This window comes from Streptomyces xanthochromogenes (assembly GCF_014650455.1).
In the GTDB taxonomy this organism is placed as follows: Bacteria; Actinomycetota; Actinomycetes; order Streptomycetales; family Streptomycetaceae; genus Streptomyces; species Streptomyces xanthochromogenes.
The window spans coordinates 510326-567996 of the sequence record NZ_BMUZ01000003.1 but is presented as its reverse complement, the minus strand read 5'-3'; the positions used below and the strand labels follow the sequence as shown (position 1 = coordinate 567996).

The 57671-nt window shown below is 70.9% G+C and carries 48 protein-coding genes and 1 riboswitch (1 of these 49 cut by a window edge); of the genes, 25 read left to right on the top strand and 23 right to left on the bottom strand.

Features of this window, described 5'->3' with window-relative positions; genetic code table 11:
- Positions 1–24: 24 nt before the first annotated feature.
- From IE267_RS09910 to IE267_RS09895, 4 genes are all read right to left on the bottom strand, one after another.
- Positions 25–636, bottom strand: coding sequence for an anaerobic ribonucleoside-triphosphate reductase activating protein (locus IE267_RS09910; protein WP_189762866.1), 612 nt, complete (start codon positions 634–636; stop codon positions 25–27).
- Complete coding sequence (locus tag IE267_RS09905; RefSeq protein ID WP_229860915.1) at positions 633–2420, bottom strand: ribonucleoside triphosphate reductase; 1788 nt, start codon at positions 2418–2420, stop codon at positions 633–635. Before IE267_RS09905 ends, IE267_RS09910 begins: the two co-directional genes overlap by 4 nt.
- A 44-nt stretch (positions 2421–2464) precedes the next feature.
- Positions 2465–2648: riboswitch (cobalamin riboswitch) on the bottom strand.
- A 202-nt stretch (positions 2649–2850) separates the two neighbouring features.
- Entirely contained in the window at positions 2851–3513 is a 663-nt protein-coding gene (locus IE267_RS09900) for an SDR family oxidoreductase (RefSeq protein WP_189762865.1), read from the bottom strand.
- Between the two features lie 117 nt (positions 3514–3630).
- Entirely contained in the window at positions 3631–4092 is a 462-nt protein-coding gene (locus IE267_RS09895; protein WP_167160713.1) for a hypothetical protein, read from the bottom strand.
- Between the two features lie 535 nt (positions 4093–4627).
- On the opposite strand from IE267_RS09895, the gene IE267_RS09890 reads away from it, so the two are divergent.
- A complete protein-coding gene (locus IE267_RS09890) occupies positions 4628–5458 on the top strand; it encodes a DUF2382 domain-containing protein (RefSeq protein ID WP_167160715.1) in 831 nt (276 codons plus the stop codon).
- Between the two features lie 426 nt (positions 5459–5884).
- On the opposite strand, the gene IE267_RS09885 is transcribed toward IE267_RS09890, so the two are convergent.
- From IE267_RS09885 to IE267_RS09865, 5 genes are all read right to left on the bottom strand, one after another.
- Positions 5885–6631, bottom strand: a complete 747-nt coding sequence (locus tag IE267_RS09885) for a class I SAM-dependent methyltransferase (RefSeq protein ID WP_189762864.1) — start codon at positions 6629–6631, stop codon at positions 5885–5887.
- Between the two features lie 177 nt (positions 6632–6808).
- Entirely contained in the window at positions 6809–7177 is a 369-nt protein-coding gene (locus IE267_RS09880) for a PRC-barrel domain-containing protein (RefSeq protein ID WP_167160719.1), read from the bottom strand.
- 200 nt (positions 7178–7377) lie between these two features.
- A complete protein-coding gene (locus IE267_RS09875; protein WP_167160721.1) occupies positions 7378–7638 on the bottom strand; it encodes a hypothetical protein in 261 nt (86 codons plus the stop codon).
- Positions 7639–7814: 176 nt separating this feature from the next.
- On the bottom strand, positions 7815–10022 hold the full coding sequence (locus IE267_RS09870; RefSeq protein ID WP_189762863.1) for a S1 family peptidase: 2208 nt from the start codon (positions 10020–10022) through the stop codon (positions 7815–7817).
- Positions 10023–10102: 80 nt separating this feature from the next.
- Positions 10103–10648, bottom strand: a complete 546-nt coding sequence (locus IE267_RS09865; protein ID WP_161249571.1) for a hypothetical protein — start codon at positions 10646–10648, stop codon at positions 10103–10105.
- 453 nt (positions 10649–11101) lie between these two features.
- Between IE267_RS09865 and IE267_RS09860 the strand changes: the two genes are divergently transcribed.
- Positions 11102–14464, top strand: coding sequence for an ALF repeat-containing protein (locus IE267_RS09860; protein ID WP_189762862.1), 3363 nt, complete (start codon positions 11102–11104; stop codon positions 14462–14464).
- Positions 14465–14900: 436 nt separating this feature from the next.
- Positions 14901–16124: an ROK family protein gene (locus IE267_RS09855; protein ID WP_205530690.1), complete on the top strand. Its 1224-nt coding sequence runs from the start codon at positions 14901–14903 to the stop codon at positions 16122–16124.
- Positions 16125–16271: 147 nt separating this feature from the next.
- Here the strand turns inward: IE267_RS09855 and IE267_RS09850 are convergent, their stop codons facing one another.
- Entirely contained in the window at positions 16272–17504 is a 1233-nt protein-coding gene (locus tag IE267_RS09850) for a low temperature requirement protein A (RefSeq protein WP_167160730.1), read from the bottom strand.
- A 172-nt stretch (positions 17505–17676) separates the two neighbouring features.
- Here IE267_RS09850 and IE267_RS09845 point away from each other — a divergent pair, with 172 nt between their 5' ends.
- Entirely contained in the window at positions 17677–18810 is a 1134-nt protein-coding gene (locus IE267_RS09845) for an AfsR/SARP family transcriptional regulator (protein WP_189762861.1), read from the top strand.
- 36 nt (positions 18811–18846) lie between these two features.
- On the opposite strand, the gene IE267_RS09840 is transcribed toward IE267_RS09845, so the two are convergent.
- Positions 18847–19515: a cutinase family protein gene (locus IE267_RS09840; RefSeq protein WP_161254173.1), complete on the bottom strand. Its 669-nt coding sequence runs from the start codon at positions 19513–19515 to the stop codon at positions 18847–18849.
- A gap of 249 nt (positions 19516–19764) precedes the next feature.
- Between IE267_RS09840 and IE267_RS09835 the strand changes: the two genes are divergently transcribed.
- Together IE267_RS09835 and IE267_RS09830 are read left to right on the top strand one after the other, a co-directional pair.
- Positions 19765–22194: a penicillin acylase family protein gene (locus IE267_RS09835; RefSeq protein WP_444545457.1), complete on the top strand. Its 2430-nt coding sequence runs from the start codon at positions 19765–19767 to the stop codon at positions 22192–22194.
- A gap of 123 nt (positions 22195–22317) precedes the next feature.
- Positions 22318–23409, top strand: a complete 1092-nt coding sequence (locus IE267_RS09830; RefSeq protein WP_189762860.1) for an alpha/beta hydrolase — start codon at positions 22318–22320, stop codon at positions 23407–23409.
- 54 nt (positions 23410–23463) lie between these two features.
- On the opposite strand, the gene IE267_RS09825 is transcribed toward IE267_RS09830, so the two are convergent.
- The gene (locus tag IE267_RS09825; protein WP_189762859.1) at positions 23464–24114 is read right to left on the bottom strand and encodes a TetR family transcriptional regulator; all 651 of its coding nucleotides are present in this window, start codon (positions 24112–24114) and stop codon (positions 23464–23466) included.
- 70 nt (positions 24115–24184) lie between these two features.
- On the opposite strand from IE267_RS09825, the gene IE267_RS09820 reads away from it, so the two are divergent.
- Positions 24185–25063, top strand: coding sequence for an alpha/beta fold hydrolase (locus tag IE267_RS09820; RefSeq protein ID WP_189762858.1), 879 nt, complete (start codon positions 24185–24187; stop codon positions 25061–25063).
- A 28-nt stretch (positions 25064–25091) separates the two neighbouring features.
- Here IE267_RS09820 and IE267_RS09815 read toward each other — a convergent pair whose 3' ends face one another.
- The gene (locus IE267_RS09815; protein ID WP_189762857.1) at positions 25092–26021 is read right to left on the bottom strand and encodes an endo-beta-N-acetylglucosaminidase H; all 930 of its coding nucleotides are present in this window, start codon (positions 26019–26021) and stop codon (positions 25092–25094) included.
- Positions 26022–26388: 367 nt separating this feature from the next.
- On the opposite strand from IE267_RS09815, the gene IE267_RS09810 reads away from it, so the two are divergent.
- From IE267_RS09810 to IE267_RS09800, 3 genes are all read left to right on the top strand, one after another.
- On the top strand, positions 26389–27855 hold the full coding sequence (locus tag IE267_RS09810) for an AMP-binding protein (RefSeq protein WP_189762856.1): 1467 nt from the start codon (positions 26389–26391) through the stop codon (positions 27853–27855).
- Between the two features lie 35 nt (positions 27856–27890).
- Positions 27891–28061 (top strand): hypothetical protein, encoded by a 171-nt coding sequence (locus IE267_RS09805; protein ID WP_167160746.1) that lies wholly within the window; start codon positions 27891–27893, stop codon positions 28059–28061.
- Positions 28062–28252: 191 nt separating this feature from the next.
- Positions 28253–29875: a phospholipase D-like domain-containing protein gene (locus IE267_RS09800; RefSeq protein WP_229860914.1), complete on the top strand. Its 1623-nt coding sequence runs from the start codon at positions 28253–28255 to the stop codon at positions 29873–29875.
- Positions 29876–30103: 228 nt separating this feature from the next.
- On the opposite strand, the gene IE267_RS09795 is transcribed toward IE267_RS09800, so the two are convergent.
- The 3 genes from IE267_RS09795 to IE267_RS09785 all read right to left on the bottom strand — a co-directional run bounded on the left by IE267_RS09795 (position 30104) and on the right by IE267_RS09785 (position 33434).
- On the bottom strand, positions 30104–30787 hold the full coding sequence (locus IE267_RS09795) for a hypothetical protein (RefSeq protein WP_189762855.1): 684 nt from the start codon (positions 30785–30787) through the stop codon (positions 30104–30106).
- Positions 30788–30922: 135 nt separating this feature from the next.
- Positions 30923–31750 (bottom strand): DUF1206 domain-containing protein, encoded by an 828-nt coding sequence (locus tag IE267_RS09790; protein WP_229860912.1) that lies wholly within the window; start codon positions 31748–31750, stop codon positions 30923–30925.
- A 160-nt stretch (positions 31751–31910) separates the two neighbouring features.
- A complete protein-coding gene (locus IE267_RS09785) occupies positions 31911–33434 on the bottom strand; it encodes a catalase (RefSeq protein ID WP_167160750.1) in 1524 nt (507 codons plus the stop codon).
- A gap of 292 nt (positions 33435–33726) precedes the next feature.
- Here IE267_RS09785 and IE267_RS09780 point away from each other — a divergent pair, with 292 nt between their 5' ends.
- A complete protein-coding gene (locus IE267_RS09780) occupies positions 33727–34161 on the top strand; it encodes a hypothetical protein (protein WP_229860910.1) in 435 nt (144 codons plus the stop codon).
- A gap of 42 nt (positions 34162–34203) precedes the next feature.
- Here the strand turns inward: IE267_RS09780 and gyrB are convergent, their stop codons facing one another.
- Together gyrB and IE267_RS09770 are read right to left on the bottom strand one after the other, a co-directional pair.
- Positions 34204–36264 (bottom strand): DNA topoisomerase (ATP-hydrolyzing) subunit B, encoded by a 2061-nt coding sequence (gyrB, locus tag IE267_RS09775; RefSeq protein ID WP_373304508.1) that lies wholly within the window; start codon positions 36262–36264, stop codon positions 34204–34206.
- 418 nt (positions 36265–36682) lie between these two features.
- On the bottom strand, positions 36683–38200 hold the full coding sequence (locus IE267_RS09770; RefSeq protein ID WP_189762853.1) for a hypothetical protein: 1518 nt from the start codon (positions 38198–38200) through the stop codon (positions 36683–36685).
- Between the two features lie 224 nt (positions 38201–38424).
- Between IE267_RS09770 and IE267_RS09765 the strand changes: the two genes are divergently transcribed.
- The 5 genes from IE267_RS09765 to IE267_RS09745 are packed head-to-tail and all read left to right on the top strand — an operon-like array spanning position 38425 to position 43892.
- Positions 38425–39684 (top strand): NAD(P)/FAD-dependent oxidoreductase, encoded by a 1260-nt coding sequence (locus IE267_RS09765; RefSeq protein WP_189762852.1) that lies wholly within the window; start codon positions 38425–38427, stop codon positions 39682–39684.
- Positions 39681–40469, top strand: coding sequence for a DUF1365 domain-containing protein (locus IE267_RS09760; protein ID WP_373304507.1), 789 nt, complete (start codon positions 39681–39683; stop codon positions 40467–40469). Before IE267_RS09765 ends, IE267_RS09760 begins: the two co-directional genes overlap by 4 nt.
- On the top strand, positions 40466–41743 hold the full coding sequence (locus tag IE267_RS09755; RefSeq protein ID WP_308428747.1) for an SAM-dependent methyltransferase: 1278 nt from the start codon (positions 40466–40468) through the stop codon (positions 41741–41743). Before IE267_RS09760 ends, IE267_RS09755 begins: the two co-directional genes overlap by 4 nt.
- Positions 41740–43068 carry a class I SAM-dependent methyltransferase gene (locus tag IE267_RS09750; RefSeq protein WP_189762851.1) on the top strand — a complete coding sequence of 443 codons (1329 nt, stop codon included), beginning with the start codon at positions 41740–41742 and terminating at the stop codon, positions 43066–43068. The genes IE267_RS09755 and IE267_RS09750 overlap by 4 nt, the downstream gene beginning before the upstream one ends.
- Complete coding sequence (locus IE267_RS09745) at positions 43065–43892, top strand: DUF1295 domain-containing protein (RefSeq protein ID WP_189762850.1); 828 nt, start codon at positions 43065–43067, stop codon at positions 43890–43892. Before IE267_RS09750 ends, IE267_RS09745 begins: the two co-directional genes overlap by 4 nt.
- A gap of 63 nt (positions 43893–43955) precedes the next feature.
- Here the strand turns inward: IE267_RS09745 and IE267_RS09740 are convergent, their stop codons facing one another.
- Positions 43956–44597: a carbonic anhydrase gene (locus IE267_RS09740; RefSeq protein WP_161249670.1), complete on the bottom strand. Its 642-nt coding sequence runs from the start codon at positions 44595–44597 to the stop codon at positions 43956–43958.
- Positions 44598–44758: 161 nt separating this feature from the next.
- Here IE267_RS09740 and IE267_RS09735 point away from each other — a divergent pair, with 161 nt between their 5' ends.
- The 4 genes from IE267_RS09735 (at position 44759) to IE267_RS09720 (ending at position 49369) form a co-directional block, all read left to right on the top strand.
- On the top strand, positions 44759–46390 hold the full coding sequence (locus IE267_RS09735; protein WP_189762849.1) for a molybdopterin-dependent oxidoreductase: 1632 nt from the start codon (positions 44759–44761) through the stop codon (positions 46388–46390).
- A 101-nt stretch (positions 46391–46491) separates the two neighbouring features.
- Positions 46492–47142: a fasciclin domain-containing protein gene (locus tag IE267_RS09730; protein ID WP_167160770.1), complete on the top strand. Its 651-nt coding sequence runs from the start codon at positions 46492–46494 to the stop codon at positions 47140–47142.
- A 148-nt stretch (positions 47143–47290) separates the two neighbouring features.
- On the top strand, positions 47291–48118 hold the full coding sequence (locus IE267_RS09725) for a helix-turn-helix domain-containing protein (RefSeq protein WP_189762848.1): 828 nt from the start codon (positions 47291–47293) through the stop codon (positions 48116–48118).
- A gap of 183 nt (positions 48119–48301) precedes the next feature.
- A complete protein-coding gene (locus IE267_RS09720; RefSeq protein ID WP_229860908.1) occupies positions 48302–49369 on the top strand; it encodes a methyltransferase in 1068 nt (355 codons plus the stop codon).
- A 274-nt stretch (positions 49370–49643) separates the two neighbouring features.
- Here the strand turns inward: IE267_RS09720 and IE267_RS09715 are convergent, their stop codons facing one another.
- Entirely contained in the window at positions 49644–50267 is a 624-nt protein-coding gene (locus IE267_RS09715) for a TetR/AcrR family transcriptional regulator C-terminal domain-containing protein (RefSeq protein ID WP_189762847.1), read from the bottom strand.
- Between the two features lie 76 nt (positions 50268–50343).
- Here IE267_RS09715 and IE267_RS09710 point away from each other — a divergent pair, with 76 nt between their 5' ends.
- The gene (locus tag IE267_RS09710; protein ID WP_189762846.1) at positions 50344–51594 is read left to right on the top strand and encodes an FAD-dependent monooxygenase; all 1251 of its coding nucleotides are present in this window, start codon (positions 50344–50346) and stop codon (positions 51592–51594) included.
- A gap of 22 nt (positions 51595–51616) precedes the next feature.
- On the opposite strand, the gene IE267_RS09705 is transcribed toward IE267_RS09710, so the two are convergent.
- On the bottom strand, positions 51617–52060 hold the full coding sequence (locus tag IE267_RS09705) for a MarR family winged helix-turn-helix transcriptional regulator (protein WP_161249664.1): 444 nt from the start codon (positions 52058–52060) through the stop codon (positions 51617–51619).
- Between the two features lie 239 nt (positions 52061–52299).
- Between IE267_RS09705 and IE267_RS09700 the strand changes: the two genes are divergently transcribed.
- From IE267_RS09700 to IE267_RS09685, 4 genes are all read left to right on the top strand, one after another.
- Entirely contained in the window at positions 52300–53577 is a 1278-nt protein-coding gene (locus IE267_RS09700) for an FUSC family protein (RefSeq protein ID WP_189762845.1), read from the top strand.
- 184 nt (positions 53578–53761) lie between these two features.
- Complete coding sequence (locus IE267_RS09695) at positions 53762–54565, top strand: alpha/beta fold hydrolase (RefSeq protein WP_189762844.1); 804 nt, start codon at positions 53762–53764, stop codon at positions 54563–54565.
- Positions 54565–55863: a PP2C family protein-serine/threonine phosphatase gene (locus IE267_RS09690; protein WP_189763017.1), complete on the top strand. Its 1299-nt coding sequence runs from the start codon at positions 54565–54567 to the stop codon at positions 55861–55863. The genes IE267_RS09695 and IE267_RS09690 overlap by 1 nt, the downstream gene beginning before the upstream one ends.
- Positions 55860–56186 carry an STAS domain-containing protein gene (locus IE267_RS09685; RefSeq protein ID WP_167160782.1) on the top strand — a complete coding sequence of 109 codons (327 nt, stop codon included), beginning with the start codon at positions 55860–55862 and terminating at the stop codon, positions 56184–56186. The genes IE267_RS09690 and IE267_RS09685 overlap by 4 nt, the downstream gene beginning before the upstream one ends.
- Positions 56187–56191: 5 nt before the next feature.
- On the opposite strand, the gene IE267_RS09680 is transcribed toward IE267_RS09685, so the two are convergent.
- Positions 56192–57544 (bottom strand): geranylgeranyl reductase family protein, encoded by a 1353-nt coding sequence (locus IE267_RS09680; RefSeq protein ID WP_167161769.1) that lies wholly within the window; start codon positions 57542–57544, stop codon positions 56192–56194.
- Between the two features lie 86 nt (positions 57545–57630).
- Positions 57631–57671: the final stretch of a DUF6381 family protein gene (locus tag IE267_RS09675; RefSeq protein WP_229860906.1), read on the bottom strand. The gene runs 142 nt beyond the window's last position; the window shows 41 of its 183 coding nt (coding positions 143–183); its start codon lies beyond the right edge, outside the window; the stop codon is at positions 57631–57633.

Below are 57671 nucleotides of genomic sequence, written 5' to 3'. Positions count from 1 at the left end.
CGTCCGAGTGGCGCAGCCGACCGATCAACGTCCCCCTGCCACCGGTGACATGAACCTCGCCGGCGTCGTCACATGGCCTCGCACACCCTGCGCCGCCACCCACCGCTCCAGCTCCGCGACGTCCGCCCGGTCGAGCAGGTCCGGATCGATCGTGGTGCGGATCTGGTGCGGCAGGCCGGCGTCGAGGAGCAGCCGCAGGCTGCGGGTTGCCGGGGCCGCGCTGTTGGGGACGCCCGTCACCTTCTCGTACGCCGCCGGGGCGGCCTTCACGTCGAAGCCGACCCAGTCGAGCAGCCCCGCCGAAAGGAGCTGTGCGAAGCGGCGCGGGTAGGCGCCGCCGGTGTGCAGGCCGGTGGCGAAGCCGAGCGCGCGGGCCTCGCGCAGCGCGTCCGCCAGGCTCGGCTGGAGCAGCGGTTCGCCGCCCGAGAACACGATGCCGTCCAAGAGGCCACGGCGGCGGGCGAGATGGGACGTCACTGTCCGCCAGGACACCACGGGAGCGGAACGGGGCGGGAGCAGTGCGGGGTTGTGGCAGTAGCCGCACCGCCATGGGCACCCCTGGCAGAACACGGTGGTGACCAGGCGGCCCGGCCAGTCGCAGCTGGAGAGCCGCGACCAGCCGCCGATCCGTATCACGCCACCGTCCCCGCGCCTTCGCGGAAGGGGACGCGCTCGGCGTGCTCGCCCTTCTTGCCGATGTTGAAGGAGGTGACCGGCCGGTGATAGCCCATGACGCGCGTCCACACTTCACAACTGACTGCACAATGCGGGCAGTTGAGGTGTTCGCCCGCCAGGTATCCGTGCGTGCCGCAGATCGAGAACGTCGGTGTCACCGTCAGATACGGCAGCGAGAACCGTTCGAGGGAACGGCGTACGAGATTGCGGCACGCCTCCCCGGTGGAGATCCGCTCCGCCATGTAGAGGTGCAGGACCGTGCCGCCCGTGTACTTGCCCTGCAACTCGTCCTGCATCTCCAGCGCCGCGAAGGGGTCGTCGGTCCAACCGACCGGCAACTGCGAGGAGTTGGTGTAGTAGGGATGCTCGTCCGAGCCGGCCTGCAGGATGCCAGGGAAGCGCCTGCGGTCCTCCTTCGCGAACCGGTATGTCGTGCCCTCGGCCGGCGTCGCCTCCAGGTTGTAGAGGTGACCGGTCCGCTCCTGGAACTCGACCATCCTGGCCCGCACGTGGTCGAGCAGCCGCACGGCCAGGCCGTGTCCCTCGGCGGTGGTGATGTCATGGGCGTCGCGAGTGAAGTTGCGGATCATCTCGTTGATCCCGTTCACGCCGATGGTGGAGAAGTGGTTGCGCAACGTTCCGAGGTAGCGCTTGGTGTACGGGTAGAGCCCGCCGTCGATCAGGTCCTGGACGGTGGCCCGTTTGATCTCCAGGCTGGTGCGGGCGAGGTCGAGGAGCCGGTCGAGCGCGGCGAACAGGCCGCTCTCGTCTCCGGCGTGGACGTGGCCGAGCCGGGCGCAGTTGAGGGTGACGACGCCGAGGGAACCAGTTTGTTCCGCGCTGCCGAACAGCCCGTTGCCGCGCTTGAGCAGCTCGGTCAGGTCCAGTTGGAGCCGGCAGCACATGGAACGGATCTGGTTCGGCTGGAGGTCGGAGTTGATGAAGTTCTGGAAGTACGGAAGCCCGTACTTCGCCGTCATCGCGAACAGCCGCTCGGCGTTCTCGCTCTCCCAGGGAAAGTCCCGGGTGATGTTGTAGGTGGGGATGGGAAAGGTGAACACCCGCCCGGTGGCGTCGCCTTCGGCCATCACCTCGATGTACGCGCGGTTGATCAGGTCCATTTCGGCCTGGAGGTCCCCGTAGCGGAAGTCCATCTCCACGCCGCCGATCACGGGCACCTGATCCCGCAGATCGGCCGGGCAGGTCCAGTCGAAGGTGAGGTTGGTGAACGGGGTCTGGGTGCCCCAGCGGGAGGGCACGTTGAGGTTGTGCACCATCTCCTGGACACACTGCCTGACCTCGTCGTACGCCATCGTCCCCGTGCGGACGAACGGCGCCATGTACGTGTCGAAGGAGCTGAAGGCCTGGGCACCGGCCCACTCGTTCTGCAGGGTGCCGAGGAAGTTCACGATCTGGCCCGCGGCGGAGGAGAAGTGCCGCGGCGGCCCCGAGTCGATCTGGCCGGGTACCCCGTTGAACCCCTCGGTGAGCAGGGTGCGCAGCGACCAGCCCGCGCAGTAGCCCGCGAGCATGTCGAGGTCGTGGATGTGGATGTCGCCTTCGCGATGGGCGCGCCCGACGGCCTCCGGATACACCTGATCCAGCCAGTAGTTGGCGATGACCTTCCCCGCGGCGTTGAGGATCAGGCCGCCGAGCGAATAGCCCTGATTGGCATTGGCGTTCACTCGCCAGTCGCTGCGGTCCAGATATTCGGTCACGGAATCGACGGCGTCGACAACAGTCACGTCGGCCCTCCCACGAGGCGTCGGAACGTCCTCCGGGCGTGAGTACGCGCGGAGATGCGCCGGCAGGTATCGGACTCGTGGATTCGTGCGGGGACGGATGCGCAGGCACCCGGCCGTCCTTCCCACTCACCGTTGCGGGGCAGTCCCGGATTCCCACCGGGTTCCCTCTTGCCTCGACGGACGGCAGCAGCCGCAGCCGTCCGTCGAACCGGCAGACAAAACACTACATCTGCGATGTGGTGCGACACGCTGACACAAGATGTTGTGTGACCATGGTCCCGCCTACGGGCCGCATCGACGGGACTTCCGTCCTGTCGGGCAGAGGGGCAGAGGGGCAGAGGCGGGGGTGAGGACGGCGGTGAGTTTGCGGTCGACGGGGCAGGTCGGTCGTCGACGGGGTCGGGTCGGGCGTCGTCGGGCGCCGCCCGGCTCAGGCGGTGAGCGAGGCAACCGCCTTGTCCACCGGGACACTTCCGCCGATCAGCTCCAGCGTGCGCCCAGCCGTTCCGGGCTCACTGAGGAGCGCCGCAAGCACGGAGGCGACGTCGTCGCGGGGGATCGCCCCGCCTCCGGTCGACTCGGCGAGGGTGACCAGGCCCGTGCCCTGCCCGTTGGTGAGCCGGCCCGGGCGCAGGATCGTCCAGTCGAGCCCGGCCCGCGCTTGGACATCCGCGTCTGCCACGGCCTTGGCGTGGAGGTAGGCGGCGAAGACGGAGTCGGAGCCGCGGGGCTCGGGCGCGTTCCGGGCGCCCAGGGCCGACACGACGAGGAAGCGCCGTACCCCGGCGGCCTCGGCGGCGTCCGCGAACAGGGAACAGGCAGCACGGTCCACGGTGTCCTTGCGGGCCACTCCGCTGCCCGGCCCCGCGCCGGCCGCGAACACGGCCGCGTCGGTGGCTTCCATGCGGGACGCGAGTTCGTCGAGGGACACGGACTCCAGGTCGCACACGACGGGCTCGGCGCCCGCCGCCAGCAGATCGCCTGCCTGCTCCGCCCTGCGGATGATCCCCGCGACCTCGTCTCCGCGTGCGTGCAGCAGCCGTTCGAGCCGCAGCGCGATCTGACCATGACCACCAGCGATGACAATGCGCATGTCATCGACCCTATGTGCCGAGTCCGGCCCACGCCGGGAAATCGCCGATCCCGCACTTCCCCGGTCTGCCCCGCCCCGGCCGTGCCGACCCGGGGGCGGGTCGGCTGACGCGCCGGGTCACCCCGTGCCGAGCTGCTGCCGGCAGGCTCGTACAACCGAGGGATCGAAACCGGTGCCCTTGGCCCAGGCGCAGACCTGACCGGGGTCGAAACGGGCCCGGGGTGGCGCGGGACGGTGGTGCGGCGGTGGGGCCGCGGGGGCGCGGTGCCGGGCGGCGGTGCGGCCGTGGGCAGGGGTGCGGTGTGCCGAGTCCCCGGCCTCGGCGGGGCGCGGGCGTTCCGGAACGGTTCCTCCCGGCGGCCGGATGCTGCCCGTGCCATGGGTGGTGGGTGCCGCGTCGCCGATCGGCGCCAGGGCTTCGCGGGCGGGCGGCTGCTCGGGCCGGGGCGTCACGGCAGTGAGACGGCCCCCTTCCGGGTCGAGCCGTCCGCCGGGTGTGCCGGACTTGGCGGCGACCGAGACGCAGCCGGTGGCGAGCAGTCCGGCGCACACGACGAGCAGCAGACGGGGCCGCCCCATCAGGACTTCTCGCCACGGGCCGTCGCCGCTGCCGCGTGCGCCAGGCGCGCTGCGGGGCGCGGCTTTGGCGTCCGCCGGGCGACAGGGAGGGCCGGAGCCGCCGTCATGGTGGTTGTCCTGGCACGCGTGCGCATGAATTACCCCTCTTCGAAGGTCTTCCCGTACTGGCCGTACTGGGTGATCTTCGTAGCGGGGAGTCGAGACGGAAGTCGAGCCGAGCGTGGGCCGGTTCATCCCTGAGCGTGAGAAACGTGATCATCGCACCGGGTGTCCGGCACGGTTGGGCACGGGCCCGGGCTGATCGGCATCCGTGTTGGGGCGCCGCATCCGAGGAGGCGTGTTCACACGGACGGCGTAATTCGTGCGGCGGCCCTCGACGGGCTCGGCCGGGCGCGGCGCCTGGGATGCGCGGTGTTGTGGACGGGGTGGTTGCGGTGGCCGTGGCGGGTGGGGTGTGGCGGGGTGGGAGCGAGGGCCGCGGCTCCGAAGCAGGATGCCGCCCGGCTCGTCCCCCGACAGGTCAGGAGTGATCCGCATGAGTACCGGTGACATGTTCAACCGCCCCGAGGGTCTCAAGGGCTTGGTGGCTTACGACCCGGATGGAGAGAAGATCGGCGGTGTCGAACAGGTCTACCTGGACGACGGCTCGGGCCGCCCGGAGTGGGTCACGGTCAAGACCGGGCTGTTCGGCACCAAGGAGTCGTTCGTGCCGCTGGCCGGCGCCCGCCGTGACGGCGACGCCCTGCACGTCGCGTACGCCAAGAGCGTGGTGAAGGACGCCCCGCGTCTGGACGCCGAGGAGCATCTCGACGCCACGGCGGAGCGTGAGCTGTACAGCCACTACGGCGTTGACGGCGTCGGCAAGAGGACCATGAGGACGCCGGGCCCCGGTGGCGCGGCCGGCAGCGTCGACGTCCCCGGGAACGCGACGGGCACGGACGTCCACGCGCGGTTCGCCGGTGACGAGGACGCCCTGATCCGCTCCGAGGAGCGGCTGCGGGTCGGCACCGAGAACGAAGAGGTGGGCCGGGCGCGGCTGCGCAAGGTCGTCGTCACGGAGGACGTGACCACGACCGTCCCGGTCAGCCATGAGGAGGTTCGCGTGGTGCGCGAGCCGATCCGCGAGGGCGACCGTGTGCGCGCGGACATCGGCGAGGCGGAGACCGAGGTGACCCTCCACGCGGAGCGGCCGGTCGTACGCAAGGAGGCCGTGCCGGTGGAGCGGGTGCGCCTCGAGACGGAGAGGGTCACCGAGCAGAAGGAGGTGTCCGACACCGTCCGCAAGGAAGAGATCCGGTACGACGACGCCACCGGCAAGGACGAGCGCCGACGTGGCGAGGGCGGCCGGGGCGACCGCCGCCGCTGAACCGCATCACCGGCTCCGTTCGTGCGTCTCCCGCCGTCCCGGAACATGGGGCGGCGGGAGAGTGCGTTGCGTCCGCTCGGGGCGCCGATGGCTGCCGCGGCCGGGCATGCGTAGAGGTGGGCAGCGGCGGTGGACAGGGCCGCCCGAGGCTCAGCGGCGATGACGGTTGTGGTGTGGGCTGCGCCAGGTGAGGACGACTGCGAGGGCGACGGGCACGAGGATGAGCGTCGTGAACATCATGAAAGACGCGTGCCCGTGAGTTCGCGCGCTACACGCGCTGTCACCCGTGCGGGACGGTCCGCTGCTGCAACCGCTCCCTTGTTCCACCTGGGTGGATCCCCGTTCCCGGCGCCCTGTCCGGGTGGCACGCGCGCGTTCGGGGGCATCCGCCGGCTGCGCGCGACCCGGCTCCCGACGGGGCGTGTGTCAGGCGCGGCACCGCAGCATTTCGAAGGCCGGGTTGGCGCGGTAGTCCGCCCAGAAGGTGTCCCCGTACGCCTCGATCCCCGCGGGCGACACCGTGGTGGGCACCCAGGTGAGCTCGCTGAACCCCGCCTTGGCCAGAGACGTTTCGAACACCTCGCGGCGTGCGAGGCCCGAAGTGAATGAGATCGGCACGCCCTCCAGGAGAGCGGTGGTCCGCACCCGGGGCCCGGTTTCGTACTCCTCACCCGTCAGCTCGGTGAGGAATCCGTACGGTCGGGGGGAGGGACCGGAGAAGTCGTAGTCCGGCGTCTGGTGGAGCATGAAGAACTCGCCGCCGCTGTTCAGGCTGGCGTGCACCCGGCGGCACAGGAGCTCGAACTCGGCGACCGTTTCGGCGTAGTTGAGCAGCATCACCGCGGTCGCCACGTCGAACGGCTCCCTCGCCGGCGGCAGGTCGGCCACATCGCCGACCTCGTACCGCACCCCCAGAGGGTCCGCCTTCTCGATGCCCAGGGCGGCGGCGATCATCTCGCCGGAGACATCGATGCCGAACACGTCCGCCGCGCCGCGCCTCTTCACCTCACGGCTGTAGAACCCGGTGCCGCAGGCCAGATCGATCACCCTCTTGCCGGTGACGTCTCCGACCAGGCCGAGGAAGCTGGGCGCCTCCACGTACCGGGCCAACGGCAGCGCCTTGAACCCCTCGAACGCCTCGCCGATCCCGTCGTACGTCTCCTGTGTGCTCACCGCACACTCCTCCCGTGATGGTGTCCTGGCTCGAACACCCGGCAGTCTCTCCATACGCGGCAGCGGGCTCGTACTGACAGAAGCTCCAAAGATCCGCCGGGCCGGGGCGGTGGTCGCACGAACGAGGGGCGGCCACCCGGCATGCGGGTGGCCGCCCCTCGCTGTGGTCCGGATCGGTCAGGCGGGCCGGCCGCCGAAGGGCGCGCCGGTGCCGTAATAGGTGCCCAGTTCCGCGTTGTAACCGGAGTTGCCGAGATGCTTGTCCCGGTCGAACTCGGGGGCGTTCTTGATCTGCTCCTTGGTGCGGCCCACGTAGATCTTCTGCTCGTCCGCGTCGATGCGCTCGATCGTGCCGGCGGGCAGGAGGACTTCCTTGCCGAAGATCCACGGGCCGGTGTCGACCACGATGTAGGAGGAATCGATCTCGTCCGAGTGCTTGTCGACCTTGCCGATGGCGCCGTCCGTGGCCTCGACCTTGTAGCCCGTCAGATCGGCACCGGCCAGACGGCCGGACGTCTCGCGGTAACCCCAGATGCTGTCGGACATGAGAACAACCCCTTCATCAATGTGAGCAATTGCTGTATCGGCGGACCCATTTACCCTTTCTCGATCACTGGAGGATCAAAAGGCGGGTACGGATCTCCGCTGAAACTGCAGGTGCCCGCAGATGTCCGTCCCACACGGACCAGCGGCGATTTCCTTTCCGCCCATTCGCGCCCGTGGTGCGCGCGGAAATTGTTTCGCGCTCATCCAGTCGATTCATGGGGCACCGGGTGTTCGGGGCGCTTGCTCCCGGAGTGCGGGGCGCCGCGACGGCCCGTGCCCGCCTCGTCGGTGTCCGGAATTGCGGGATCGGGCCGCTCGTCCCGCGCGCCGGACGCGGGACGGTCCGTCGCTTCCCAGGGGTCGCCGTCGGAACCGGCCTGCTGGTCGGGCAGATCGTGGGGTATCGGCTCGGGCACGGGAGCTCCGGCGTCTCCCGGCCCTTCGGGCCTGCGGTCGCTCATGGTGCGGTACTCGCTTTCGGTCGGCGCTGTGTTCCGCTCCGCGTACCCCGGCGGGCGCGGGTGATTCCGCCCGGAAAACGGCTTCCGGATGCTGTGTCCGGACAACGGGTCGGCCCGGCACCGCGCGTGCGGTGCCGGGCCGACCCGTGGGCGCTCCCCGTTCCCGGGGACGGTGGTCAGCGGACCACGTAGCCGAAGCGGCCGCCGGCGGCCGGGAGGCCTCCCTGGCCGGGCTGGAAGGTGGTGATCGTGGCGTTCGAACCGCCCGCGGTCACGTTGGACAGCGGCAGGGAGTACACCGTGCCGTAGCTGCCCGGGCCGTTCGGCATCCCGACGTACAGGTGGGTGCCGGTGTAGTGGATGCTCTGGCCCAGGCGCTGGTTGGCGCCCGCCGGACCGGGGATGCCGGAGGTGCCGGCCTCGATCCAGCGGTTGTTGGTGCTGGGCGAGCCGAGGAGCGAGAAGGTGGTGATCGCGCCGGCCTTCGCCGTGGTGCCGACCGCCTCGTCGGTGATGCCGACGGCCAGCTTCATGGTCGCGGCGGTGCTCACCGCGCGTGGCGCCGTGTTCACCGCGGCCACCGACTGGCCGAAGCGGTCACCGGCCTCGGACGTGCCGGGCACGGCGTCGGACGCGGTGCCGGAGTAGTAGGTGCTGAGCTGGCTGAACGTGCCGGCCGCGGTGATGCGGAAGGTCTGCACCATGCCGGTGTCGACCTTGCTCACCCCGTCGATGTCCATGTCCTCACCCGGTGAACCGACCGCCAGGATCGACTCGTTGGCGGTGGCCGCGCCCGACGGGCGGTAGCTGACCAGGGCAAGCGACTTGCCGAACTGGTCACCGGGCTCGGCGCCGCCGGAGACGGTGTCCAGGTCCTGGTCGAGGCCGAAGAGCGGGGTGGGACGGCCCTCGGAGTTCAAGGTGTGCGAGAAGACCGCCGCGTTGCCCGCGCCCGCGTCCGTGCCGATGGTCTCGTTGGGAGCGGCGATGACGATGTGCCCGGCGTCGGCCGCGACCGTGCTGCCGAAGCCGTCGTTCGCTTCCACCCCGCCCGGAACCCCGGTGCTGTCCTGGCTGATCGCGATGGCGGTCGTGCCACGGACGTAGAAGGCCATGCCCGCCTTGGCAACCGTGCCGATCGCTTCGCCGGGGGAGCCGATCACGAGGAACGGTTCGCCCGCCGCGGTGGTGCCGGCCGCTATCGACTGGCCGGTACGGTCGCCGGTCTCCGCCGTGGAGGACTTGAACGAGCCGGTGCCCGCGCCCTGTTGGAAGTTGGTGTCCTTGAGCGTGCCGGTCCCGATGCCGCCCGGCGCGCCGTACAGGACGTCGACCATGCCCGCGTCGGTGGCGGTGCCGAGGTCCTCGGACGGGGTGCCGACCACGAGGTCGGTGCAGCCGTCCTCGTTGTAGTCGACGGTGTCCGTCGCCTCGCCGAACCAGTCGCCCGCCTCGGAGCCGCCGTTCACCCAGTCGAGGTCCTGGTTGATCTCGGCGGTGCCCTTGCCGCCGCCGTACACGATGCGGACCACGCCCGCGCCGTCCTTGCCGCCCACGGCGGCCTTCGGGTCGGCGATGGCGGTGTCCTCGACGCCGTCGCAGTTGAAGTCCGTGACGCGCGGGGCGCCCACCTTGGAGTTCACCCACGAACCCAGGTCGTCGACGCGGGCGGCGACCCCGCCGGTGCGCGTCTCGGCCGGGTCGATGGCGAGGCAACCCCCTTGGAAGGACTGGCTGTTGAGGGCGACGAGCAGTGCCGATGCGCCACTGCCCCGGACCACCGGACCGCCGGTGTCACCCATGCAGGCGGCCGTGCCGTCCTTGCCGGTGACCGTGGCCGAGGTGGTCGCCTGGGCGTCCACGGTGTACGTGCCGGTGTGCAGGGCGAGCGGCGCCCATTCGGTCCTGGTGCGGCCGAACCCGGCGAACTTCAGCTCCTCACCGGCGGCGGGGGCGGTGGTGGCCAGGCCGATCGGGGCGACATTGGTGACCGGGCGGTTCAGGCGCGCCAGGACCACGTCGCGGTCGGTGCGCGGAACGAGCTCGACCACCTCGCGGACCGCGCCCGCCGATGAGGACAGGTCACTGCCGCGGCCGACGGTCGCGGTCGTCCTGAGCTTCGGCCGGCCTGCGGGGACGTCGAGCGAGACGGCCGGGTTGTCGGCGAAGCAACTGGCGGCCGTGAGCAGCCACTCGGAGTCGACCAGGACGCCGGAGCACCCGCGGTCGTGGTCGCCGACGACGACCTGTGCGGTGTAGTCGTAGGAGGTGTCTGTGACGGGGGTGCCGATGGCGGCGGACGCGGGCGCGGCGCAGAGCGCGATCGGGCCCACGACGAGTGCCGCGGTGAGCGCGGCGAGGCGAAGGGGTCTGGCGTGTTCCATGACCTTGGTTTCCTTGTGCGAGGTCTGCGCGTCCGGTGGTCACCGGACGCCAGGGCGGCGGACGTTGGCGCCGGCCGGGGCTACTTCGTGGTGTGGATCTCCATGAGCATGAATTCGCGGCCCTGCTCGTCCGCGCTCTCGCCCACTCCGGTCCAGGCGTTCTTGGCGACGTCGAAGGTCTTCTGCTCGCTGCCGGTCGTCATGTCGACCTGGGTCGCGTAGTCGTTGCCCTTCACCCCGTACACCGAGGGGATCTCCAGGCTGAGGTAGCCCGAGTTGCCGGTGACCCGGAAGCAGATCTTGTCCTTGCTGCGGGCCCAGACCTCAAGGAGGCCGGGCTCGGCGGTGCAGTCGGCGAGCACGATGTGGCCGTCGCCGCGCTTGAGGGTGATGTTCTTCTCCGCCAGGATCTTGGCGGCGTCCGGGTAGTTGAAGTCCTCGACCGCGTAGCCGGGAGCCTCACCGGCGACGGGCACCGCCGCGGGGCCCGGGGCGGTCGTCCCGGCGGATGCCCCGCCCGTCAGCGCGAGCCACGCCAGGGCGCCGGCGGCGGCCGCCGCGCCGAGCACGCGAGCCACGGATCGTCTCCGCTGCGGCTTCGCCGTTTGTGCGGTACGTGCCTTCATCACAGTCCTAATTCGTCGGTTCGTGTCTACTGAATGGAAGTTTGTCCGAGACGGGTGCGAGGTCTACCGAAAGGTAATGGGACCTCGCCTCCGGGGCGGCGAGCATAACCATCTGCGGCGCCCTCTCTCCGGTAGGTGGTGGAAAAGAGCGATTCATCGCATGTGCCGGAAGCGGTTTAGATCTGGCAATGGAATCCCCTGCTCCGGGTGCTTGTCCATCCTGTCAACTCAGCCAAAAAGGACGGAACTTGTGGTTCCGTTGTGACGCTCGTCACGTCCGCGAAAGGTTGTACGGATGAGCGTAAAAAATTCCGTACGCGATCTCGGGGTGGGCCTTCTCCGTAAATTCGGATATACCAGGCAGTCATTGTTCCTATGGTTTTCGATAGGCCGTTCCTGTGTGATCCTTCTCCGGCACTTAATGCCCGTCGGCACACCAGAGAAAGGTCCGTTTTGGACACCACCTTTTGGAGCAGGCGGCGTGTTCTCGGCGCCCTTGCCGCCACCACGGTCGTCGCTGCCACGTCGAGCCTCGTGCTCAATCCCATCGCTGCCCGGGCCGACACCCCGCCGCCGGACGGCGACGACGGCGACCCGTTCAACCTGCCCGACACCGACCGGGCGAAGGCCGTCAAGGCGTGGCTGCTCGGCGGCAACGCCACCCGCGCCGCCGCCGAAGCGGCGCTCATCGGGTCCGACGCCGAGGTCACGGCGTTCCTGACCGACGAGCTGCCCAAGGTCACGGCGGAGGACAACCGTGTCGCCGTCCTCACGTCCCTCGCCGGAGGCGGCAAGGGCACAAGACGTGACGCCGGAGCCGCGATCGAGGGCGGCGACACCGCCATCGCCGCCTATCTCGCGGGCGGCTTCGAGCCGGCCATCACCGAGGACCTCCAGGTGGCCACCGCGGCCGTCATCGCCACCGGCGGCAAGGCCGTCGCCCGCGACGGCAACGCTGCCCTGACCGCCGGGACCCAGAAGGCGCTCGCCGACTTCCTGACGCAGGGCCAGTACACCGCCCGCCTGGAGGACATGCGCTTCGAGGTGTCCCAACTCAGCGTCCAGGCAGGCCCCGAGGTGCGGAAGTACGCCTCCCGCGCCCTCGACGGCTCCGCGGACGATGTCGAGTGGTTCCTCGACACCGGACAGCACATCGCGCGCGCCCGCGACCAGGAGTCCTCGACCATCGAGGAACTCGTCGCCGTCGTCGAACGCGAGGGCAAGAAGGCCGACGCCAAGACGAAGGAGGCCGAGGAGGCCTCCGCCCGTGCGGTGGAGGCCGCCGAGAAGGCCAAGGAAGCAGCCGAGAAGGCCGCTGCCGAGGCCGAGGCGGCCAAGGACGACGTCGCCAGGTCCGGAAAGGCCGCCCGCAAGGCGGCGGAGGCCGCGACCGGCGCGGCCGACTCGGCCCGCGTCGCGATCCGTGCCTCCCACGCCGCCGTCCAGGCCTCGCGCCGCGCCGCGTACGCCGCCACCGCCGCGAGCCAGGCCGCCGCCACCGCGGGGTCGGCCGCGGCCAGGGCGTACGGCGCGGCCATCGCCGCCTCCAAGGACGCCTCGAAGGCGTCCGCCGCCAAGGACGCCGCGGTCGCCGCGCGCAACGCCGCCGCGAAGGCCCGCAGTGCGGCCAAGGCCGCCGACGCCGCCGCCACGTCCTCGGCCGCCGCCGCCAACGCCGGTTCGGCCGCGGCCTCGGCGGCCCGTAACGCGGCCGCCGCCGCGAACGCGTCCGCCACGGCCGCCAACGCTGCGGGCAAGGCACAGGCCGAGGCCGCGGAAGCCAAGCGGCAGGCGCAGATCGCGAGCAACAACGCCTCGATCGCCACCAACGCGGCCGGTACCGCACAGGCCCTGGCCAACACGGCGGCGACCGCCGCGAGGACCGCGCGTGACGCCGCGAACAGCGCGGCCGACCACGCGGACAAGGCCGCTGCCGCCGCGGAATGGGCCGTCAAGTACGCGGGCCAGGCCGTCGACTACGCGAAGAAGTCCACCGACTTCGCCAACCAGGCCACCGCGGCCGCGAACACCGCCACGGACGCCGTCGTCAAGGCGGTCGAGGTGGAGAAGAACGCCCGGGCGGCCGAGACCCAGCGCCTCGACGAGGACATGCGGCAGGCGATGGAGGAGACCCGTCTGCTCGCGGAGATCGAGGCCCAGGAGCGGGCCCAGCTCGCCGAGAAGCGCACGCAGGCGCAACAGGCCGAGCAGGCCACGAAGGACCTGGTGTCCCAGGCCGAGGCGGCGCTGAGGTCGGGCGACCTCGCTCTCGCGGCCACCGTCGGGCGCAAGGCCGCCATCGCCCTCATGAACTCGCACGGCACCTGGTCGCGCGAGGCCACCCGGTTCGCGCTGTCCGGGACCGACGCCGACATCCACGCCTGGATCGACACCGACCGACAGCTCACCCAGGCACAGGACGACCGCGAGACCCTGCTCTTCCTCGCCCAGATCTCCTCGCCGGACATCGGCGACGCGGCGACCCGGGCGCTGGAGAGCGACGAGCCGGACGCCGCCACGAAGTTCCTGGCCGCCGGTGTCGTGGAGACCGCCGCGACCGACAACCGGGTCGCCGTCTCGCGGATCCTGGCGAGCAGTCCCGGACCCGCGGTGACGAAGGCGGCGAACGACGCGATCAACGCCGGGACCGCCGACGCCCTGTACGCGTTCCTGAGCACCACCTACGAGGCAGCCCAGCGCGACGACGACGCGGTGGCCACCGCCGCCCTCCTCAACACCGCGGGCCCGTACACCAAGGCCCACGCGCAGGCGGCGATGGAGGGCCCGGCGTGGATGCGCCGCAACTTCCTCGCGTCGATCCAGTACAAGACGGCACAGCTGGACTACGACTCGGCCAGCCACACCGCGGCGATGCAGGGGGCGATCGCCGCCGCCGCGAAGATCGCCCACACGGCACAGGAGACCGCCAACAAGGCGCAGCAGGCGGCCGCGACGGCCCGCAACGCGGCGTCGGAGGCGCTGCAGTGGGCCGACAAGGCGAAGAAGTCGGCCGACACGGCCAACACCTACGCCCAGCAGGCCGACGCGAACGCGGACGCCGCGGAGAAGTCCGCCCAGGACGCGCAGGCCTCGGCCAACAGGGCGAGCCAGGCGGCGAGCGTCGCCCGCACCGCCGCGCGTTCGGCGAACTACTCCGCCAACCGCGCGGTGGACGCCGCCCGCAACGCGGTGGCCTCCGCCAACTCGGCCCAGGCGTCGGCCGCTTCGGCCCGTGCCTCCGCCGTCCAGGCGGGCCAGGACGCCAAGACCGCGGCGGCGGCCGCGAGCCAGGCCCACCAGATAGCCACGGCCAAGCGGAGGGCCGAGATCGCGGCCGCCGCGAAGAAGGCCGCGGACGAGGCCCGCAAGGCCAAGCAGGCCGGCCAGAACCCGGCCGACACGTCCGACAACGACAGCGTCAAGGGCGGCCTCCCCTGGTGGAAGGCGGACGCACGCTGGGCGGCGAACGCCACCAACTGGCTGAGCATCGGCACCGGTTTCGCCTCCGCGGGCATCGGCCTCGCCGGACTGTTCTTCCCGCCGGCCGCCCCCGTCCTCGAACCGATCGCGGCGGGCTTCGCCTACGCCTCACTCGGATTCGCCGGGCTCAACACCCTGTTCACCGGCATCGGTTACGGCCTGAACAGCAGCGAGTTCAGGTCGTCCCTCGCCAGCACCGCGCTCGGCGTGATCACCTTCGGCCAGTCGAAGTGGATCGGGGCGCTCGGCGGGACCAAGGTCGCCACGAAGATCACCCAGTTCGGCCATGACCTCGTATCACCGGTCACCGGCCTCCTGGGATCACTCGGCTTCTGAGTGAGGGACCGGGGCCGGCCACCGGACCGCCGGGCACGTCCCGGACTTCCGCCTCCGGGGCGAGCACTCGGTAGCGACCGGACGGGGGCAGGCGGCGGACAACGCCACCTGCCCCTGTCCGTCGCCCACCTCCGCACCGGTCGCGGTGGTCGGCGGTGACCCGCGCACCGTGACGCCCTTCCCGGCGGCACGCGGCGCAAGAGCGTCCCGCGGCGCGCGGCGCAAGAGCGTCCCGTGGCGCGCGGCGCAAGAGCGTCCCGTGGCGCGCGGCGCACGGCCGTCCGGGCGGCGGCACGGAGCACCTTCCCCATCCACGCAACTAACCTGGTCGCAGGCAAGGCATTTGGGCAGGGTTCGGTACGCGGCGGGACGCGCCGCGGGCGGGGGAGAGATGGCGGCGGAGTCGCGCGGCGGTGTGGTGGTTCGCGGGGTGGGAATGGGCGGGACACCCCGGCCAAGTGACCGTGCGTCGATCCGGCGCACCAACCTCGGTCTGGTGCTGCGCCTCCTGCGCGACGCCGGCCCCCGGTCTCGCGCACGGATCGCCGCGGACACCGGCCTGCCGCGCCCCACCGTCACCAACCTGGTCGCCGAACTCATCGAGCTGCGCCTGGTGCGCGAGGGGGACTCCCAGCGGGAGGGCGCCGTCGGACGTCCGGGAGTGAGTGTCGAGATCGACGGCCGGAGCATCTGCGGCCTCGGTCTGGAGATCAACGCCGACTACATCAGCGCCGCGGCGCAGTCCCTGCGCGGTGACCGCGTCTTCGACCGCCGCATCCCGCTCGACGTCCGCGCGGCGGGGCCCGAAGCCGTGCTGGACATGACGGCCGAGCTGATCCGCGGGGCCGACGCGGCGGTGGCCGCCGCCGGTGCGCGGCTCGTGGGCGCCGGGCTGGGAGCACCCGGCCATGTGGACATCATCACCGGCCACGTCCGCTACGCCCCGAACATCGGCTGGCGGGACGTGTCCGCCCTCGACGGACTGCGCGGGCGTCTGGGCCGAGCCGCCCCGGTGCTGCACCTGGAGAACGACGCGAAGCTGGGAGCCGTGGCCGAATACGTGATCGCCTCGGCCGCCGGCATCCACGACCTCATCTCCATCACGGGCGACCTCGGCGTCGGCGGCGGCATCATCAGCGGTGGCCGACTCATGCGCGGAGCCCGGGGCTTCGCGGGCGAGATCGGCCACATGCGACTCGCTCCCGGCGGCCGGCTCTGCAACTGCGGCCGGCGTGGCTGCTGGGAGACCATGGTCGGCCTCGGTGCCCTGCTGCGTCATGCTGCCGACCCGGGCGACCCCGTCCACGACGCCTCCCTGGACGTCGCTTCGCGCCTCGCCGAACTGCGTGGGCGCGCGGAGGCCGGAGACACCCGCACCCTGGCCGCGCTCGACCACATCGCCGATGGCCTCTGCCTGGGCATCGCGCTCCTGGCCGATGTGCTCAACCCGCGCGCGGTCGTACTCGGCGGCTACTTCCCGGTCTTCGCGGACCAGCTCCTGGACCGCGTACGCGAGGGCGTGGCACGACGGGTCATGGCCCCCGACGCGGGCGGCTGCGAGATCCTTCCCTCGTCCCTGGGCCTGGCCGCCGTGGCCCGAGGCGGAGCCCAGCTCGCCCTCGACCCCGTGTACGAGGACCCGAGCGCCGCCGTCGTGTGAGCGAAGACCCGAATCCCGCCGGGCGGGTTCGGTATCCGTCGGCCCCCATCGCCCAACTGGCCACTGACGTAAGGGAGTTGATACGGGCAGGTCGACGGCCACCCGGCAATGGGGGTTACCCGCGATGAGGGCTACCCGAGACGAGGGTCAGGCGGCTTCGCTCGGACGCTGCGGGTCGTACCGCCGCATCCCCGCCGAGAACCACACCACGGCGAGGACCAGGAGCCACACCAGCCCCGCCGCGTGCCGGCCGGCGCGGTCGAAGCCGCCCACGGCCGCGCACACGGCGAGCGGAGGGACCGCCGCGCCGAGCAGCCGGGGAAGGCTGCCCGCCCGGGTCCAGTGGGCGAGGCCGGTCGCGACGAGGAGATAGGCGCCGAGCGCGGTGGCCATCATCCAGCCGGTCTGGCGGGGGAGAGCGCCGTCGGCGTGTTCCACCAGGACGCCCAGGCCCACGGCGAGGGCCGCGACCGCGCCGGTGACGAAACAGTGCAGGGCCAGGAGCACCCGGGTGGGCGGCGATTGGGCCCCCAGGCACGGGACACCGCCACGCCCCCGCCGCAGGGACAGCGACCACAGCAGGACCAGCAGCGCGAAGGCCCCCGGAACGGTCCCGTACAGACCGCGGTCCCAGTGGGCGTCCGAGGCGGCCTCGACGATCTGGTAGACACCCTCGCCGAGCACGATGATGGAGAACAGGCCCAGCCGCTCGGCAAGATGCTCGGTGTCGGTCTGGACGATGGCCAGCTCCCTGCCTTCGAGCCGCGCACCGCCTCGGGGCGCGGGCCGGCTCGCTTCCCGCGTGCGCCGGCGTTCGGCCCGCTCCCGCACGGTCCGCAGCAGATGTTCCCTGGAGAAGGCGAAGGTCACGTAGAGGTCCATGACGACGCCGAGCGCCCACAGCCAGGGCCGCGCAGGGCCGTGGACGAAGATGGAGACGGTCCACGGCACCGCACCCGCGGTGAAGGTGACCGTCGGCCAGTCGACCAGGATCTCGCGCCGGTCGCCGAACGCGTTGCCGCCGATGTAGCGCGTGACCGCGTACGCGATGGCGAACGCCGTTCCCCGGTCGCCCTGTTGGACCCCGTGCACGGCCGCCGCCATCACGGTCAGGCCGAACATGCCGATGAGCAGGATGCGGGTACGGGTGCGCTCACCTGCGACATTCCCGTACAGCGTGAGGGACAGCCAGTTCGTCCAGAACGCCAGATAGAGCACGATGTACAGACCGACATCGCGCCATCCGGGCTCGCCGTGCAGCAGGTGGGCCAGTTGGGCGACACCGGCCACCGCGACGAGGTCGAAGAAGAGCTCCAGCCAGGAGGCATGACGCTCCCCGCCCGAAGCCGGTACCAGGGTGTTCACGGGAGTCTCGGACACGGTCAGACCCTACTGCCGCGCGAGGGCGGTTCGATCAAGGACTCCGCCGGTCCCGCGGACCGGGCTCCGGCTCTCTCCCGGCCCGGCCCCCGGATCATTCCGGATGCCCCGCCCGCCGTCCGCGCCACTAGCTTGGCGACCGTCCGCCAGAGCGACGAGCCGGGGAGCAGCGATGACGACGACCGTGACGACCGGCCGGCCAACGGCCGCCGTCCTCGGGCCGCAGGAGCGCGAGGTGCTCCACGCGATCGGGTGCGGACTGCGGGACGACGAGATCGCCGCCGCCCTCGCGATCCCCGAGGACTCCGTGGCCGGGCACGTGACGCGGGTCCTCGCCGGGCTCGGGCTGCGCGACCGGGCCGCCGCCATCGTGCACGCCTTCGACTGCGGCCTCGTCGTGCCCGGCCGGGGCCCCCGGACGCGGCTACCGCACCCCACGCCGCGAGCCGCCGCCGGCCGGGCGGGGACGCCCCGGATACGGATCTCGGTCCTCGGCCCGCTGCAGGCATGGCAGGGCGGGCGGCTGCTGAACCTGGGGCACCTGCGCCAGCAGTCCGTACTGGCGGCGCTCGCGCTGGAGGCCGGGCGCACGATCAGCCGGCGTGAACTGCTGGACGGCATATGGGGGTCGGAGCCGCCCCTCACCAATGTGATCCCGGTGTACGTCTACCGCTTGCGCAAGGCCCTGGGCACCGGGGACGACCCGGACCCCGTGATCGAGCACCGGGGATGCGGGTACCGGCTGGTGCCCGGCGCGGTCGACGTGGACGTGACCCAGGTGGAGCGGCTGCTCGCCGACGTCACCCGGGCCGAGCGCGCGGGCGAGGCTGCCGAGGCGGCCCGCGTGTGCGCCCAGGCGCTGGAGCTGTTCCGCGGCGAGCCGCTGGCCGGCCTGCCCGGGCCGCTCGCCGAACTGGAACGGACGCGGCTCGCCGAGAGCCGGGTCGCCCTCGTGCAGCGCAAGCTGTCGTGGCAACTCCACCTGGGCCAACACCCGCAGGCCATCGCCGAGTTGTACGCGCTTGCTGCCGCCCACCCCCTCAACGAGCCGGTGGCCGCGATGCTGATGCGTGCCCTGTACCGGACGGGCCGGCAGGCCGAGGCCCTCACCGTCTTCGACCGCGCCCGCCGTCGTCTGGCCGAGGACCTGGAGGTCGTGCCGAGCCGGATGCTGCGCGGCACGTACGAGATGATCCTGCGCGGCGACGAGGACGGCCCCGGCCTCACCGGCCCCGGCGCCGGATCGATCACGGGTGCCGTCGCGGTACCCGGGCCCCCGCCGAGGCCGCGCACCCCGGCCGGCTAGCCGGACGCGCGACCCCGGCCGAGTCGGCCGGCCGATCTACCAGGGGTACCAAGCGCCGTTGTACCACTGCTCGTTGGAGTCGTCGGCGTGATGGTCCATGTTGAAGTCCGGCCAGTAGTTGTCGTTGTGGTTCTTCGGGTAGGTCCCGATGCCGGCGGACTCGTCGCAGATGTAGTCCCAGTAGCAGATCGACTTCACCGGCACGTTGCCGAAGTCCCGGTCGGCGCCGGCGAGCGGGGCGCCGATGACGCCGCCGAACGGCGCGGCACTGCCGTTGGTGCCAGGACCCCCCTGCCGCTTGGGGTCCGCGAGGAGAACGGCGTTGACGTTGTCGAACGTCCGCCAGTTCTCGCTGACCCACACGTGCACCACCGCGGCGCCCATGGAGTAGCCGCCCATCTTGACGTGCTGCCACGGACAGGCGGCACGCTGGTTTCGGACCAGCCGGTTGAGCTCGCCCACGCCCTGCCGGACGCTCGGGCCGCTGGGAACCTGGCTGAAGTAGCTCACGTGCTGCTGGATGTTGCCGGTGAACCGGTCGTTGTCCCAGGTGCTCCAGGTGCCCCCGACCACGATCGTGTAGGTGCCGTCGCACGAGGCGGTGGCACCCGTGGCGGCCGCCTGTGCGGTGGTGGCCTGGGTTGCTGAAAGCCCCGCCGTCAGCAGCAGTCCGGCTGCGGCGGCTGCGATCCTGCTGGCTCGCATTCGATCCTCCCCATGTTGGTGGCCCGTGCGTCCGCACCGTTCCGAAGCCGGACGCGGTGGACCAGGTCACCGGAACACTGGCAGCGCCGGATGACATCGCGATGAAACCTCAAGGCTCCGACTCCCGGCGCACGGCACCTCCATCGCGATTTCATCGCCGCTCCCTACCGTGTCCGCGTCCGGACGAGGGCCCGGACCACAGGAAGGGACGTCGCGATGGCGCGGAGGAGACACAGGGCGAGGCTGCCGATGGCGCTCATGGCCGCGGTGGCGGTGATCGGCGCCATGACGGCCGCGGGATCGCCGGGAGCCACGGCATCGGCCCTCGCGCCGGGGCCGGACAAACCGACGATCCGTTACACCGAATACGGCATCCCGCACATCACCGCCTCCAACTGGGAAGGACTGGGGACGGGTTACGGGTACGCCGCGGCCAAGGACAACATCTGCAGCCTGGCCGACACCTATCTGATGGTCGACGCCCAGCGGTCCCGCTACCTGGGACCCGACGGCCGGGCGAGCCCCGGCGAGCAGCAGAACACCACGACCAACCTCAACAGCGACCTGTACTTCCAGCGCATCAACGACGACCACGTGGTGGAGCGGCTGATCGACCAGCCCGCGCCCAACGGACCGGAGCCTGAGGTCAAGGAGGGCATCCGAGGCTACGTCCAGGGATACAACCGGTACCTGGCCGAGACGGGCGTGAACAACATCACCGACCCCGCCTGCCGCGGCGCGGCCTGGGTGCGGCCGATCACCGAGCTGGACGTCTACCGGCACGCGCACGCCGAGATCATCATGGGCAGCGCGGACGCCCTGCTCGACGGCGAGGTGAACGCCGTACCCCCGGGAGCGTCGGCCGCAGCGCCGCCGGCGTCCTCGCCGGCCCGGACCGCTCAGAAGATCCGGGACGCCATGGCCGCGAGCCGGCAACAGAGCATGGGCAGCAATGCGTTGGCCGTCGGATCACAAGGCGTGTCCGGGGGAGCGGGCAGCATGCTGCTGGCCAACCCGCACTTCCCCTGGCAGGGCAAGAACCGCATGTGGCAGAGCCAGTTGACGATCCCGGGAAAGGTCAACGTCTCGGGCGGCAGTCTGCTCGGCTTCCCCGCGGTGAACATCGGGCACAACGACAACGTCGCCTGGAGCCACACCATCGCGACGGTGGCCCCGTTCGGGCTCTTCGACGTACAGGTCGATCCGCTGCACCCCACCAACTACCTGGTCGACGGCTCCTGGCAGCCGATGACGTCGCAACAGGTGGCCGTCGACGTGCTGAACAAGGACGGCTCGATCGGCAAGGTGACCAGAACGCTGTGGTCCACCCGCTACGGTCCCATCACCTCGTCGGTCCAGGGCATCGCACTGCCCTGGGTGGTGAGCGCGCACGCGGTGCGCGATGTGAACATGGACAACCTGCGGGCGCTCAACACCTGGTTCCACCTCGACCAGGCCACGGACGTCCACGATGTGGTGAACACGCTCGAGACCACCGAGGGCGTCCCGTTCTTCAACACCATCGCCTCCGACCGCAAGGGCAACGCTCTGTACGCGGACATCCAGGCGACCCCGAACATCACGGACGAACACGCGCGGTCGTGTCTCACCGCGACCGGTCAACTGCTGTTCAACCAGGCGCTACGCCTGCCCAACGTGCCACCTGTGTCCGTCTTCGACGGCAAGCGCAGTGAGTGCGACTGGCCCAACGACCCGAACGCGGTCGCGCCGGGGCTCCTCGATCCGCACAAGCAGCCACGCCTGATCCGTACGGACTTCACGGGCAACGCCAACGACAGCGCCTGGCTCGCCAACCCCGAGCAGCCCCTCTCCTTCCCCCGGGTCATGGGTGACACGGCGCAGCCGCGGTCGCTGCGTACGCAGGAGCTGATCCTGACCGCGCAGAACCGGATCAACGGCACCGACGGGCTGCCCGGACGGGGCTTCACGCCGGAGAACATGCGGCAGTTGCTCTTCGCCGACAACAGCCGGGCGGCGGATCTGGCCCTCACCGCCACGGTGTCGATGTGCCAGAGCCAGCCCTTCGGGCTCATCCTCGTGGACGGCACTCTGGTCAACGTGAGCGAGGCGTGCCCGATCCTGGCCGCCTGGAAGGATCACAACTACTCGGCGGACAGCCGGGGTTCGGTGCTCTTCGAGAACTACTGGGCCAACCTTCTCGCCGGCCAGGCGAACGAGAAGCTGCCCTGGCGGGTCCCCTTCGACCCCAAGGACCCGGTGCACACGCCCAATTCACTCGACTCCGGGAGCTCGGCGGTCCGTGACGCGTTCGGCCGCGCGGTCATCGCGATGCGCAAGGCGGGTTTTCCGCTCAACGCCCCCCTGTCGGACGTCCAGAAGATCACGCGGGGCGGTGAGCAGATCCCGATCCACGGCGGGATCAGTGAACTGGGGGTGCTCAACGTGGTCACTCCCGGACAGGTCGACGGCAAACTGGACATCACTTTCGGATCCAGTTTCATCCAGCAGGTGATGTTCCCGGCCGACGGGCCGCCGCAGGCCTCCTCGGTGCTGACCTACTCCCAGTCGGCCAACCCGAACTCGCCGCACTACTCCGACCAGACGAAGCTGTTCTCGTCCGGCCAATGGGTCACCGAGCGCTACACCGAGGACCAGATCGCGTCCTCGCCGGTGCTGGAGACCAAGGTCCTGGACTGAGACCGGAGTACCGGCACGCCGGGCCCGTAGAGGGCTCTGGCATGCCGTTTCATCGAGAGGTCATCGCGGCCCGATAGGTTTTCGTGCCGCACAACGAGAAGGCTCACAAGGGGGCATGCTGCAATGCGGAGAACGAGTCGATGGCGAATAGTGGTGGCCCTGACGGCCGCCGTGGTGGGAATGGTCCTGCCGGCCGGCGCGGCCGAGGCCGCCACCACCACCGGGACCGCGGTCACCACGCCGCCACCCCTGACGAACGGGTTCGGCCTGACACAGGTCGACACTCCGGCGGGGAGTTCCACCAACTTCTACATCACGGTGACCACGCCCGAGGTGGCGGGCAAGCACCACATCAAGATCATTCTGCCGAGCGGCTACTACGACGACCCGGCCCGGCGTTACCCCGTGCTGTACTTCCTGCACGGTTCGCCCGACGATCCCATCGCGCAGAACTATCCGGCGCTGACCACGTCGAACTCGATGATCACCGTCATCCCGGACGGCGGCGCCCGGGGCTGGTACGCGAACTGGCTCAACCAGAACACCGCGGCCGGAGCGCAGAACTGGGAGAACTTCCACCTCAAGCAGGTGATCCCGTTCATCGACGCCAACCTGCGCACCGTCGCCACCAAGAAGGCCAGGGCCATCGCCGGGGTCTCCATGGGCGGTTTCGGTGCGCTGCACTACGCCCAGGACCACCCCGAACTCTTCAGCCAGACCGCGTCCCTCTCGGGTGACATCGACCTGTCGGCCAGGTCCATGGACCTGCGCCTGGCCGTCGTCGCCTCCCTCATCGACGCACAGGGGGCGATCTGCGGATCGACGTCCGGGGTCTGCGATCCCAACAACGATCCGTACAAGCCGGGTGTGGACAGTGACGCCCTGTTCGGCTCGCCCTACCCGATCTTCAACGCCGACCGGAAGTGGAACGAGGTCGACCCGTCGCAGCACATGGACAAACTCGCCGGAGTCGGGGTCTCCCTCTACGTCGGCAACGGCCGGGGCTCGGCGACTGACTTCGAGTTCTGGCTGGAAAGCGCGTCCCAGCACGTCAGGGACAGCATGGACGCACTGGGTATGCCGTACTACTACGTCGACTACGGCGACGGCTCCGCCTGGGGCACGCAGTGCAATGGCGGCCACAACGGAGGTTGCTGGGAACAGGATCTGCGCGACCTGATCCCGCGCCTGGAGAAGTCCTTCGCATCCTCTTGATCGACGGTCCGTCATGTCCCGTCGGCATACGGGCGGCGGGGGAGGGGCGCGTCGCTAGCCGCCCCCATGTCCCCTGCCGCCGAACCGAGTTGAGGGATCGTGCCCTGCCATCATCGTGCGCAGGGTTTCGGTCCACCAGTCGAGCAGATGGTCCCGCGCGGTCGCGTCCAGTCCGACGCTCCTGCGGAACTCGTCGCCGAACAGGGGCTCGGTCGCCACGGCTTGGTGCAGTGCGGCCACGGTGAGCTGGACCGCCTCGCGGGACGGGGGCGTCCGGCCGGTGGCCGCACCGTTGGTCGGTGCCCGGGTGTACAGCCGGTCCACGACCTCGTCGAGCATTCCGCTGCCGGTGTCACGCCATCCCGACCGGTGCAGCGCGAGCGCCAGTTCCGCGTATCCGTCGGCATAGAGCGCCGCCAGTACGCGAACCAGCCCGGCCGGGTCGGCCGCCCCGTCGTCGCCCCACTCGTCGAGTGCGGCACGCAGCTCGGACTTGAGCTTCGCCCCGCCGAAGCGCAACAGCGCCGAAAGGAGCTGCTCGCGGGTGCCGAAGTGGTGATTGACCGCGGCGTCGGAGACTCCGACCGCGGCGGCCACCGCCCGTACCTGCACGGCCGCGGGGCCGCCCGCGGCGAGCAGCCCGGCCGCCGCCTCCAAAATCTGGCGCCTGGCCTCATCAGGTGTACGTCGTACTCGTGCAGTCACCCGCCCCACCTTACCTTGACCCATCAAGGCAGACGCCTTACCTTGAAGTGTCAAGGTAAGGAGTGCGCGGATGGACGAGCACGGCACGGTTCCTTCGATGACCGATCTGGCGGCGGGCCTTGGGGTCCACATCCACGACCCTGCGCGGCCGTTCGGGTTCGGCTACTCGCGCGCGGGCTGCCGGCTGCACGCCTACGACTGGGGCGGCACGGGCCCGGAAGTGCTCCTGCTGCACGGCGGGGGACTGACCTCGCACACCTGGGACTACGTCTGTCTCGGACTGCGCGGGGCCGCCCGGCTCATCGCCCTCGATCTGCGCGGCCACGGCGACAGCGGCTGGTCCGACGACTACCGCATCGCCACGATGGCCGAGGACGTCATCGCGGCGGCCGACCACCTCGGCTTCGACCGGGTGCGGCTGGTCGGCATGTCGCTCGGCGGCGTGGTCGCCGCCCATGCCGCCGACACGCACCCCGATCGCGTCGACCGTCTGGTGCTCGTCGACGTGGCACCCGGCGTCGACTTCGAAAGCACCGGCCGCATGCGGGAGTTCATGGCCGGGCTCGGTCCCGTCGCCGGACTCGACGCGGTGGTGGACGCGGCGATGCGGGTCAGTCCGCGAGCGCACCGCGCGAGCGTCGCCTACCGCATGAGCACCCTGTTCCGCCGGGAGCCGGGCGGCGGCTGGGTGCCGAAGAACGACCCGCGGCCACCCGACTTCTCCGCGATCCTGGCCGCCATCGAGCAACTGGCCCTGCGGCTGAGCAAGATGCCGGTACTCCTCGTGCGAGGCGGGCGCAGCCGGGTGCTCTCGCAGTCCACCGCCGAGCGCCTGGTCGGACAACTGCCGGACGGTGGACTCGTGGTGGTCCCGGACGCGGGCCACAACGTGCAGGAGGACAACCCGGCCGCGCTGATCGCCGCATTGCGCCCGTACCTGACCGGATGACCGGCCGCGGCCCGTGTCGGGCGCGGAGCTACGGGGTGTAGACGGCGTCGCTCCCGTACAACGGCTGGGTGAAGCCCGACATGTAGGTGTGCCGGTCGGAGCCGTCCAGGTTGTAGGTGAGGTACACGCCGTAGCCCTCGCTGACCGTTCGCTTCGCGAGAGTGGCCGCCGTGCCCGACGAGGTCGCCGCGAAGTCGATGGCCGCGGGCGACAGGGCCGACTTGGGCAGGGCGATGCCGGGGACGCCCCAGGTGCCGTAGTACGGGTTCCAGGCGTAGTTGAACTTCGAGGAGACGTTCACGCCGCCATAGGAGAGACGCGAAGCGGCCGGGCCGATGTTGTACAGGGAGATGAGCTTGGTGGGCAGGTTCGCCCGGAGCGCGGAGACCAGGTGGACGAACGAACTGCTATTGGGCTGCCCCGTGCCGTTGTTGCCGTATTCGGCGTACTCGTCGTCGAAGTCGATGCCGTCGAGCCCGTACTTGCCGACCGCGTCGGACAGTTGCTTGGCGAACGCGGTGGCCGCGGCCTGTGACGGGAAGTTGGCGAAGCCGGCCCCCTGGTGGTTGCCGAGCACCGACAGCATCACCTTGATGCCCTTGGCCTGCAGCGGTCGGATCTGGGTCTGGGCGTTGTCGAGGACCCGCTGCACGTTGTCGTTGAAGTACAGGTACGCCGATTTCTTGGTCGTGTCGTAGTTGATGTTCGCCGCGAATATGACGGCCACGTCGAAGACGTTGCCACCACCGTTGGCGAGCGTGTACTTGCCGACGTTCAGCATGCTGTTGCTGTTCACCTCGACGTAGGCCACCGAGGTCGGCCCCTTCTTGGCGGGCGCGGCGGGTGCCGGGGTGGGGGCGGCCGCCGCTTGGGTGGTGGCCGTGGCGCCGCCCACCAGAGCCGCGGCGGCCAGGAGTGCGAGTGCGGCGGTCCGCACTCTGCGGTCGAAGATGCGCATTGTTCATCAGCTCCCTGTCACATGGACTTGCCTCATGAACGCGTTGGTTGAACCAGCGACGGGAGCCTGCCACACCGGATGCGACACGGATAGGGTGCCTCCGCTTCTCGGGGACGTACGTCAACGGGGCCCGTCGGCCGATCGGTGCCCATCAGGGGGCCCGCGCACCGCCCCGTGCACGGTCGAGGGCACCTGCGGCGTCGACCGCCCGTTTCCACCGCTCAGCACGGCTGGTTGGACCTTTCGCCCAGGGCCTTCGCCATCCATGGTCGAGAAAGCGCATTGAGCGTCGAGGCATCGCGGGGTTGGATTGCGGGGCCGGAGCGGAGAGGCCCCTCTCCGGCGCGTCGAAGGGGGATGGACAGCCATGCTCAAGGGGTGCGTGCCCTGGCCCGAGGGATTCGTGGACCGCTACTGGGCGGCAGGGCACTGGCGCGGCTGTACGCTCGACAACCTGCTGCGCGACTGGGCCTTGCAGTACGGTCCGCGCACCGCGCTCGTACACGGTGACACCCACCTGACCTACGCGAACCTGAACCGGCGTGTGGACCGCATGGCCGCCGCGTTCCGGCTGCGGGGCCTGCGGCCCGGGCAGCGGGTCGTCGTACAGCTGCCGAACGTCCCGGAGTTCGTCATCACGGTGTTCGCGCTGATGCGCGCCGGAGTGGTCCCCGTGCTGTGCCCGCTCTCCTACCGGGCGCCGCAGGTGCCGCACATCGTGCGGGTCACCCAGGCGGTCGGATACGTCGGCCCCTCGGTGCGCCAAGGGTTCGACCACACCGCGATGGCGGCGGGAATCGCGGCTCAATGGCCGTTCCTGCGCAGGGTGTTCACCTATGAGGAGCCCGGCACCTCGTCCCCGTACGGGGGGCTCACGACCGACCCCGCGGGCTGCCAGTACTCACCGCTCGGCGCCCTCGATTCCCCGCCCGGCCCGCCCCTGGCACTGAGTGCCGACGAGGTGGCCTTCTTCGAACTGGCCGAGAGCACGGGCGGGTTGCCCCTGCTCGTGCCTCGCACGCACAACGACTACGCCTATCAGGTGCGGGCCGCCGCCGAGTTGGTGGGGCTCGCCGGGCACGACGTGTACCTCGCCGCGCTGCCGGCCGAGTCCACCTTCGCCTTCGGCGGCCCCGGCATCGTCGGCGCCCTCTCCGTGGGCGGCACCGCAGTCCTGGTCGACAGCGTCCATGACGTACCCGGCGCCGATGACGACGGGCACGCCGACGGCCTCGGCGGCCAGGAACCCGCCGCTTGGCTCTCGGCCGTCGGGCGCGAGCGCGTCACCATCACCTCACTCACGCCCGGCTGCGCCCGCCGCCTGGTCGACGTACTCCCCGCCGCACAGGCGGACTTGAGCTCCCTGCGCCTGGTGCAGATCTGCGGCGAGGCCCTGCCGCGGGAGACCGCCGAACGGCTGGCCGCCCGGTTGGGCTGTCGTCTGCAGCCGGTCTTCGGCCTGTCCGAGGGGCTGCTCGTCATGACCCGGCCCGAGGATCCGGACGAGACCGTCCTCGCCACACACGGCCGTCCGCTCTCGCCCGACGACGAGATCCGCATCGTCGATGTCGACGGCCAGGACGTGCCCGAGGGCGAGCCGGGAGAGCTGCTCGCACGAGGGCCGTACACGGTGCGCGGCCACTATCGCGAGCCCGACCGGAACGCCCTCGCCTTCACGCCGGAGGGCTACGTCCGCAGTGGCGTGCTCGCCCGGCGGGATCCGGCGGGAAACGTCGTGGTGACCGGCCCTCTGGAGGGGGCCGGGGGCGGCCGTCACGATCGCTGGGGAATACCGACCGTGTTTGCCGAGCCGTTTTTCGGTTACCTGACGTAGTGAAAGGCCGTCAGTACCCGACGGAAGGCAAGGACATGATCCTCGTTACGATGCTCATCCTCGTCGCGGTTCTCGCACCCCTGACCGTGCTCGCGCTCGCCCCCAAGGCGCCCGCGCGACGCAACCCCCTTCCCCGTGGCCGGTTCGCCCGTCGGCGTCTGCCCGTGGTGCCGCCGCAGCCCGGCGGCCGCCGTCACGCCCGCTGACGCCGCGACCGCGTAGGGCCAACGGGACTCCTTGTGGGCCGCGGCGCACGATCTGCCGGAGAACGGCGGGTTGGTGGCTGGATCGTGCGGTCTCGGATACTCACTCCCGGCATGAGCTGATAGCTTCCGCGAGTTGATCTTGCTGGTCGCCGGGAGTGGCGGCCGGGTACCCGCGAACAAGGAACCCCGAATTGGCTCGTCACCCGCGAAAGCGCCGGTCCGCTCTCGTCCTGCGCACCGCTGTCCCGGCCCTGGTGGCCGTCCTGCTGCCCGTGGCCCCCGCATCGGCGGATGCGGGGGCCACTGCGGCCACCCCGCATCTTGATGCCGTCGAGCAGACGCTCCGTCAGGTCTCTCCGGGCCTCGAAGGCAGCGTCTGGGAACGCTCCGCGGGGAACACCCTCGACGCGTCGGTACCCGGCGGCGGTGACTGGCTGCTGCAGACCCCGGGGTGCTGGGGAGACGCCACGTGCGCCGACCGTCCCGGAACCCGCCGGCTCCTCGCCAAGATGACGGAGAACATCTCGCGGGCGACCGGGAGCGTCGACATATCCACCTTGGCCCCGTTCCCCAACGGGGCCTTCCAGGACGCCGTGGTGAGCGGGCTCAAGGCGTCCGTCGCCTCCGGCCACCAGCCCAAGGTCCGCATCCTGGTGGGTGCCGCGCCGATCTACCACCTCAACGTGGTGCCGTCGAAGTACCGCGACGAACTCGTCGACAAGCTCGGCAAGGACGCCGCGAAGGTCACGCTCAACGTCGCCTCGATGACGACCTCGAAGACCGCCTTCTCCTGGAACCACTCCAAGCTCCTGGTGGTCGACGGCCGTTCGGTGATCACCGGGGGCATCAACGACTGGAAGGACGACTACCTCGACACCACCCACCCCGTCAGCGACGTGGACCTGGCTCTGACGGGGCCGGCCGCCGCCTCGGCCGGCAAGTACCTGAACGAGCTGTGGTCCTGGACCTGCCAGAACAAGAACAACATCGCCAGTGTCTGGTTCGCCTCCTCCAACGGGGCCGGCTGCATGCCGACCCTGGAACCGGTGGCGCCCGCCGCGGCACCCGACGGGGAGGTGCCGGTGATCGCCGTCGGCGGGCTGGGCGTCGGCATCCGACGCGACGACCCCGCTTCGCAGTTCCGGCCCACGCTGCCCACCGCGCCGGACACGAAGTGTGTCGTCGGACTGCACGACAACACCAACGCCGACCGCGACTACGACACGGTCAACCCGGAGGAGAGCGCCCTGCGGGCCCTGATCTCCAGCGCGGACCGGCACATCGAGATCTCCCAGCAGGACCTCAACGCGACCTGCCCGCCGCTGCCGCGGTACGACATCCGTGTGTACGACGCCCTCGCCGCCAAGATGGCCGCCGGCGTCAAGGTCCGCATCGTCGTCAGCGACCCCGCCAACCGCGGCGCCGTCGGCAGCGGTGGATACTCGCAGATCAAGTCCCTCGCCGAGATCAGTGACACCCTCCGCGACCGGCTGGCCCTGCGCACCGGCGACCGGGCATCGGCGCGCACCGCGATGTGCTCGAACCTCCAGCTGGCGACGGCACGGAGCTCCACCAGCCCGAAGTGGGCCGACGGCCACCCCTACGCCCAGCACCACAAGCTGATCTCCGTGGACGGCTCGGCGTTCTACATCGGATCGAAGAACCTCTACCCGGCCTGGCTCCAGGACTTCGGGTACGTGGTGGAGAGCCCGGCGGCCGCCAAGCAGCTGGACAGCCAACTCCTCGCCCCGCAATGGCAGTTCTCGCGCGACACCGCGACAATCGACTACGAGCGCGGAATCTGCCAGGGCTGATCCCCGGAGGGCACTCGGCCCGATGCCGGAGCAGATCCGCGTGCGGGTTGAGCGGACCGCCCAGGTGGGCGCCCGGTCGGCGACCCGCCGCTCGCGTCCGACACCTTCGACCGGCACTCGACGGCCTCGCCGAACTGGCCACCGCACTGACGTCGCCATGAGGACTTCGTGGGGACGCCGTCGACGGACGCGGAGGAGCACGGTCCGCGGCCGCCGGCCGGGCGGGAGTCAGGGCAGGGGCAGGGACGGCGGGGACTGCGGGGTGATCACATTGCCGCCGCGCACGGTGGGCAGCGCCCGGATGTGACCGGAGGGATCAGTGGCACCGGGCGCGTACAGGTCCACTTGGCGTTCCAGCTCGAACCGGTTGTCGACGGGCGGAAACTGCGTCATGCCGCTGCACGACAGGCTCAGCGGGGTGTGGGATTCGAGGGTGAGAGCCGGCTCGCCGCGCCGCTCGACGGTGACGGTCACGACGATGACGTCGTGCTCGGTGAAGCGGGGCGGGGCGGCGGACATCAGCCGCAGGCTGCTCTGGGCATGGGTGTCGGCGTCCTTGAGGGCGATGGTGACCTTGAACTCCCGGTCCGGCGACATGCCTTCCAGATGGAAGTCGGTGGTGCGGAGCAACACGCTCCGCGCGGGACTCCGGTGCGGGTCGACTTCCGTCCGCTGCTTGATGCCGCCCGTGAGGTTGGCCTTGATGACTTCGTCGCTCAGCTCGATGACGCTGTTGGCGCCGGTCATGTTCGACGGGATTTCGGCGCCGATGGCCGGCATGGCCGTCGAGGGGGTCGCGTGCGTCCGGTGCGGGGCGGCCGCGGCGGGGGAGGCGTCCATGCTGAGTGCGGGCGCTGCGATCAGTACGGCAGCGGCCACTGCGGCCAGCCGCGCGGAGGGAGCTCGTTTCATGCCCGGTGAACGATCACGAGCCACTCCTCGTATCGCCCGTCCCGGGACAAATACGTACCGAAGGGTTCGAGTGTCCCGCGGCGCATCCGCATCCGCATCGGCGGGTCGGGGTGCGCCCCGGGACTCACCTACGGTTCACATGCGGCGCCAGCGTGCCGAGGCGAAGGAGAAGGCCCCGAACAGCATCAGCCCGATCGCGACCGCGACCAGCAGCCAGGGGCCGACAGGGGTGCCGGCGAAGCTGCGCAGCGTGGCGTCCACGCCCTTGGCCTGCTGGGGGTCGAAGCGGATGGCCGCGACCAGTACGAAGATCCCGGCGGCGGCTCCCACCATGCCGCGCGCCACCCCGCCGCCCACTCCGAGAGCGGTGACGACCTGGCGGGTGCCGGTGGGGGTGGACGAGAGGTCGAGACGGCGCAGGAAGCGCCGCATCGCCGCGCGGACGGCAATGCCCACGCCGACGCCGATGAGTACACAGCCCCCGGCGCCCACCAGCTGCTGCCCGTAAGGGAGTTGGAGCGCGGTGCGGGTCCAGTCCCGGGACTTCGCGTCACCGCCGCTTCCGCGGTCCCCGGTGGCGAAGGCGGCCGTACCCCAGCACACGGACGCGTAGAACACGGCCCGTCCACCGTTCATGATGCGTGCGGTGACCTTGCCGTCCCGGCCGCGTCCGCGCACCGCCGCGATCCCGCGCCACACGGCCATGCAGCCAAATCCCACGGCCAGCGCCCACAGCACCGCGATCCCGAAGGGCTTCCCGGCCACCTCGGCCAGCGCACCCTCACGGTCCGCCTCGCCGCCGCCGGCCCCGAACGCGATCCGGATCGCGAGCACGCCGATCAGGACGTACACGACACCGCGGGCGACGAATCCCGCCCGGCCGGCGGCGCTGACCGTCTCCTCCTGTGTGAGGTGGTTCCCGCCAAGCCTGCCGCGGTTCTTCTGTATGTGTGACGATGCCACGCTTCCCCCCACCTTCCTGACGCCCGGACGCGGCACGCGTCCCTGGTCGCCGGGTGCCCCGGCGGGACCCGCCCATGCGCCGGGCCGGCCCCTCGCTTCGGATGCGAGGAACCGGCCCGGTGGTAAGGGAGGGACGGACCCCTCCGCGGTCAGGCCCTGGTCAGGCCTTCGACTGCATGTCCCGGCGTGCCGGGTTGCCCTGCTGCTCGGCCTTGGGGTCCTTCTCGTCCGCCTTGGCGCGGACCCCTCGCTCGATGCGCTCACCGATCGACTTGTCGATGTTGGACCAGTACTCGAAGGCCCGTCGCAGGACCGGCTCGGTGACTCCGTTGAGCAGATGGCCTACGACGTTGTCCACGAGCCGGTCGCGGGCCGCGTCGTCGAGCACCTCACGCACCATGGTGCCCGCCTGGCCCCAGTCGTCGTCCTCGGCGTGGTCCACGTACGCCGCACGCGTGATCGCGCCGTCCGCCGTCCAGCTCGGCGGGCTCCCGTACCGCTCGGTGTCGGCGGCAGGGCCGCCCTTGGAGTTCGGGGCGTACACGGGGTCGGACGTCTTGCGATACGCCATCGCCCCGTCCTTCGAGTACGTGTTGACCGGGACGACCGGGGCGTTGACCGGCAGCTGCTGGTAGTTGCCGCCGATGCGGTGGCGGTGCGCGTCCGCGTACGAGAAGAGCCTGCCGAGCAGCATGCGGTCCGGGCTCGGCCCGATTCCGGGGACCAGGTTGTTCGGCTGGAACGCCGCCTGCTCGATCTCGGCGTGGTTGTCCGTGGGATTGCGGTCCAGGGTCATCCGGCCGACCTCGATCAGCGGATAGTCGCCGTGCGGCCAGACCTTGGTCAGGTCGAACGGGTTGAACCGGTAGTCCGCCGCGTCGTCGTACGGCATCACCTGCACATGCAGGGTCCAGCTCGGGTACTCGCCGTCCCGGATGTGCTCGAAGAGATCCCGGGTGTGGTAGTCGGTGTCGGCGGAGGCCATCTGGTCGGCCTCGTCCTGGGTGAAGAACTCGATGCCCTGGTCGGTCTTGAAGTGGTACTTCACCCAGAAGCGCTCGCCCTGGGCGTTGATCCACATGTAGGTGTGCGAGGTGTAGCCGTTCATGTGGCGCCAGGTCCGCGGGATGCCGCGGTCACCCATCAGCCAGGTGACCTGGTGGGCGGACTCCGGCGAGAGCGTCCAGAAGTCCCACTGCATGTCGTGGTCGCGCAGGTTGTTGTCCGCACGGCGCTTCTGGGACCGGATGAAGTGCTGGAACTTCATCGGGTCCTTGATGAAGAACACGGGGGTGTTGTTGCCCACCATGTCGTAGTTGCCTTCGCTGGTGTAGAACTTCAGCGCGAAGCCGCGCGGGTCCCGCCAGGTGTCCGGGCTGCCGCGCTCGCCGGCGACGGTGGAGAACCGGGCGACCAGATCGGTCCTCGTGCCGGGCTGGAACAGCGCGGCCTTCGTGTAGGCACTGACGTCGTTGGTCACCTCGAAGTGCCCGAAGGCACCGCTCCCCTTGGCGTGGGGCTGGCGCTCGGGGATCCGCTCCCGGTTGAACTGTGCCATCTGCTCGATCAGGTACGAGTCCTGCAGCAGGATCGGTCCACCCGGGCCGACGGTGAGGGAATGTTCGTCGCTCTCCACCGGGGCGCCGGAATCGCTGGTGGTCGGCCGGCGTGGTGCGTCTGTCATCGGTCTGCCCTCCGTCATTGCGGTGCGCGATGCAAGGTACTCAGGCCGCGATCACGAAATGGAAACCGCGGCACTACGCGTGTAGCCGTCTCCGGGCGTCGGCAAACCCGCGCATATCCGTCAGGTGGATCAGAATGTCGACAGAGATCGGCTGTCGGCGACTCCGGCCCGATCCGGGAATGACCCCGAACGGCGTACCTGGTCGGGGCCGTCCGGGCCGCGGATACCAAAGTCGGACTCCGCCAGACCAAAGACCGATCCCCCAGGCACCGGGGCCGCCGAGGATGAGGGCATGGACATGCAGGAGAGCCCCCACGACCCCACGTCCTTCCGGCCCGTCGCCCGGGCCGCCTACATCGGGGCCACGGCCGCTGAGCTGGGCCGCAGGACCGGCGCCGACACGGCCGCCGCCGGCGTCTCGCAGAAGGTGCTGTTCCAGCGGCGCGGTTCCGTCGCCCTGTACGAGGACCGTCTCGTGCTCGGTGGCTGGAACGACTCCGGCGACCTGGTGCTGGGCGCCGCCGACATCGCCTCGGCACGGACCCGCTTCACCGAGCTGTACGGCCGCTTCATCGGCGGCCTGCTCAACGCGGGCAAGCCCCTCGTCCTGGAGACCAGGACGGACGCGGGGGAGATCTATCTGCTCATCGACCGCAAGGAGTTCATGGAGACCACCGACGACCGGGCGTGGGAGCGGCGCATCAACGCGTGGCTCGGCAACGCCTGACCGATGCCGCGGTGCGTGCCCCGCTCACGCACGCCGTCGGGGTCAGATGTCGAGGAACCGGACGTCGCGCGCGTTGCGCTGGATGAAGGAACGCCGGGCTTCCACGTCCTCACCCATCAGCACCGAGAACAGGTCGTCGGCGAGCGCGGCGTCGTCCAGCGTGACCTGGCCGAGCACCCGGTGCTCGACGTCCATCGTGGTGACGCGCAGTTCCTCCGCGTTCATCTCGCCAAGGCCCTTGAAGCGCTGGATCGAGTCCTCCCGTATCCGCTTCCCGGCCTCCCGCCCCGCGGCCACAAGAGCGTCGCGCTCGCGGTCCGAGTACGCGTACTCGAAGTCGTCCCGGCCCCACTTGATCTTGTAGAGCGGGGGACGTGAGAGGTAGACGTGGCCGCCTTCGACGAGGGGCCGCATGAAACGGAAGAGGAAGGTCAGCAGCAGGGTGCTGATGTGCTGGCCGTCGACGTCGGCGTCCGCCATCAGGATGATCTTGTGATAGCGGAGCTTCTCGACGTCGAAGTCCTCGTGGACCCCGGTACCGAATCCCGCGATGAGAGCCTGGATCTCGGTGTTCTGCAGGATCTTGTCGATCCGCGCCTTCTCGACGTTCAGGATCTTGCCCCGGATCGGCAGGATCGCCTGGAACTCGGGGTCGCGCCCGGATTTCGCGCTGCCGCCCGCGGAGTCGCCCTCGACGATGAAGATCTCGCATCTCGCCGGGTCGTTGGACTGGCAGTCCGAGAGCTTGCCGGGCATCGAAGCCGATTCGAGGAGTCCCTTGCGGCGTGTCAGGTCCCGCGCCCTGCGTGCGGCCACGCGTGCGGTGGCGGCCGCTACGGCCTTGCGCACGATGTCGGCGGCGTCGTTCGGGTTGCGGTCGAACCAGTCCGACAGGTGCTCGTGTACGACCCGCTGTACGAAGGTCTTCGCCTCGGTGTTGCCCAGCTTGGTCTTGGTCTGGCCCTCGAACTGCGGCTCACCCAGCTTGACGGAGATGATCGCCGTCAAGCCTTCGCGGATGTCTTCGCCCGAGAGGTTGTCGTCCTTGTCCCGCAGCAGCCGCCGCTCGCGGCCGTAGCGGTTGACGAGGGTGGTCAGGGCTGTGCGGAAGCCCTCCTCGTGCGTGCCGCCCTCATGGGTGTGGACGGCGTTGGCGTAGGAGTACACGCTGTCCGCGTACTGGCTGTTCCACTGCATCGCGATCTCGACGGACAACAGGCGCCCGGTGTCCGCGGCCTCGATGTCGATGACGGTCGGGTGAACGGGCTCGCCCTTGCGGGCGTTCAGGTACCGCACGAAGTCGACGATGCCGCCGTCGTACCGGTAGGAGGCGGTCCTGGTGCCCGGCTCCTGCTGCCCCTTCGCCGGACCCGACCCGGCTTCGTCCACCCCTGCGGCCTCCCGCGCCACGGACCGTTCGTCGGTGAGTGTCAGGGTCAGGCCCTTGTTGAGGAAGGCCATCTCCTGGAAGCGCCGCGACAGCGTCTCGAAGGAGTACTCGGTGGTCTCGAAGACATCGCCGTCCGCCCAGAACGTGATCGACGTGCCCGTGCGCGTGGTCTCCTCGTGCCGGACCAGCGGGCCGGTGGGCACCCCGTGCGCGTAGGACTGGCTCCAGCGGTGCCCGTCGGTCCAGACGTCGGCCGTCAGCCGGGCCGAGAGCGCGTTGACCACCGACAGGCCCACGCCGTGCAGTCCTCCGGAGACGGCGTACCCGCCACCGCCGAACTTGCCGCCCGCGTGCAGCACCGTCAGAACGAGCTCGATCGCCGGGCGGCCCGTTCCGGGGTGGGTGCCGACGGGGATGCCGCGACCGTTGTCCACGACCCTCACCCCGCCGTCGGCCAGGATCGTCACGTCGATCCGGTCGGCGACCCCGGCCATCGCCTCGTCGACGGAGTTGTCCACGATCTCCTGCACCATGTGGTGTAGGCCCCGCTCGCCGGTGGAGCCGATGTACATGCCCGGCCGCTTGCGGACCGCGTCCAGGCCCTCCAGAACGGTGATCGCGTTCGCGTCGTAGGAACTCGTGGAACTCGTGGACACCGGACCCCCGGAGCGGGCGGCGGCATCGGTGGTGGTCGGAACTCCGGATTCGGTCAAGACAAGGCTCCCTTTCGGGCACGACGAACCGCGCTGCCGCGCAGGCGCACGGCAGCGGTCGGTCATGGACGGGTTGGAGTGGCCCGGGCAGGCCGAAGCAAGCCCTCGGGGCCGCACCCTGGGCGTTTTCGAGCGCTCAAGGTGAGGTTCACTCTATCGTTCCGACGAACGAGGAATGGGGCGTGAAGCCACCTGTGTGGCCGCTGGAGGCCCTATCGGCCCGGGCTCTTACTCCCTCCACCTTGAATGGCCATCTTTCGCTTCAGTGGCCTCTGGGTGCCTTCTGTGGGCATCCGGTGAATGAGCTCGGCCGGGTAATTTCGTCGTCGCACAGCGGCACGCACGGTGCTGCCCGCGGCGGCTCCGGAGGGGCTCGCGGCGATGCTCGTCCGAGATCCCGGTCGGCGTTTTGGCCGAGTCAGGTTCGGTGCAGGAGCTGCGCCATGACGGCGGCCGGGAGCGAGGGATGGGCGGCAGCCGCTTCGACCACCTGCCAGTCGTCGTGGTCGAGCAACTCCGCCAAGGCCTGAGCCGGCAGCGCCGGGTGGCCGGCGGCTGTGCACCGCGCCTTCTCGTCCGCGAGACAGGCAAGCAGGGCCCGGGGCGTCGCATGGGGGTGCCGGGCGATTTCGCGGAGTGCTTTGCGCGCCGGTGGTCTGTGCCGGGACAGCTCTTCCAGGAGCTGTCCGGTGGCGTCCGGGTTCGCGGCCACGCCGGCCATGACCCGGACCCCGTGCCGGTCGACCATGGCGCGGAGCCGGGCTTCGGAGAGGCCCGGGTGCGCCGCGACGGACATGACCACGGCCGCGTCGGGGTCGGTGGCCAACGCGTCGCGGATCTCGGCCGGAAGGTCGCGTCGTCGGGCGATCAGCATCCGCACGGTCGGGAGGGGCGACCGGGCGAGCTCCTCGACCTCGGTGGGCGAGGCGACGGCGATACGGGGCAGCGAAGTGGGGCCGATCCTGGTGCGGCCGACGATGCGGACGAGTACGTCGAGCGGCACCCGCGGGTTGTGTGCGAGGCAGCGCCGGACGTCGTGGCCACGGTCCTCGGCCAGGATCTCGATCACGGCGTCGTCGATCGAGGGATTCTCGGCGAGGTCGGCGCGCACGCCGGGGGCGGGGTCCACCGCGAGCCTTGCGTACACCGCCGCAGGCAGACCCCGGCGGGCGGCCACGGCCCGGCGCAGCGGTTCCGAGGGGTGTTCGGCGAAGCCGGCGACAGCGGAAGCCGGGGTCGCGGGATTGTGCAGCGCCGCCCGCTGTATGCCGTGCGTGGCGGACTCACGGGAGCCGTCGCAGGAAGCACCCGCCGGGGAATCGCTGTTGGGCCTCGGGCATTGCGGGGCGGGGACGAACGCCGCCTCCTCCCGTTCGCGGACCGGACACCGCTGTACGGGCGGTATCCCCTTGCCCGCGAGCAGCCCGGCCAGCACGGTCGGCGGTGTCGCCTCGTTGGCCGCGACCGCTCGGCGGACCTCCGCGTGAGGGTGGGTCGCGAGTGCGGCCGCCACTTCGGGCGTGGCCCCGAACGCCAGCTCGGCCACGACGCGCGGGTCCGGGTCCGCGGCGAGCGTCTCCACCACGTCTCGGGGGAGACCGGGGCACCCGGCCAGCGTTTCGCGGCGCGAGACGTCCGGGTCCTTCGCGAAGAGGCGTGCCCATGCGGCCGGTCCGGAGCCTTCGCCGAGCAGAGCGAGAGCGGCTGCGGGCCGGGTCACGGGGTCGACGTCGGCGGCCGTCAACATGCCGTGCCGGGCGAGGCGTTGGGCGCTCGACTCGATGCGCGTGGCCAAGGTGGTCGCCTGGTCGTGCGTGAGGTCGGCACGGTCGGCCAGTTCGTCGGCGAGATCCGGGTCGGCGACCAGGATCAGGCGATCGACCAGGTCGGGCGGCAGGGACGGGTTGGCGGCGAGGCCGTGCAGGGCGTGGTCCACGGGGACATCGTGCCGAGCTCCGCCGCTGGACGCTCATGGGTTTCCGCGTTCGCCGGGTGCGTCACGACGGGCTTCTGCTCGATCCCCTTCGGGGACCCTCACGACGCGAACGGTGCCGTGCGGCAACTGTCACCAATCCGCGGGCGGCGCAGGGCCGAATCACTTGCAGACGGGCGCCGGACAGTCGGCCGTGCCGTCGCTGTCGGATGAGGAGGCGCGCGGAGATGGAACGGCGACAGATAGCCGTGGTGGGCAGCGGAGTGGCCGGTCTCACCGCCGCCCATGTGCTGCAACGGGCTGGTGACGTGACGCTGTACGAGGCGGACGACCGCGTGGGCGGGCACGCTCACACGCATGAGCTCACCCGGGGCGCGGGGAAGGTGGTCCGGGTCGACAGCGGATTCATCGTGCACAACGAACGTACGTATCCGCTGTTGCTGCGGCTGTTCCGGGAGCTCGGGGTGTCCACCCAGGACTCGGAGATGAGCATGTCCGTGCGGTGCGACGGCTGCGGGCTGCAATATGCCGGGGCCCGGGGGCCCGCGGGGCTCTTCGCCCAGCCGCGCAGCGTCGTCCGGGGGCGCTATCTGCGGATGCTCGCCCAGGTGCCGGCCTTCCACCGGGCCGCGCGCGCCGCCCTCGTCTCCGACCGTGAGGGCGAGCGGACGCTGGGCGAGTTCCTGGCCGCGGGCGGCTTCACGCCGTACTTCGTGCACCACTTCGTGACCCCGCTGGTGTCCGCGGTGTGGTCGTGCGCCCCCGAGATCGCCATGCGGTACCCGGCCACGTACCTCTTCCGGTTCCTGGAGCACCACGGGATGCTGTCCGTGCGCGGCGCGCCCAAGTGGCGTACGGTGTCCGGCGGTTCGGCCGAATACGTCAGCAGGGTCGTGAAGCAGCTGACCGCCGTGCGCACCGGGACCGCCGTGCGGGCCGTGCGACGGGAGTCGGGCCGGGCCCGAGTGGTGAGTGACGACGGGGAGCACACCTACGACGGTGTGGTCATCGCCGTCCACCCCGACCAGGCGCTCGGCATCCTGGCCGACGCCACCCCGGACGAATCCCGCGTCCTGGGTGCCTTCCGGTACTCGCGCAACCACACCGTGCTCCACACGGACGCCACCGTGCTGCCCACCGCCCCCGGGGCCAGGGCCTCCTGGAACTACCGGATGGCCTCCTGCGCGACGTCGGCGGACAAGGTGCAGGTCAGCTATGACATGAGCCGGCTGCAACGCATCGAAGGACCGCGGCCCTACATCGTCAGCCTCAACGCCGAGGGCGGGATCGACCCCGGCCGGGTGCTGCGGCGCATGACGTACGAACACCCCGTCTACACACGGGAGTCGGTGGCCGCGCAGCAGCACCTGCCCCGGCTCAACACACCCGTGACCGTCTACGCGGGCGCCTATCACGGCTGGGGCTTCCACGAGGACGGCTGCCGGTCCGGCGTCCGGGCCGCCGCCGCGCTGGGGGTGGACTGGTGACCGCCCCGGCCCTGGACCCGACGCCGGGTCCGGCACGCGCGCCGGAGGCCCCCGCACCGGTAGCCCCCGCCCTCTACGAATGCGTGGTCTCCCACGCGCGGACCGTCCCGCTGCGGCACTCCTTCCGCAACCGCACCTACCTGTGGCTCGTCGACCTCGACGAGCTGCCCGTCCTGCCGCGTCCGCTGCGCCCGCTCGCCCGGTTCGACGCCCGCGACCACTTCGGCGGCACCGAACCCTCACTGCGGGGCGGCCTCGACCGTTTCCTCGCCGTGCACGGCACGCACCTGGAAGGCGGCCGGGTTCTCATGCTCGGCCACGCACGCGTGCTGGGCCATGTGTTCAACCCCCTCACGCTGTACTGGTGTTACGGGCCAGAGGGCGACCTCCGGGCCGTGGTGGCCGAGGTCCACAACACCTACGGCGAACGCCACTGCTATCTGCTGCGCACCGACGAACAGGGTGCGGCCTCGGTGGCCAAGGAGTTCTACGTCTCGCCGTTCTTCCCCGTCGACGGCGCCTACCGGATGCGGCTGCCCGAGCCCGGCGCGAGGCTTGAACTGAGCGTGCAACTGCGACGCGGCGACGAGCGCCCGTTCACCGCCACCGTGCGCGGCGTACGCACCGGGGCGACGCCCGGGCGGCTGCTCGCGGCCGCACTCCGGCACCCGTGGTCGACGGCCGCCGTGTCGATCGGCATCCGCCGCCACGGCCTGTGGCTGTTCCTGCGCCGGCTGCCCGTCCAACCCCGACCCCGTCACTGTCTCCAGGAGGGCATGAAGTGAAGGCCGCTGTCTCGTACCCGGACGACCGGAGCACGACCCCCGCACCGCGTGTGCGGGTGGACGCGTCCCGGTGGCCCGACGTGGCCAGGGTGCCCCGCAGTTCGCCGGCTCGGACGTGGGTGGCCGAGTGGATCGTGCGGCGGGCGCTCGGCCGACTGCCGTTGCGGGTGGAGCTGGGCGGCGCCCCGCACACCGGCGACCAGGGACCGCTCGTCAAGGTGCACGACCCGCAGGCGTTCTTCCGCCGTCTCGGCACCGACGGGCTCATCGGGTTCGGCGAGTCCTACATGGCGGGGGAGTGGGACACCGACGACCTGGTCGACGTCCTCACCGTCCTGGCAGCGAACGTGGCCTCGCTCGTGCCGCGCCCGCTCCAGAGCCTGCGCGGGCTCTGGGCGCGGCGTCACCCGGCCCCGCAGCGCAACACGCTGCACGGGGCGCGGGCGAACATCAGCCGGCACTACGACCTGTCCAACGACCTGTTCGCCCTGTTCCTCGACGAGACCATGACGTACTCCGCCGCCGTGTTCCGAGGCTTTCCCGCGCAGTGGCCGAAGCTGGCGGACGCCCAGCACCGCAAGATCGACCGGCTGCTCGATCTGGCCCAAGTCGGCGAAGGGACACGCCTGTTGGAGATCGGCACGGGCTGGGGCGAGCTCGCCCTGCGCGCGGCGGAACGAGGAGCCCGGGTGAAGACCGTGACCCTCTCCCGGGAACAGCGCGCCTACGCGATCGGGCGCATCGAAGCGGCCGGCCACGCGGACCGCGTCAGCGTCGAGCTGTGCGACTACCGGCAGGTGACGGGTGACTTCGACGCCATCGTCAGCGTCGAGATGATCGAGGCCGTCGGCGAGGAGTACTGGCCCGTCTACTTCGACACCCTGTCCGGCCGGCTGGCCCCCGGCGGCCGGATCGTACTGCAGGCCATCACCATGCCCCACGAGCGCATGCTGGCCACCCGTGACACCTACACCTGGATCCACAAGTACATCTTCCCCGGCGGGCTCATCCCCTCCGTCGAAGCCGTGGACCAGGCAGCCCGGGCGGCAGGCCTCGCGACGGTCCACGACGACGCGTACGGAGCGCACTACGCCGAGACCCTGCGACTGTGGCGAGAACGCTTCAACGCGCAGCGCGAACAGGTCGCGGCCCTCGGCTTCGACGCCGTCTTCGCCCGGATGTGGGAGTTCTACCTCGCCTATTCCGAAGCCGGATTCCGGGCCCGCTACCTGGACGTCCACCAGATCGTGCTCGCGAAGGCGGGTGCCCGATGAAGCCGTCGGCAGCTGTGAAGCCGTCCGCACCGGTGAAGCCGCTGGCACCCCGTCTGGCCGAGGTCGTCGAGGGATATCTGGGTGGCATGCCGGTACGGCTACGGGCCTGGGACGGCAGCGAAGCCGGGCCCGCGGTGGCGCCCACGGTGGTGCTGCGTTCACCGCGCGCCCTGCGTCGACTGCTGTGGCAGCCCGGTGAACTGGGCCTGGCCCAGGCTTACATCGCGGGCGACCTCGACATCGAGGGCGACCTCACTACCGGGCTCAGCGCCGTGTGGCGCGCGGTCCGCGACCGGGGACCGGGGCCCCACCGCAAGGTGCCGCACCGCCGTCTCGCCGCCGCGCTCACCGCGCTCCGCTGCGGTGCCATCGGCCCGCGCCCGCCCGCCCCCGGCGCCCGCCAGGCCCGACTGCGCGGCCGGCCGCACACCACCGACCGGGACCGGGCGGCGATCAGCCACCACTACGACCTGTCCAACGACTGGTACGCGCTGCTCCTGGACGAGTCCATGGCGTACTCCTGCGCCTACTGGACCCGCCCCGACGACCCGCACTACGGACTGGCCGAGGCGCAGCACGACAAGCTGGAACTGATCTGCCGCAAGCTGGCCCTGGCCCCCGGCACCCGACTCCTGGACGTCGGCTGCGGCTGGGGAAGCCTGTCCCTGCACGCGGCCCAGCACTTCGGCGCCCGCGTCACCGCGGTCACCCTGTCCCGGGAGCAGCGCGACTTCGTCGCCGCCCGCGTCCGCGAACGCGGACTCGACGACCTGGTGAAGGTGCACCTGCGGCACTATCGGGACATCACGGGCGCCGACTACGACGCCGTCTGCGCCATCGAGATGGGCGAACACGTCGGTGCGGCGCAGTACCCGGCCTTCGCCGGGCGCCTGCACGCCCTGCTGCGCCCCGGCGGCCGACTGCTGGTCCAGCAGATGTCACGCACCGGAACCGCCCCCGGCGGCGGCGCGTTCATCGAGTCCTACATCGCTCCGGACATGCACATGCGGCCGCTGGGAGACACCGTCTCCCTCCTGGAGAACGCCGGGCTCGACGTGTGGGCCGTGGAATCGCTGCGCGAGCACTACGTCCGCACCATCGCCGCCTGGTACGCCACCCTGGAGGGGCGCTGGGCCGACTTCGTGGCCCTGGCCGGGGTGGAGACGGCCCGGGTCTGGCGGCTGTATCTGGCCGGCGGAGGCCTCGCGTTCGCCGAGCGCCGCATGGGCGTCGACCAGATCCTCGCCGTACGTCCCGGCACGGACGACGTGGCGAGCATGCCCGCCACTCTGCACGACTGGTACCGGCCGCGGGAGACACGATGACCGGCTTCCCCTGGCACGCCTTCGCCAACAACCTGGCCCTGACGGCCGTCACGGCGCTCGCCGTCGTCCTCGTCACCTTCGCCGTCGCGGTGGTCAAGGGACTACATCGTGTCGTCGACATCGCGTGGGGCCTCGGCTTCGCCGTGGTGGCCGTGGTCACCTGTGCGGCCTCGGCCGGTCACGGTGACGACGCCCGGCGGCTTCTGGTGACGTCGGCGACCGTGATCTGGGGGGTGCGCCTTGCCGCCCACATCGCCTGGCGCGGCCGAGGACACGGTGAGGACCCGCGCTACGACCGCATGCTGTCCAAGGCCCCCGGCAGCCGCAACGCCTACGCCCTGCGGATGATCTACCTCTTGCAGGGCGCCCTCATCTGGCTGATCTCGCTGCCCGTCCAGGCCGCCCAGTACACGCACGGGCCGCTGCTGCCCACCGCCGTGGTCGGCGGTGTGCTGTGGGCGGCCGGGCTGGTCTTCGAGAGCGTCGGTGACTATCAGCTCGCCCGGTTCAAGGCCGACCCGGCGCAGCACGGCAGGATCATGGACCGTGGCCTGTGGGCCTGGACCCGCCACCCCAACTACTTCGGCGACTTCCTCGTCTGGTGGGGCCTGTTCGCCCTGGCCTGCGGCACCTGGCAGGCGGCGGCCGTGTCCGTACTCTCGCCGCTCGTGATGTCGTACCTGCTCACCCGCGGCAGCGGGCAGCGGCTCTTGGAGGAGCACATGAAGGACCGCCCCGGATACTCCGCCTACGCGGCTCGCACCAGCGGCTTCTTTCCGCTGCCGCCCCGCCGCCGGCCCGTGTCGGACGCGCCCCGCCCCTGACCGCGGGCAGCCGTCTCGTCCGTGCCCCGCCCCCGGCCGCGAACGGCCGGGGGCGGGGGTGCGTCAGGACCGGGCGCCCTCCGGCACCTCGACACCGCGCGCGATGACCAGGCGGGCCGTGCCGTCGACCAGCCGGTAGGAAAGGCCCACCACCGCCGTGGTGCCCGCCTCGACCGCGTCCGAGAGCACCCGGGAGCGGTCGAGCAGCAGGCTGACGCTGTGCCTTATGTGCTCCGCGATGAACTCCTCGTCCTCGGTGTGGCCTGCGGCCTGCGAGGCCAGAACGCTGGGCGTGACGCGCTCGATGACGTCCTGGACGTAACCGGCGGCGGTGGTGCCGCTCTGGACGGCGGAGCGAGCCGCCGCCACCGCGCCGCACGCGTCATGGCCGAGCACGACCACCAGCGGGCAGCCGAGCACGCTCACGCCGTACTCGATGCTCCCCAGCACCTCGGCTCCCATGACGTGTCCGGCGGTGCGCACCACGAACAGGTCGCCGAGCCCACGGTCGAAGATGATCTCGGCGGCCAGCCGCGAATCGGAGCACCCGAAGAGCACGGCGAACGGATTCTGACCGGGCGCGACCTCGGTACGACGCGTGGCGTCCTGGTTGGGGTGCTCGGGTGAACCGGTGACGAATCGCTGATTCCCGCTCAGGAGCATCTCCAGGGCGGCGCGGGGCGTGGGGGTCTTCGCTGTGGTCATGGGCGGCAGGTTACAACCCCGCCTGCCAGGCAATTCACGGGAGTCCCCGCGAATCGTGCGGTCGGCACGGGCCGCCCGACGGGGTGCCGGGAGGCGCCGGGAGCAACTCGTATGGGTGAGTGGCCAATCCGGCTGCCCACCCGCTCCGAATAGGAGCCGTGATGAAAATTCTGAGCAGAGGGATTCGCCTTCCGCTCGCAGCCCTGTCCGGACTGCTCGCCGGCTTCGCCGCACTGGCCGTAGCGGAGCTGGTCTCCGCAGCCGTACGGCCCGAGTCCGGTCCGGTGATCGCGGTGGGCGGTGCCTCCATCGACCGCACTCCGCCGGCCGTGAAGGACTGGGCGATCCGCCACTTCGGCACCAACGACAAGCTCGTCCTGCAGCTCGGCATTCTGGCCGTTCTCGCCCTGCTGGCCCTCGTGCTCGGCGTGCTGGCACTGCGCCTTCGCCGTACCGGGGCCGCCGGGGTGCTGTTGTTCGGTGTCGTGGGAGCACTGGCCGCGACCGGCCGCCCCGATTCGACGAGCCTGGCCGACGCACTGCCTTCGGTGGCCGGAGCGGTGGCGGGCGCGGGACTCCTGTACTTCCTGATCGGACGGCTCACACTACGACGCGGAACATCAACTGATCCTGAAGCCAATGGAGTTGAGGGGTCCCCGGGCGCAGAGGGCTCCGCCGCCGAGGTGGCGGACGGTTCCCTCGGCTGGGACCGGCGTGGGTTCGTGATCGCGGCCGGTGCCGCGGCCGCCGCCTCCTCCGGGGCCGGCCTCCTAGGGCGGTCGCTGAACGACTCGCGTGGCCAAGGGGCGGTTGCCTCACGCGCCAAGGTGACACTGCCGAGGCCCGCTTCCCCGGCCCGGCCGATCCCGTCCGGAGCGATCCTGCACACGGCCGGCATCAGCCCGTTCGTCACCCCCAATGCCGACTTCTACCGCGTCGACACCGCCTTGGTGATCCCGAAGGTCGATGCCACCTCCTGGCGGATGAAGATCCACGGGAAGGGGGTGGGCCGTCCACTGACACTCACCTTCCAGAACCTCCTCGAACGCCGGCTGATCGAGCGTGACATCACGCTGACGTGCGTCTCGAACGAGGTCGGCGGCCCGTACGTGGGCAACGCGCGCTGGATCGGCGTGCCCTTGGCCGACCTCCTCAAGGAGGCCGGGGTCCGGCCCCCGTCGCGAGGCGGTCCGGCGGATCAGCTCGTGGCCCGCTCGGTGGACGGCATGACGATCGGCAGTCCCGTCGAGGACATCATGGACGGCCGGGACGCGATGCTCGCCCTCGGCATGAACGGCGAACCACTTCCCTTCGTGCACGGCTTCCCGGTCCGCATGGTCGTCCCCGGTCTGTACGGCTACGTCTCGGCGTGCAAATGGCTCCAAGACCTGGAGCTGACCACGTTCGACGCCTATGACTCCTACTGGGTCAAGCGTTCCTGGGCCCGGAAGGCGCCCATCAAGACCGAGTCCCGCATCGACACCCCGAAGCCGTTCGCGCGCCCGAAGCCCGGCACCGTGATGATCGCCGGGGCCGCCTGGGCGCAGCACCGGGGGATCGAACGTGTCGAGGTCCGGGTCGATGACGGCGACTGGACACCGGCCGACCTCGCGGCCGAGGACACCGCGGACACCTGGCGTCAGTGGTCCCTGCCGTGGAAGGCCACCTCGGGGGCCCACACGCTGACGGTCCGCGCCACCGACCGCACCGGCCGGATTCAGACCGAACAGCGAACCCAGACCATTCCGGACGGTGCGAGCGGCTGGCACTCGGTGGTGATCACCGTGGACTGACCGCGCACCACTCGCACGCCGACGCGGCGCCGAACACACCCGCCGCCCGTCGACTTCCGCATCCGTTCCAAGTCAACGCATTCCACTCCACAGGAGAAGTCATGAACGCCCTGCGTATCCGCCGTGCCACCATCGCCGTCACCGCCGCTGCCGTCCTCCCGCTCGTGCTCAGTGCCTGTGGCGGCAGCGACAGCAAGAAGGACAGCTCCTCTTCGTCCTCCGAGGCCGCCGCGCCTCCGGCCGCGCAGTCGTCCGCGGGCGACGACGCGTCCATGACGGACAAGCCGTTCGGCACCGCGTGCGCGTCCGTGCCGAAGGACGGTGCGGGCTCGTTCGACGGCATGGCCAAGGACCCGGTCGCGACCGCCGCCTCGCACAACCCGGCGCTGTCGACCCTGGTCGCCGCCGTCAAGAAGGCCGGTCTGGTCGACACCCTCAACAACGCCCAGAACATCACCGTGTTCGCGCCGACCAACGACGCCTTCGCGAAGATCCCGAAGGCCGACCTGGACAAGGTCCTCAACGACAAGGCCACCCTTACCAAGATCCTCACGTACCACGTCGTGGGCCAGAAGGTCACGCCCAAGCAGCTGGAGAACGGCTCGTTCGACACCCTGGAGAAGAGCAAGGTCACCACCGCCGGCTCCGGGACCGAGTACAAGGTGAACGACAGCGCCGGCGTGGTCTGCGGCAACGTGCCGACGGCCAACGCCACCGTCTACATCATCGACACGGTCCTGATGCCCAAGTAGGTCCGGGCAAGCCCAAATAGCGGGCAGGCCCAAGCAGGACCGGGCAAGCCCAAGCAAGCAGATCTTCGACGGTCCCGTCGGTGCCCTCCGGAACGGCGGGGGAACTTTCGTCCAAGACAGGACCGTCGAAGTGGGCGACCGTAGGGGCATGCACCGATACGAAACGGGTCCGGCGGCTCCGGACCACGACGCCGCGGCGGGCTGGGAGGTTGCCCACCCCCTCGGCGGCGCGTCCCTCTGCGGCGTCCGGATGGCCGGGTTCCGTGACCGCATCGCCGTGGGCCTGGACAAGCAGGTGCTGGCACAGCCTTCCGTGGTCGTCGTCATCGGTCTTGGCGACGACCCGCTCGTGGTCGAGGACGACCGCGGGGAGCGGTCCCTGTGTGCCTTCGTCTCCCCGTTGTCGCCCGGTCGGGCACGCGTACGCGGCGAGCGGGTCGAGTGCATCGAAATGCGCTTGTCGCCGTCCGCCGCGTACGCGTTGCTGGGTGTCTCCCCGAGCGAACTCGACCGGCCGGCCATCAGCCTCGACGACCTGTGGGGACGACCCGGACAACGCCTCCGTGAGCAGCTTGCGGAGAGCACGGCCTGGCAGCGGCGTCTCGTCCTGGTCGACGAGTTCCTCCTGGACCGGGCCGCCGGAGGGCCCTCCATGGCGCCTGAGATCGCGGCGGTCTGGGACCGCATCGTGGCCTGCCGAGGCGTGGTCCGGGTCGACGAACTCGCCGCGTCCTGCGGCTGGAGCCGCAAACGGCTGTGGTCCAGGTTCAGCGCCCAGATCGGTCTGACCCCCAAGCGCGCGGCCATGCTGGTCCGCTTCGATCACGCCGCCCGCGCGCTCCGCGCGGGCGAGAACCCTGCCGATGTCGCGCTGGCCTGCGGATACGTGGACCAGCCCCACCTCCATCGCGACGTACTGGCCTTCGCCGGATGCACGCCGAGCGCCCTGGCAGCCCCGAACTCGCCTGCTGCCTGAGCCGGTTCGTACGACGGCCCGGGTCGTACGGGGCTCGGATCGTACGGTTCCGGTTGCCCGAGGCGCGGTCCCCGAGGCGCGGTCTCGTAGGGCGGCCCGGCGCTGCGACGGCACTGCCCCGCTCCCTGCGATGGCCTGTTCATTCACGATCACCCCACTGGACACGACCGAAGGAAGACGCCTGTGACCACCACGACCACCGATGACCGATCAGCAGCCGCGGCCGACCGCGAGCTGATCGTCCGGACCGCCTTCGGGAGCATGGCCGCGCAGACCCTGCGCGCGGCTGTGCGGCTGAGGGTGATCGAGCTGATGGGTGCCACGCCGCGCCGGGCCGGCGAAGTCGCCGATGCCGTCGGGGCGGAGCTCCAAGCCACGACGCGGCTGCTACGCGCGCTGGCCGGCCTGGGCCTGCTGACGGAACACGCTCCCGGCACCTTTTCCGTGAGCCCGTCGGGAGCACTCCTCGACCCCGCGGCACCCGGCTCCCTCGCGTCCTTCGTGCGGGTGTTCACGGACCCGGTGGCCATACGGGCCTGGGAGCACCTGGACACGAGCGTCCGCACCGGTGACGTCGCGTTCGACGATGTCTTCGGCGCCGACTTCTTCAGCCACCTCGCCCAACACCCCGAACTGTCCTCGGCGTTCAACACCGCCATGAGCCAGGCGACCGGGCTGGCCGCCGACGTGCTGCCGCACGCCTTCGACTTCGGCCGGTTCGCCTCGGTCACGGACGTCGGCGGCGGGGACGCGACCCTTGTCGGTGCCGTCCTCGCAGCGCATCCGGCACTCGTGGGGGTCGTCCTCGACTCGACGGAGGGTTCCGCCCAGGCGCCCGACACGCTGCGGCGGCTCGGGCTCACGGAGCGCTGCTCGCTGGTCGCCGGAGACTTCTTCCGGAGCGTTCCCAAGGGCTCGGACCTCTACCTGATCAAGAGCGTCCTGCACGACTGGCGGGACGAACAGGCGGTCACTATCCTCAGGCACTGCCGGGAGGTGCTGCCGCCGGACGGCCGCGTTCTGATCGTGGAGCCCGTGCTTCCCGAAACCGTCGAGGCCGGCTCCGACGCCCCGGGCGGCCAGGAGGTGACCTATCTGAGCGACCTCAACATGCTGGTGAACGTGGGCGGCAGGGAGCGCACCCGCGCCGACTTCGAGGATCTCTGTCGCCTTGCCGGGCTTGCCGTCGCCTCGGTCGTCCCGCTGGAGGGGGCCGCGCCGTACTTCCTCATCGAGGCCGTTGCGGACTGAGCACCGAGGACGGGTAGGGGACACCTGAGCGGCTTGCCCGGGCGTGCGCCACCATCACCGGCAGGGCAAGTCGCGCTCCTGCGTAAGCCCCAACCTCCTTGCTCGGGGCAGCAGTTCAGCTCCCAGTCAGCGCTTTCTTGAGCAGATGCAGCAGCCGGTCCCAAGGGCGGCGCACCGCATCAGCGTCGAAGGGGCCGGGTGCCTATCAACCCGGCGGACGACCCCGCTGCGGTCATGGGCCATGGCGTCAAGCCCGACGGCGGGCCTGCTGGCCTCAACCTCCTTTGCCGGAAAGGTCGTTGAGACTCCGGCGCGTCGGCCGGCCGGGCGCCCGACCCTTGGGTGCGTGCTGCTCCAGGCCGCCCAGGATGAGGGCGAGCCCCGCCTCGAACGCCGACTCGTGGTCGATCGGGGGGAGGCCGGCGGGCCGTTCCGCGTCGCTGCCGAGGGCGAGTTCCGCCTGTTCCTCCAGGACGCTGCCGATCGTGTAGCGCCCGGAGGCCAGCATCGCCATCTGCGCGTCCCGCTCCGGCAGCCCGCAGGAGACCAGGAAGGCCAGTTTGTGGGCGACCCGGTCGAGGTCGGTTACGCCGGGGCTGCTTCCGGCGTGCAGACGCGCGCCGTCGCGACGGATGAGCAGGGTCCGCCGGAAGCTGCGCGTGTTGTCGAGGAACCAGGTGCGCCAGTCGTCGGCCGGGGTCGGCAGCGGAGCGGTCGCGTGGGGGGCCATCGCCGCCTCCGCCATGGCGGCGAGGAGCTCCTTCTTGTTGCTGAAGTGCCAGTACAGGGACGGCTGTTCTACGCCCAGGCGCTTCGCCAGCTGTCTCGTGCTGACAGCGTCGAGCCCGACGTCGTCGAGCAGGTCGAGCGCCTCGGCGAGGACGGTCTCGCGGTTCATTTTCCTCACCTTGACAACCTATCGCCGATAGATGACTCTGCAAAGGAACCTATCGCTGATAGATGCGGAGCGCGGCATGACGCCCAAATCCGGAACCACCTCACTGAAGGTCCTCGTCTGCGGCGGTGGAGTCGCAGGGGAGGCCCTGGCCCACTGGCTGGCGCGCGGCGGCCACCGGGTGACCGTCGTCGAACGCTTCCCGGCGCTGCGGGCCACCGGCGCCCAGGTCGACCTCCGGGGGCAGGGGATCGAAGCCGTGAAGCGCATGGGGCTGCTCGACGCCGTCAGGGGAAAGCTCGTGGACGAGCCGGGGGTCGCCCTCGTGGACGCCCGGGGAAGGGCGCGGGCCACGATCATGGCCAACACCTCGGGGCGGGGCCGGCAGTCCCTGACGTCCGAGTACGAGATCATGCGCGGCGATCTGGTGCGCATCCTGCACGAAGCGGCGAAGGAGGGCGTGGACCACGTCTTCGGGGTGAGCGTGGAGGGCTTCGAGCAGGACGACGACAAGGTCACCGCCCGGTTCTCCGACGGCTCGTCCGGCGAGTTCGACGTCTTGGTCGGCGCGGACGGACAGGGCTCGCGAATCCGCCGCGCCATCCTGCCGCCGGGCTCGCCCGACCCGTACCGGCGGATGGGCATCCACATGGCGTACTGGTTCGTTCCCCGCCTCGCGTCCGACGGCAGCATCCGGGACACCTACCTCGCCCCGCGCGGCCGGATGATCATGCGCAGGAGCCACAACCCGACCGAGACCCAGGCCTATTTCGTGCTGCGGGAGGAGTCGGCCGAAGCCTCGGCCGTCCATCGGGAACCGGTCGAACGGCAGAAGGAATTCTGGGCCGGCAGGTTCCGCGACGCGGGATGGCAGACCAGGCGGTTCCTCGACGCCATGAAGACGACGCAGAGCTTCTACTCGCAGGAGGTCGTCCAGGTGCGCACCGACACCTGGTCCCGGGGGCGCGTGGTGCTGCTCGGGGACGCGGCGCACTGCGCGTCGCCGTACAGCGGCATGGGCATATCCGGGGGACTGGTCGGCGCTTACGTCCTGGCCGGCGAGATCAACCGGAACGCCGAGGATCTGCCCACCGCCTTCGCCGCTTACGAAGCGGAGCTCCGGCCGTTCGTCGACGAGATCCAGGCCGGTGTGAAGCCCCGCCTCCTGCGCCTCGGCATGCCCGACACCCGGTTCGCGATCGGCGCCTTCCACTCCCTCACGGCCCTGGCGTGCCGCCTGCGCATCCCCGACCTCGTCGCGCGGTACGCGAAGGAGGACCGGGGCGGAGCGTGGCGGCTTCCGGAGAGCCCGACCGGTGACGGTGCCTGAGGATGTCGCCGTGAGTGGGTCCCTAGGCGAAGGGGCCCTCGACCGTGAAGCGGCGCAGGTGGTGGGCGAAGGCCTCGGCCTCGCCCGGCGGCCATGACGACAGGGCGGCCGTGATGTGGGCGGCGAGACGCCTGCGCAGTTCCGCTGTCGTGCGTTCTCCCTGATCGGTCAGCACCAGCAGATTCGCTCGCCGGTCGTTCGGGTCGGCTTCGCGCCGGACCAGGCCGGCGGCCTCCAGGCGTGAGGCGCGCCGGGTGACACCGGAGCGGTCGATCCCCACCTCGGGCGCCAGGTCGGCCGCGCTGCGCGGACCCGTGCGGGCCAGCGCGCTGAGCACCGGATACGTCACCTCGTCGAGCCCCTCGCCCATGCCCTCGGTGAGCCGCTTGTGCAGCTGCGCGCGCGTGGTGCGCCGCAGCAGAATGCCCAGCGCCTCCGCGATCTCGTGCCCCAGTTCGTTCTCCACCCCGCAACGATAGCGTGCGCACCGCACGCGTTTCGGGGGTGGTGGCGGCGCTCGTGTGCGGCATGGGTGTCCATCACACCGGGGCCGACGGAGCGCCGCCCCGTCTCGTCCGCATATCTGCGGTCATTTGGGTACGGGGAACGAGTCCAACGAGGTGGTCCAGCGCGGCGCCGGTGTGTGGACCTCCACGTCGTGGTCGTCCGCGGTGGACGGCGGGTGCGAGGACAGGGAACGGAACGTTGAGAGATCTGAGTCAGGCTGTCGTCCAGTGGAAGCAGTGGGCGGTATGGGAAGGCGCGGCCGTGGGCCGCTCGGCGCGGCGCGCCCTGAGCGGGCCCGGTCCCGAGCGGGACACCGCCGTCCAGGCGCTGAAGGCCGCCGCGGCGGCACTGATCGCCTGGGCCCTCGCCGGCTGGTGGTGGAAGGCACCGATGGCCATGCTCGCGCCCTGGACCGCGATCTTCCTGGTGCAGAGCACCGTCTACCGGTCACTGAAGTCGGCGCTGCAGCAGTTCGTGGTGGTCGTCATGGGCACGTTGCTGGCCGCCGGTGCCGGCGTCCTCACCGGCAACTCCATGCTGGCCATGATCATCGCCCTGCCGGTGGCGATGCTGTTCGGCTCGTACGCCCGGTTCGGCGCCCAGGGCCTCAACGCGCCGACCGCCGCTCTGTTCGTCCTCGTCTACGGCACGTACTCGGGCTTCGACATCCTGCACCGGTTCCTGGAGACACTCCTCGGCGCGGCCATCGGGCTCGCCGTCAACGCGCTCGTGCTGCCTCCCGTGCACTCCCGCAGTGTGCGCCACCTCCGCACCCACCTGCCGGCGGAAAGCGCCGCCCTGCTCCACGCGGTCGCCGACGGCCTCGGCGAGGACGGCCTCGCCCAGGAGGCCGCGCAGACCTGGCACGACCGGGCCTGGCGGCTCACCGACCGGGTCACCGAGCTGCGTACCGCCCGCAGCTGGTCGGACGAGAGCTTCCGCCTCAACCCCGGCCGGAAACTGCGCCGCTCCACCCCGCTGCCCCCGGCCGCCGACTGGGACTTCACCTGGGACCGGATCACCCACCACATCGAGGCGATCACCCGCACCCTGGCCGAGGCGGCGGGCGGATCGGGCCGCTCCGCCCTGCCCGACACGGCACCCCCGGTCGTCGCGGAGCTGCTGCGCGCGGCGGGAGACGTGTGCGAGCTCGACGACACACTGGAGGACTCCGACCTGGAAGGGGCGGACGCGGACGAGGCGACACGTCGGCGCAACAGCGACCGCCGGGCGGCCCTGCGGAGGGCTTACGCCGCCCAGAGCGAGCTGGGGTCCATGTTCCGCGCGCGCAGCGACGAGAACCTCGACCACTTCGCCGCCGTCACCGCGGACACGATCCGGCTGCTCAGCGACCTGTCGTCGGTCGCCGGACGCGAACCGGACGACGAGGCGGCCCGGAAGGAGGACGAGCAGGCGGAGCAGGAGGCAGCGGAGCAGGAGGCAGCGGGGCAGGACGCCCAGGAGCGGGACCAGTGAGCGGCCCGCGAAGAAGCCGGGGACGCCGGAGGCTGGCCGGACCCGGCCCGGGAGCGACAACCGGCGACAGGGCCCCTCGAAACGCGTCCTCGCTGCTCACAACGTGGTGTGAAGGTGGCGGGCGGGACGTGGAGCAATGGGAGGTGCGCGCCGTCGAGTGGACAGGGACTGACACACTCGGGGTATGGATATCGTCCGCAGGAACAACGTCACCGTCACCGGGAACCTCCAGGGGCCCACGGTGATCCTGGCGCACGGCTTCGGCTGCGACCAGAACATGTGGCGTTTGACGGTGCCGGCGCTGGCCGAGGACTACCGGGTCGTGCTGTTCGACTACGTGGGTGCCGGCCGCTCCGACTCGTCCGTCTTCTCGGAGCGGCGCTACGCCTCACTGCACGGCTACGCCCAGGACGTGGTGGACGTGTGCGAGGCGCTGGACCTGCGCGATGCCGCGTTCGTGGGACATTCGGTCAGCTCGATGATCGGAGTGCTCGCCGCCGCCATGGCTCCCCGCCGCATCGGCTCGCTGGTGATGGTCGCGCCCTCGCCCCGCTACATCGACGAGGACGGGTACCGGGGCGGGTTCAGCGCCGAGGACATCGAGGAGCTCCTCGCCTCCCTGGAGGCGAACTACCTCGGCTGGTCGGGAGCGATGGCACCGGTGATCATGGGCAACGAGGACCGGCCCGAACTCGGCGACGAACTGAAGCACAGCTTCTGCGCCACCGACCCCGAGATGGCACGCGTCTTCGCCCGGACCACCTTCCTGTCCGACTCCAGGGAGGAGCTGAAGAGCGTGCAGGTTCCCACCCTCGTCCTGGAGTGCACCCAGGACGCCATCGCACCCAGGGAAGTCGGGGCGTTCGTGCACCGGGCCATCGCCGGCTCGACGCTGATCACCCTCGACGCGACCGGGCACTGCCCCCACCTGTCGGCGCCCGAAGCCACCAACGCGGCGATCCTCGGCTTCCTGGCGGAGCGCAGATGATGGGCCGCACCGAGCAGCAGCCCGACCCGAACGATCCGGACCACTGCCACGACGGGCAGGCGTCGGACGCCGCGTTCGCCGCGTTGCTCGAGGACAGCGCGGACGACCTGTACGAGAGCGCGCCCTGCGGCTATCTCTCGACGCTGATGGACGGCACCATCGCGAAGGCCAACCGGACACTCCTCAACTGGCTCGGCCTGGAACGCGAAGCGGTGGTCGGCCGTATGCGTTTCGCCGACCTCCTGTCGGTGGGCGGCAGGCTCTACCACGAAACGCACTTCGCGCCGCTGCTGCGGATGCAGGGCGAGATCAACGGGATCGCCCTGGAAGTGAAGCGGGCCGACGGCGGCCGGATGCCGGTCCTCGTCTCCTCGGTGGTCAAGCACGGCAGCGCCGGCGACCCCCTGCTGATCCGCACCACGCTCTTCGACGCCCGTGACCGCAGGGCCTACGAGGAAGAACTCCTGCGCGGCCGACGGGCCGCCGAAGAAGCACGCCGACAGTCGGAGGCGGACCGTGCGCGGCTGCAGGACGCCCTCGCCGTACTCCAGCAGTCGCTCCTCCCGCACACCCTGCCGTCCGTACCCGGCGTGGAGACCGCCGCCTATTACCACACGGCCTCCGCGGACCGGCTCGGCGGCGACTTCTACGACGTCTTCCCGCTCGACGGCAAACGCTTCGCGTTCTTCCTCGGAGACGTCTGCGGAAAGGGGCCCCAGGCCGCCGCGGTCACCTCGCTGACCCGCTACACCCTGCGCGCCGCGGCCCTGCACGACCCCGACCCGGTCGCGGCCCTGACCACCCTCAACCACGTACTCCACGAGCGGTACACGGGTGGCGGCGACCCCCGCTACTGCACCGCCGTCTTCGGCACCTTCGAACCCGATCCCGCCACCGGCGCGATCGCCGTCCAGCTCGCTTCGGGCGGTCATCCTCCGGCGCTCGTCCTGCGCGCCGACGGCACGGCCGACTTCCTGCCCACCCCCGGCGGCCTGCTCATCGGCATCCTGCCCTCGGCGCCCTTCACCGCCGCCACCACCGTCCTGGCCCCCGGCGACACGCTCCTGCTCTACACCGACGGCCTCACCGAGGCCCGCACCGGCAAGGACCGCACCAGCCTGTACGGGGACGAAGCCCTGCTCGACTTCGCCGTCGAGCTGGCAGGGGAATCGCCGCACGCCGTGATCCAGGCGCTCACCGGGCTGCTCGACAGCTTCGGCGAAGGCCTCGACGACGACACCGCTCTGCTCGCCCTCGGCGTACCGCCCACCGACCCCGAGACGAGAAGCACGGAATGAGCCCGCTGAAGATCACCACCCGAGACGCCGCGACCGGTCCCGTCCTGGAGATCTTCGGCGCGCTCGACTACGCCCACGCGCCCGAACTGCGGCAACTGGTCAGCGTCACGCCCCTCCAGTCCGGCCAGTGCCTCGTCCTGGACCTGGGCGGCATGGACTTCTGCGACTCCAGCGGCATCAGCGCCCTGATCGCGGCACGCCACCACGCCCATGCGGCGGGCGCCGACATCGCGCTCGCCGCCGTACCGGTCAATACCCTGCGCGTGCTGCGCATCGTCGGCCTCGACCAGGTCTTCACGCTGCGACCCGACAGCGTGACCTGATCCCGTCACGACGGCGGAGCGCTGCGGGCCCGCGGCCGGGTGCGGGGCACGGCACGCATCAGTGCGTGCAGGACCCCGTCGATGGTGTCGCGGGGCGGCTCGTCGGCGACATGGGTGAGGAGCCGGGCCAGCGTCCGCAGCAGAGGTGGTGACGCCATGACCCGCGGGTGCAGCACGGGCCGGTAGCCGTAGCGGCCCAGCACGAGGTCACCGGCCAGGTTGCCGAGCCGGTAGTGGCGCCCCCACCGGCGATTGATCTCCGTCGGATACTGCCGCAGCGCGTGCTCCCGTCCCGGTCCGGCCGGCCGGGCCAGAGCGAGGGCGATGGTCTCGGCGGCGACTTCGGCGGCCTCCATCGCCTGGCCGATGCCCTCTCCGCTCCAGGGGCTGACCATCCCGGCGCTGTCCCCGACCAGCAACAGCCCGCGGTGGTACTGCGGATGCCGGTTGAAGCCCATGGGCAGAGCGGCACTGCGCAGCGGGGAGGCGGCGTTCTCCTCGGTCACGCCCCACTCCTCGGGGAGCCGGGGCAGCCAGCGGTCCAGGGTGGCGCGCAGATCGACCGCACCGTGACGGCGGTGGGGCAGGGCGCCGAGGCCCACGTTGATCCGGCCGTCGCCGAGCGGGAACACCCAGCCGTAGCCGGGCAGATCGCGGCCGGTCCTGCTGCACAGGAGGTCGGCCCACAGCTCCAGATAGGGGTCGTGGGACCGGTCCTCGCTGCGGTAGTACCGACGGGCGGCGGTCGCGATGGTGCGTTGGGGGTCGCGTTCGAGCCCCATCTGCAAGGCGGTTCGGGCCGAGGCGCCGTCGGCGGCGACCACGAGCGGAGCCCGGAAGCGGACGGGTTCCTTGTCGGGCCCCGCGACCGCGGTCACCCCGACGATCCGGCCCGCGCGGTCGGTCACCGGCGCGGTGACCCTGACCTCGGTGCGCAACCGTGCCCCGGCGGCGACCGCGTGGGCGGCGAGGAGGTCGTCGAAGTCCCGGCGGGTGCGGGTGAGACCGAAGTCCGGGCCGCTGCCGAGGCGGGGCCAGTCGATCTCGACCTGGCGGCCCTCGCACACCCAGCGCATGCCCCGATTGCGCATCCAGCCGGGGGCGTTGACGTCGATGCCCATGCGCACCAGCTGGTGCACACCTCGTGGCGTCAGTCCGTCCCCGCACACCTTGTCGCGGGGAAACCCGCTCTTTTCGAGGAGGAGGACGTCCACTCCGGCCCGGGCCAGATGGAGCGCGGCCGCCGAGCCCGCAGGACCCGCGCCGACCACCAGGACCTGGGCCTCCTCACCGCCGGGCCGGTCCGCCCGCCCAGGTTCTTCGGATCCGTCGGTCCCCGCACCATCGTCTCGTGTGATCACTCATCCACTATGGAGGATCGTCCGCGACCGCAGGGGGGAACCTCCGCACACCGGCGCGAGTACGCACGCGGACCGCAAGACCGTCAGACGGACGAGGCCCGGTCGGTGCCGGGGCGCTGCTCGC

Coding starts and splice junctions, on each gene's coding strand:
- IE267_RS09845 (WP_189762861.1), top strand. CDS start 17,677: ATGACGACGACCGTGACGACCGGCCGGCCAACGGCCGCCGTCCTCGGG.
- IE267_RS09840 (WP_161254173.1), bottom strand. CDS start 19,515: ATGCGAGCCAGCAGGATCGCAGCCGCCGCAGCCGGACTGCTGCTGACG.
- IE267_RS09745 (WP_189762850.1), top strand. CDS start 43,065: ATGACCGGCTTCCCCTGGCACGCCTTCGCCAACAACCTGGCCCTGACG.
- IE267_RS09780 (WP_229860910.1), top strand. CDS start 33,727: ATGGACATGCAGGAGAGCCCCCACGACCCCACGTCCTTCCGGCCCGTC.
- IE267_RS09820 (WP_189762858.1), top strand. CDS start 24,185: ATGGACGAGCACGGCACGGTTCCTTCGATGACCGATCTGGCGGCGGGC.
- IE267_RS09830 (WP_189762860.1), top strand. CDS start 22,318: ATGCGGAGAACGAGTCGATGGCGAATAGTGGTGGCCCTGACGGCCGCC.
- IE267_RS09870 (WP_189762863.1), bottom strand. CDS start 10,022: ATGGAACACGCCAGACCCCTTCGCCTCGCCGCGCTCACCGCGGCACTC.
- IE267_RS09730 (WP_167160770.1), top strand. CDS start 46,492: ATGAACGCCCTGCGTATCCGCCGTGCCACCATCGCCGTCACCGCCGCT.
- IE267_RS09880 (WP_167160719.1), bottom strand. CDS start 7,177: ATGTCCGACAGCATCTGGGGTTACCGCGAGACGTCCGGCCGTCTGGCC.
- IE267_RS09740 (WP_161249670.1), bottom strand. CDS start 44,597: ATGACCACAGCGAAGACCCCCACGCCCCGCGCCGCCCTGGAGATGCTC.
- IE267_RS09835 (WP_444545457.1), top strand. CDS start 19,765: ATGGCGCTCATGGCCGCGGTGGCGGTGATCGGCGCCATGACGGCCGCG.
- IE267_RS09785 (WP_167160750.1), bottom strand. CDS start 33,434: ATGACAGACGCACCACGCCGGCCGACCACCAGCGATTCCGGCGCCCCG.
- IE267_RS09875 (WP_167160721.1), bottom strand. CDS start 7,638: ATGAGCGACCGCAGGCCCGAAGGGCCGGGAGACGCCGGAGCTCCCGTG.
- IE267_RS09685 (WP_167160782.1), top strand. CDS start 55,860: ATGAGCCCGCTGAAGATCACCACCCGAGACGCCGCGACCGGTCCCGTC.
- IE267_RS09765 (WP_189762852.1), top strand. CDS start 38,425: ATGGAACGGCGACAGATAGCCGTGGTGGGCAGCGGAGTGGCCGGTCTC.
- IE267_RS09690 (WP_189763017.1), top strand. CDS start 54,565: ATGGGCCGCACCGAGCAGCAGCCCGACCCGAACGATCCGGACCACTGC.
- IE267_RS09735 (WP_189762849.1), top strand. CDS start 44,759: ATGAAAATTCTGAGCAGAGGGATTCGCCTTCCGCTCGCAGCCCTGTCC.
- IE267_RS09715 (WP_189762847.1), bottom strand. CDS start 50,267: ATGAACCGCGAGACCGTCCTCGCCGAGGCGCTCGACCTGCTCGACGAC.
- IE267_RS09695 (WP_189762844.1), top strand. CDS start 53,762: ATGGATATCGTCCGCAGGAACAACGTCACCGTCACCGGGAACCTCCAG.
- IE267_RS09795 (WP_189762855.1), bottom strand. CDS start 30,787: ATGAAACGAGCTCCCTCCGCGCGGCTGGCCGCAGTGGCCGCTGCCGTA.
- IE267_RS09810 (WP_189762856.1), top strand. CDS start 26,389: ATGCTCAAGGGGTGCGTGCCCTGGCCCGAGGGATTCGTGGACCGCTAC.
- IE267_RS09900 (WP_189762865.1), bottom strand. CDS start 3,513: ATGCGCATTGTCATCGCTGGTGGTCATGGTCAGATCGCGCTGCGGCTC.
- IE267_RS09805 (WP_167160746.1), top strand. CDS start 27,891: ATGATCCTCGTTACGATGCTCATCCTCGTCGCGGTTCTCGCACCCCTG.
- IE267_RS09865 (WP_161249571.1), bottom strand. CDS start 10,648: ATGAAGGCACGTACCGCACAAACGGCGAAGCCGCAGCGGAGACGATCC.
- IE267_RS09750 (WP_189762851.1), top strand. CDS start 41,740: ATGAAGCCGTCGGCAGCTGTGAAGCCGTCCGCACCGGTGAAGCCGCTG.
- IE267_RS09725 (WP_189762848.1), top strand. CDS start 47,291: ATGCACCGATACGAAACGGGTCCGGCGGCTCCGGACCACGACGCCGCG.
- IE267_RS09855 (WP_205530690.1), top strand. CDS start 14,901: ATGGGCGGGACACCCCGGCCAAGTGACCGTGCGTCGATCCGGCGCACC.
- IE267_RS09815 (WP_189762857.1), bottom strand. CDS start 26,021: ATGCGCATCTTCGACCGCAGAGTGCGGACCGCCGCACTCGCACTCCTG.
- IE267_RS09895 (WP_167160713.1), bottom strand. CDS start 4,092: ATGGGGCGGCCCCGTCTGCTGCTCGTCGTGTGCGCCGGACTGCTCGCC.
- IE267_RS09890 (WP_167160715.1), top strand. CDS start 4,628: ATGAGTACCGGTGACATGTTCAACCGCCCCGAGGGTCTCAAGGGCTTG.
- IE267_RS09710 (WP_189762846.1), top strand. CDS start 50,344: ATGACGCCCAAATCCGGAACCACCTCACTGAAGGTCCTCGTCTGCGGC.